This window comes from Paenibacillus sp. p3-SID867, assembly GCF_025142895.1.
Taxonomy (GTDB): Bacteria; Bacillota; Bacilli; order Paenibacillales; family Paenibacillaceae; genus Paenibacillus_AQ.
In genome coordinates, this window is record NZ_JAMBDM010000003.1 from 173,014 (window position 1) to 230,684 (window position 57,671).

A 57,671-nucleotide genomic window follows, 5' to 3' on the forward strand; every position below is an offset into this window, starting at 1 on the left:
CCTTGTTGAAGCGGGACTTAGGGAAGGCTCTTATATTCGTTTGCAACGGGCATTCTCAACAACCACCGAGGAAGCTCCTGTCTATGGCAGAAGATCGTTGTTTCAAGAAAGCTGAGATTGGGTAAGTAACCCATTGGTTTTGAATGAAACAGCCAAATACATAATTGTACATTTCAGATGCTCTGGATTAGGAGGAAGTGACTTATGAACGTGTTGTACCAACGTTCGCCGCGTATTAGACCGGCTTTACCGAATGAAGACATGGAGATTCTGAGACCGCCGTCCGAGCCAAGCAAACCGTCGTTTTCGATGATTGCCATCATTATCCCGATTATTATGACGGCTGCGACGGTTGGTTTCTATGTTTATATGAACGTGAGCGGCAAAATGGGGAATCCCAACTACATGATGTTCCAGATGCTCTCCGTCTTTATGATGCTGACATCCTACACGCTCCCGTTCTTCATGTATTTAAGCAACAAGAAGACCTATCAGAAGAATCTGGCCGAGCGTAATCAGAAGTACCGGGCACAGCTTGATCTGCATCGGGAAGAACTGAAGGAGCGGCAGGAAGATCAGGTACACATTCTGTTTGAAATCCATGGCGATCCGGACGTGTGTTACAACGTCGTGAAGAACCGGAGCAGCAGCTTATGGGAACGCTCCCCGGAAGATAAGGACTTTCTGGAGATTTGCGTGGGCAAGGGAGAGGTTCCTTTTTACATTAACGTAAAGCCTCCCCGCGCGGATGGGTATGACAAGGACCCTTTGATCGAAGCAGCTGAATTGCTGTCTTCCGAATTTCAGTCCGTCGACGACGCATCGATTGCGCTGCCGTTATTCGAATCCAAGGTCATAGGGATCGTAGGCGGAAGGGAGCGCGTATTAAATATGCTGCGCGTAATGATGGCCCAAACGGCGGTGCGGCACTCACCCGATGAAGTGAAGATCGCCGCGTTCTACGAAGAGAAAGAAGCGAGCGAGTGGCAATGGCTGCGCTGGCTCCCACATACGTGGGATGATGATCGATCCAGCCGCTATCTTGCGGATCGACGGAGCAATGCCCATCAGCTTGCCGATGAAATATTTACTCACCTATACCGGCGTAAAAATAATCGCGCCGAGCATGGGAAGAAATCGATTGAGACACCGGCATACGTGGTGATTTTATCCGCTACCCAATTAATCGAGGAAGAACCGCTGCTGCCTCTGTTGATGGAAGATGCCGAAGCGACCGATGCGGTTACCATCATCTTGTCCGACCGCAAGGAAAGCTTGCCGATGCACTGCCAGCTTATTGTTGAGGTTGACCGGGAGCAGGCGGCGTATACGATTAAGAAAGCAGATGGCACGGTCTCCAAGCAAACTTTCCAATCCCATCATATTAGCAGGGAGCAAATTGAAGCCTTGGCCCGATACATGGCGCCGATCCGGCTGAAACGATCCTCTGCGTCGGATATCCCAAGCGTTTTGGCACTCTTCGAGATGATGGATATTCAAAAAATCAACGATTTGGATGTACACAGACGCTGGCAGCAGAACCGATATCCGGATTCATTACCCGTTCCGATGGGGGTCCGGGCGGGCGGAAAGAAGATTAATTTGAATCTTCATGATAAAATAGAGCGTCAAGGTCATGGACCGCACGGTCTGATTGCGGGAACGACCGGTTCCGGGAAAAGTGAGGTTATTCAATCCATTGTTGCCTCCCTGGCATCCGAATTCCACCCTCATGACCTGGCATTTATGCTTATTGATTACAAGGGCGGCGGCATGTCGAACACGTTTGTCAACTTGCCGCACGTTGTAGGAACCATAACGAACCTGGATAACAATCTAATCGAGCGCGCGAAGGTGTCGCTGAAAGCCGAGCTGGTCCGCCGCCAGAAAATATTGAACGATGCGGGAAATCTGCAGCATATCGACGAGTACTACAAGCTGCTGCGCAATCGGCATGGCGAACCGCTTCCGCATCTCGTTATTATCATTGATGAATTTGCACAGCTGAAGAAAGACCAACCGGAATTCATGGATGAATTGATCAGCATTGCCGCTATTGGACGAACACTTGGAGTCCATCTGATTCTTGCGACTCAGAAGCCTGCAGGTGTCGTGGACGATAAAATTTGGAGTAATTCGCGCTTTCGGATCTGCCTTCGGGTACAAAGCGAGGGCGATAGCCGTGATATGCTGAAGATTCCGAATGCAGCCTGGATTAACAAGCCCGGACGAGGCTATTTTCAGGTGGGCAGTGATGAAGTGTTTGAAGAAATGCAATTTGCCTGGAGCGGTGCTCCTTACATTGAAGAGAAGGATACGCCTGGCGCAGTGGTTATTCGCGAGGTGCGAATCAACGGGAAGAGTGAGCCTCTGCTTGCATCTAATCCTTCCCTGGGAGCGCATCTGGAGGTACCCAAACAGCTCCAGGTGTTTATCGACCATGTAGCGGAAGTTGCCGAAGAGCAAGGAATCGAACGGCTACAGGGGCCTTGGCTTCCACCGCTTCCGGAGAGCTTGGATCTGGAGAGCATTCAGTCCGGGACCGAGCTGCAGAAGCAGGAGCTGTTCGGCGATTCGGCGCTTGTGTCCTACGTTGGGATGGTTGATGATCTGCCAAACCAATGCCAGAAGCCGTTGATGCTTAATCTTGAGCAAGGCCACTGGGCCGTGTACGGCATGCCCGGACTTGGAAAGACCACCTTTATTCAAACGATGCTGATGTCGTTAGCCAGTCGGTACACCCCGGACTTTTGGCATGGGTATATCGTGGATATGGGCCGAATGATGCGGGACTTTACAGGGCTGCCTCATATCGGAGGAGTCATGACGGCGGAGGAAGAGGATCGCATCAAGCGCCTGTTCCGTTTTCTGACGAAAACGGCGGCGACTCGCAAGGACATGATTGCCGAAGCGGGTGTGAAGACTGTTGCATCCTATCGCCGGGGCAACACAGAACCCGTTCCGCAACTGGTCGTGGTTATTGACGGTTATCTGAATTTCCGGAACTCCTATCCGGATGAGAATGATATGCTTGAATACCTGCTGCGAGAAGGCGGCAGTCTGGGAATAACGTTTGTCATTACGGCGAACCGGATTTCGGATATGTTCGAGAAGGTTCGAAGCAACATTTCGCAAGCAGTGTCGTACGAACTGGCCGATCCTGCTGATTACTACTATGCGGTAGGGCGTCCAACAAGAGCTCCCAGCCAGCTTCCTCCGGGAAGAGGTCTGGTCAAGGGGCAGGTGCCGCCGCTTGAATTTCAGACGGCCTTGCCGGCTTCAGGCCAGGAAGAGGGGGACCGCTCCGCAGCGCTCCGCGATATGATTCGCACTCACCGGGCAGCGTGGCACGGGGAGGAAGCGCCGCGGATTGAGTCACTGCCGGACAAGATTCCGCTTCATCAACTGCTGAAGGTACAAAAGCCTTACGAAACAGCAGGTATGGCGAAGTATCGGGTTCCTGTCGGGGTGGCTACGGACGATCTGACTCCTTTTGCTATCAATTTGGAGGATGGGCCGCATTTTATTGTGGCGAGTCCGATGGAAGGCGGTAAAACGTCATTCCTTCTTAGCTGGATGTTATCACTTGCATATCATACATCGCCGGATGAGCTGGAAATCTATACGGTAGATACGCGCTATGGAAGCAGCGGTCTGAGTCGGATGAATCATCTTCCGCATGTCCGTGGACATGCGGAGAATGAGGAAGACCTGGCTCCGCTCATTTCAGGTCTTTATGAACGGGTTCAAACCCGGTCGAAAGACAGTGAAGACCCGACGATCCTGCTTATGATTGATGACGCTGACGTGCTCAGCAAGCAGCTTTCCGATTTCACCTTGAAAGACCAGCTGTCAGCCATCGTCAGACAGGGGAGGGATCGCCGGGTACACGTTATCGTTGCCGGTGTGCCGGCCGATTTCCCGACGTATGGCGTCGATTGGTTTACTGATATCAAGGCTGCACAAAACGGATTTTTATTCGGAACATTGGATTCCAACGATTTATCGTTCTTCAGAATTCCTTTTTCCGAATCTGCTAATAGTCCTGGAGGACTAAAAATACTCCCGCCAGGACAGGGGTACTACGTAAAACGCAAATTTTCCAGAATAAAAGGCGCAGTTCCGTTTGATGACGAATGGAACGCCCAAAGATGGGTCACAGAAATTCGCGACCGATGGCATGTTGTAGTTTGAGGGGAGGTGGCTCATAATGTTGACAATTCATGCTTCCAAACAAGAAACGATCACGCTGAATGACAAGGAATTTTTCTTCTTGGCTGGAATTATCGGATCGGACCGATTACTTGGTGTTGAAGATCCTTTTGTAGGATACTTAACGGAAGAAATCGCGGTTGAGTGGGAGAAAACCAAACAATCGCTCCTAAGCAAGCAATATTTGATTCAAGAGGAAGGCGGGGAATTGTCGATTCCACCCGAGGTCTTCTCAAGAGTGGCTATTGCCGGACTTGCGGAACGTGCGTGCTGGTTGAAATATGAAAATCAGGATTCGGCGTTTGAAGGATATCTGCATGTTACTGACGAACGGGTAATACAAGTATGCAGAAGCGGCGAAGACAACCGATGTTACCTGCTAAGCGAACTTGGCACGATCGAACAAACCTGCGATCAACTGGTGCAGGATCTGGCCCTAAGCGACCAAAACTGGGGGGATATTCCGGCACTGCTCCTTAGCCGGAAAGAATTCGGAGATATTTACACCTCCGCTTCCGAACAGAACAGCGATGATATCGGCGATCGCTTGGCCAGGTTGACGGATGATGCGGAAGGTTCCATCGCTTTAGCGAAATGTATGAAAAACAAGGTGTCTTCGGGGGAACTCCAGCTGTCGATTTGGAACGGAAACAGCTGGGAAAGTCAAAATGCAGCATTTATAGTGAACGAGTCCATGAATTGGCTGCTGCGTATGAGCCTGGAGGGAGACCAGGACTGGTTAACCGCAGCGCCAGCGACCAAAGAGCAGTTTCGTCATATGCTACTCATGTGGCTGAAACAGTAACAGAGCCTGTATGAAAGGTGAGGACCAATGCGTATTTCTGTCGAGCCGGAGTCTCTCCGGACGTTAAGCCGTCAGCTGCAGCATAGTGGCGATGAATATTTAGCGATTACGAGAACGCTCAACCAAGCTATGGAATCACTCGTTTGGGAGACGTCTCTCAAAGCGGCGGTTATTGATGAGTGGCAGTCTGCCCGGAATCTTGGAGAGCATCTGGGAGCTCTTCTTGCTCAGCTGGGCAAGCATCTTCAAAGCAAAGCCGATCAATTTCAAGAAACGGATCATCAGTACCATACGATTTTGGAGCATGCCATCGTAAGTACAGTATCACCGACGGCTCTGTTTGCCGCTTCCGGCATGGAGGGGCGCTCATCCATATTACCGGAATATGGCAATTCATCGACGGTTATATCGAACCCGAGTTCGGTAGCCGCTGCCGTGGGCATGACCAGTGGAGACAACGGGGATTCGGCTAAACAAGCCGCGTTAGCCGGGCAAAGCTGGACCTTTACCGATCCGTCTTCGTTTGACATTGCCAACTAAATCCCTATTCCTTTCGGGAAAATCGGGATGGTAAATGTTTCAAATTGGGACGTATAGGGTAACTGGAAATTAGGTCTGAGGACGCTTTGATAAACTGAGGCTCATGGGCTAAGATGTCAAGTGTCACCAGAAAACGAATTTCTAGGAGGTTACATAAATGGCAGGACGTATTTTAATTACGCCAGAACAAGTTGAACAAGTAGCAAACCAATTTAAACAGAGCGGTGATCAAAGTCAGCAAATCGTTAACAGCCTGACTCAATCGATCAACGGCATGGAAGGTCAATGGGATGGTATGACGAAGCAACGCTTTTTCCAGGAATTCCAGGAAGCAAGCCGCTTGATGAACTCCTTCGTTCAAACGCTTGACAGCATCAGCAATGAGCTGAAAGCGATCGCTCAGAAATTCCGTATGGCTGACGAATCCCGTTAATATCCATTCGGAGACTTTTGCTTTATAATAGTTTAATAGGCAGAATAAACCGGGTGGTAGACAACCCGGTTTTCTTGCAATTTTGGATGTTTAGAATATAACCATGTGGTTAATAGAGTTATATAGTTAGGTAACGGAGTTAAGAGAGGATGACGTTCATGACATTTCAGCCAAACCCGGGCGATGGGATTGTTGTAAATGGAACGGCTTATACAGTAGGGCAGCATCCCGCAGCGCCAGGCGTAGCCTATGCCCAAGCTGGGCGTCAGGGAATCGTCTACCAGTTGATTCCTGTGGACGGGGAACTGCATGAAGCCAAAGCACTAAAGGTATTTTTTCCTAAGTTCAGAATTCCGGCTATGGTGTATCAATCCGAACATATGGGGAATTATCGCGAGATACCGGGTTTGCAGGTAAGCAGTCGAGAGGTGCTCACTCCCGAAAGAAACGGAGATTTGATAGCGGAATATCCGGATTTGCTCTACGCGGTCATCATGCCATGGATTCATGGATGTACTTGGTTTGACGTTATAAGCGATCAGCGTAATCTGGGACGTTCTGATAGTCTGATGCTTGCCAAGGCATTGGCAGCCATCGGCTCAAGCATGGAGCAGCGCGGATTAGCCCACTGTGACCTGTCTGCGCCTAATGTCATGCTTCCGTTTTTTTCGGAAGTGAAGCTGCCGGAAGGCGCTGCCGCCGTTGAGCTTGTCGATGTGGAGCAGATGTACAGCCCCAAAATGGATCGGCCTGATGTTTTGCTTGCTGGCTCTCCTGGATATGCGGCTCATCGTACGGTGCATAGCGGGTTATGGAGTTCATATGCTGATCGTTTCGCAGGTGCTGTTATCATTGCGGAAATGCTGGGATGGAGCGATCCGGCTATCGTGAATCGGGCATGGGGCGAAAGCTATTTTGATCAGCATGAAATGCAGACCCCGTGCGAGCGTTATTTTTTACTGAAAAAATCGCTGGGTCAGCGTTGGGGCACACGGATTGCGGATCTGTTTGGCAGAACCTGGGACAGTCAGGATTTGAGCAGCTGCCCTACCTTTGGTGAGTGGCTGATTGCTTTATCATCCTTGAGTGAAGAAGAAGTAGTCGAGGAAGCCCAAGCTCCTGTAGCCGCTGCTGCTGCCCATGATGATAAGGCGGATGAATCCCGTTCTGAAACCGTCCAAGAGGTGCCGGCTGAAATTATGGCATCGCTTGGCATAGAGCCGGGCACCCGAGAGGTCAACGACAATGTGGTTGGACGCTTGTTTCATCAAGCCCGTGATCTGGAGGATGCGGGTAATCTTTCCGGCGCGTTGGAAATATTCCGCTCCGCGTATCATTTCGTAAAGAAGGACAGTCCGCTTGAAGTGGAGCTTGCCGCGGCTATACAGGGGCTCGAAGAGCAGCTGCGTCCAGCTGAAGAATCATCCAACAAAGGCATAAAAGCGCTGTTGTTATCCCGTAAATTCATGCTCTCAACCGCTGCGGCCATCGTCATATTGGCAGGTTCTGCGATTACGGTGAATCAGATTCTGGCGGAGAAGGCAGAGAGCCGTCAGTTGGATGCTCAGAAATTAGCCGAGCAGCAAGCGCAGGAGAAGGAAGAAGCAGCGCGTAAGCAAGAGGAAGAAGCACGGAGGCAGCAGGAAGAGGCTGCCCAGAAAGAGGCAGAGGCTAAGAAAGCGGAAGAGGAGCGCAAGAAGGCTGAGGAGGCCAAGAAGGCTCAAGAAGCTGAGCAGGCACTGAAGGAACAGGAGAAAGCTGAGCTTCAGGCCAAGTATGAGAAGCAGGCGAAGTATGAAGCTTATCTGGCATCACTTGAAGGGAAGAAAAAGAAGCAGGCATTGCAAGAGAAATATGATAATCAGGCCAAGTATGAGGCGTACTTAGCTCAGCTGGAAGAGAAGAAGAACAGGCAGGCACAGGAAGAGGCGGCGGCTAGGGAAGCTGCCAAGGCGGAGGCGGAGCGCCAGGCGCGAGCCAGAGCTGCCCAACAAGCCCAAGCCGCAGCGCTTCAGAAACAGCGTTCCCAAAACGTTGTAGAACTGGTTGCCTTATACAATAAAGCGTATAATGCGCAGGTAGCCGGGAACAAAGACCGTGCTAAGAACGCCGCACGTGAATTCATACAGTTATATAACAAGGATAAGGCCTATTATAAAACCGTTGGTAAAATGAGCAGCCGCCTTAGCAATCTGCAGCAATTCATAAGTGACGACAGCCACTGGATACCAAAACTGTAAGGAAGTAAACATGACGAAAATGCAGGGGTGAATGTTATTCACGATGAACTATACCATTCAAGCATCACAGCGCACGCCAGCGCTTATTATATATCTGATTGATATCAGCGCGTCCATGAACATGCTGATGGAGGACCGGAGGCGGATCGATGTCGTTTACGAGGCCTTGTCCCTGGCCATTCGGCAAATGGTATTTCGGTCCACGAAGGGCAATCGGCTGACGCCTAGATACCGGATTGCCATCCTTGCTTACAGCGATGATGTCTATGATTTGTTAAACGGGATTAAGGGCATTGACGAAATTGCGGCGATCGGATCGCTTCCGGATTTAACGCCGAAGCGTTTTTCCGATTCGGCGAAAGCGTTCCTGCAAGCCGAGAAAATCCTGCAGTCGGAGATTCCGAATATGCAGGATTGCCCTGCCCCGCTTGTGTGCCATATGACGGATGGCGTGGCTACGGGAGAGGATCCGGAGCCGATTGCCCGCCGCATCATGAACATGAGTGTTCCGGACGGCAACGTGCTTGTGGAGAATATATTCATATCCGATCATCTGATGAACCAGCCGATATCCGAACCGCGCCGCTGGAAAGGGATTTTGGCCGATACTTCGCTTGAGGATGAACACGCGCGCAAACTTAAAATGATGTCTTCCGTTCTTCCCGAAAGTTATCGAGAAATGCTGGTTGAGGCGGATTATCAACTGAGCCCGGGAGCTTTGATGATGCTTCCAGGCACTTGCTCTGAGCTGGTGTCCATCGGGTTTCAGATGTCAGCTGCCACGCCGGTAAGGTAAGAGGGTCACAAAGATGAAGCGATCATACGCAAGAAGCATGGAATCGTTGGGAATTCGTAAACGGAAGGCTCAAGCAGCATCGTTTTATTACGAGAGCAAGCAGACCGTGGAAGAACCGGTTACGAAGATTAAAGATTTGTTCACATGTCGTTATGCGTATGGCAGAGCGGCAGAATCTGTCATGCTCTCCGAGATGGGTCAGGATTTCATTGCTTTGAAGATGAATGAAGATGTGTGCCATTTTGTATTGTGCGATGGTGTCGGATTGAGTTATCGGGGCGATGTGGCCTCACGTCTGCTTGGCCAAGGGTTAATGAATTGGCTGGAGACGGTTGAGGAACTCACGACCGCATCGCTTGAACGCAGACTGAAGGAGCTTACGCAGGAAGCCGATCGGGAAATGCGGACTCATTCCCTGAGTTCCGAAACGCCCAAGCTGCTTCGCGAAGTGCTGGAAGAGAAGCAGCGCAAGGGAAGCGAAGCTATGTATATTTGCGGCCGCATAGAGCTCTCCTCGGGTTTTCGCCGCAAAGGAAGATTGTGGCTCGCCTGGCAGGGTGACTCCAGGGTACGCTTGTGGCGTAAGGAAGACGAGATTACCTCGGTATTCGGAGATCGTTTCCGGACGTCGGAACGTTGGTCTTCCCGTAGTGGTCCGATCGGAGGCAGTCCTCATGTGTTTTCGTGCAAATTAGATCCGGAGACCGAATATCGGCTTCAGTTATACAGCGATGGGCTCAACGATCTGGATCCGATGAAGGAGCCGATTCCTGATGAGCAAGTGCAAGTATTAATGAATGCTCGCCATACAGACGGTCTGGAAGATGACGCTTCGTTTCTGGAGATTGTATGGTAGGTTTCTGATAATGTCAGATTATGGTAAACGATGGTCGGACCCAAGAGGTCCGGCTTTTTTGTGCAAAAAATTAGAAATCATGATTATAAAACAACTCCTTTTGGGTAATCTTGTGACAGATGAACGCATAACGGATTACGATAATAAGGAGCGTGTTGATAATGAATGAAGGACACGGACGTTTTCATGGGAGAACAGCGATCATTACCGGAGCCGGATCAGGCATAGGGAAGGCAGCCGCCATTCAGCTGGCGAAGGAAGGCGCAAATGTTGCTTTATTCGATCTGTTGGATGACCGAACGAATAAAGCGGAATCGGAGATCAACTCTATTCGCGAGGGTTCCGCCAGAGCCTTTGACGTAGATACTACAGATCCTGACCGGGTGGAGAAGGCGGTCCTCGAAACGGTGGAGATTTTTGGCGGTGTTGATATTGTATTCGCCAATGCAGGGATTAACGGTGTGATGACGCCAATTGACGAAATGAAGCTGGAGGAATGGACCAAGACGCTGAACGTAAATTTGAACGGGACGTTTCTGACGGTCAAATATGCGATTCCGCACCTCAAGAAAAGGGGGCAGGGCAGCATTATCATTACCAGCTCCGTCAATGGTACCCGAACCTTCTCCAACTTTGGGATGAGCGCATACAGCACAACCAAAGCGGGACAGGTGGCTTTTGCGAAGATGGCTGCGCTGGAGCTGGCGAAATTCAAGATTAGGGTTAATGTCATCTGCCCCGGCGCCATATCCACCAACATTGATCAAAGCACGAAGAAGCAGGGAGATCTGGAAGAGATCGTGATTCCGGTTGAATATCCTGAAGGGAGCCAGCCGCTGTCTGATGGACCGGGTACGCCTGAAGAGGTCGCGGATTTGGTGGCGTTTCTCGCTTCCGATCAATCAAGACATATTACAGGGGCACAAATCTTCATAGATGGGGCCGAATCCCTGTTGTAAATGAGATCGGGAGAGTTCTCGAGGGTTTCCTGCATTCAGAACTTGGAATATAAACTGCGCTGCTATATGATGAAGAGGACGAAGGAAAAAAGGAGGAGGCTGTGTAATCATGAGCATCTTTTCCAGATTGGCTGAGCAGAAGATCGAAGAAGCGATCCGCAACGGAGAGCTCGATCATATGCCATATGCCGGAAAGAAACTTCCGATCGACGATCTTTCGCACATTCCGGAGGATCTGAGAATGTCTTATCGCATCATGAAAAATGCGGGTTATGTCCCTGAAGAAGTTACGCTTCGCAAGGAATGCGTTCAGCTGTATGACTTGCTCGGTGCTGCCCGCAGCGACGGTGAGCAGGAGCAGCTTCAACGCAAGCTCAATGAAAAGCATCTAAGACTGCAATTGCTGATGGAACAGCGCGGGCTTAGCGGCAATAGCGCGTTTACGCAGTATGAGTCCAAGGTCAGGGAACGATTAACTCATGAGGAATAGCAGAACAGCGCCAGCCTTTCTTCTCTTAGCGAGGATGAAAGTGCTGGCGCTGCTTGTTTATCTGGATAAGAAGATGTAGTTTAATAACTCCTGCGAATCCCTTATTTCGATGAGTTGCATCTAGGATTCAAAGAGTTGATTTTTGACATGATCCGTCATTTTGATCGGGACAGAAGATACTTTCGATAAGTCAAACACAGGAATTAAATCGACAGGTCGAACGGGTTCCGGATTGTCCAGGAGACCGGCGGTCCAAGCGAGCCAGCCGATGATGCGCTCGGGCAGGATGCCCTGGCCGCGAAGAAAGGAGAGGCTAAGCCCGCGGGTCCTCTTGGCGAGCCTTCTGCCTTCCGCATCGACCATTAGCGGGGTATGTGCAAAATGTGGTGGCTGATAGCCTAACGCATGGTATAAGAGCAGCTGACGTGGCGTGGAGTCCAGTAGATCGGCTCCTCGGAGTACATGGGTTATGCCCATTAAAGCATCATCCACAACCACCGCGAGTTGATATGAGATGATATCGTCAGCCCTGCGAACCACAAAGTCTCCTCCGTCAGATAGTCGATGGCACTGCACCCCGGCGATGCCGTCGACGAAGGAAACGATGTCTTCCGGTACCTTCATCCGCAGCGAAGGCTTCTTATGAAGCTCTCGAAGCGCCGCTTCCTCTCGAGTCAAGTCTCTACAAGTTCCCGGATAACGGAGGCCTTCCGATGCAATGCCGTGCGGTGCGCTGGCTGCGGCCGTAATATCGGCCCGACTGCAATAGCAGGGGTACAGGTTATTGGCTTCCTGCAGCTTGGTGATTTCCTGCTCATATAACGCTTGGCGCGCCGCCTGATGATAGGGTCCGTAGTCTCCGGTTACACCGGGACCTTCATCCCAATCCAAGCCGAGCCATTCCAGATCTCTCATAATCTCGACGGCAAGCTCCTGCCGGGAACGCTGGACATCGATATCTTCTATACGGAGTATATACTGTCCGTTCATACTCCTCATTTGCAGCCATCCAAGTAAAGCGGTCAACGCATTGCCGATGTGCATCTTTCCTGATGGCGTAGGGGCAAAGCGGCCGCGAAATGTGGCATGCTGCTCCATACATTTCACCTTCCGACTACATGAATCTTGATGTTGACATGGGAATGATATTCATATTGTATCGCAATTATATCGATACTTTCCAGCCGTGGCGACAAGCAGCTCCCCTTGACGTACATCGGCTGTTTTATATAATTAAGGGATTATATTGATATTCGATAGGATAACGGAGATGTATCCATGACTGAATTACCGATTCACCGAATACTTCCACAATTGAAAATGGCTTTATCTGCTGGAACCCGTGCGGTTTTGATCGCTGAACCGGGGGCGGGCAAGACAACCCAGGTGCCCTTGGCATTCCTGAATGAACCGTGGCTGGAAGACAAGCGGATCATCATGCTCGAGCCCAGAAGAATTGCAGCTCGCTCGGCTGCGAGTTATATGGCATCCTCTTTGGGAGAGGCTGTTGGTGAGACGATCGGATATCGCGTCCGAATGGACAGCAAGATCGGTCAGAACACTCGGATCGAAGTTGTGACGGAAGGCATCATGACGCGTATGCTGCAGAATGATCCGGAATTAACCGGCATCGGTATGATTATATTTGACGAATTTCATGAACGGAATTTGCAGGCTGATACCGGCCTGGCTTTTGTGATGGAATCCCAGTCGGTGCTGCGGGAAGATCTAAGGCTGCTCGTCATGTCTGCTACCCTAGAGGCTGAGCCAGTCGCGAAGCTTCTTGGCGACGCACCGGTCATCGTTAGCGAAGGGCGTGCTTTTCCAGTGTCTACTCACTATTTGCGCTCATTCTCTCTTGACGAGCTGCATAAAGGTGCGGCGAATGCCATTATGCGCGCGCTCTCCGAACAGGAAGGCGATATCCTTGTATTCTTGCCGGGTGCCCGCGAAATCAGGAGAACCGCTAATGAATTATTAAGAACAGGTTTAAGCCAAGATGTCGTCATTCGGGAGTTGTACAGCGCGCTTCCGGCAGACAAGCAGGACGAAGTGATCAGACGCGATTCGAACGGCAGGCGTAAAATTGTACTCTCCACAAGCATTGCCGAGAGCAGTATTACCATTGAGGGGATTAAGACGGTTGTTGACAGCGGTTATATGCGCACGGAGGTGTTCTCGCCCAGAACGGGACTGCCGCAATTGATTACGAGACGGTTATCCAGGGCATCCGCGGATCAGAGAAGGGGAAGGGCCGGGCGCGTATCGGCTGGTGTATGTTATCGCTTATGGAGCGAGGAAGAGCATCGTCATCTGTCGGAAAGCACCATTCCGGCGATCCGTGAATCCGATTTGACGCCGCTGGCCTTGGAATTGGCGGTGTGGGGAACGCGTGACCCGGAGGAGCTTGCCTGGCTTGATGCGCCGCCCCGACTAGCTCTTGCGCAAGGACAAGCGTTATTGAAGCAGCTGTCGGCTCTGGACGATTCAGGCAGTATCACACAGCATGGCCGAGCGATGGCGCTTCTTGGGCTTCATCCGAGGCTCACTCACATGCTGCTGAAAGCACAAGAAATAGGTGAAACATCGCTGGCTATCCGAATTGCTGTACTGCTTCAAGAGCGTGACATCATGAGCAGAGGTGAAGCCATCAGGGATCAGGATTTGCGCTCACGTGTGGAGGGGCTTCTCTTGATTGAACGACAAGGTCAGCGATCGGCTGAACAAGACATGACAAATGAAGCCGTGCTGCAGCGGATGAAACAAGAGATCAGAAAACTGCATGCACAGCTGAATATCGCATATACGACTAGCGGGGACTTGAATCTCTGCGGCCTTTTGCTGTCGTTCGCCTATCCGGATCGGATCGCGAAGAACAGGGGAGGGACTGGTTTTTTGATGCGCAGCGGCAGAGGCGTGAAATTGGTGTCGGTCCAACCTATGAGCCGCGCACCGTATATTGTGGTCGCTGCCGTTGATGATCAAGGCGCGGACGGGAATATTCAGCTTGCTTCTGAAATGGATGAATTATGGCTCGAAAAGTATTACCTTGACGAGATGGAACAGCATAAAGAGGTTGTATGGGATTCTGCTTCCGGCAGCATCAGGGCGAGGCAGAAGCTGATGCTTGGAGCCCTCGTTATCAAGGAACAAGCCTATTCGAATCCGACAGGAGAGGAAATAGCGGAAGCCATGCTGCAAGGGATCAGGCTGGAGGGTCTTGGTTTGTTGCAGTGGAGCAAGGCGGCATTGCAGCTGAGAGAACGACTGGCCTTCATGTTCAGGCATGATCCCGAGGGGGAATGGCCTGATGTTTCGGACGAAGGCTTGCTGAATCAGGCGGAGGAGTGGCTGCTCCCATACTTGGAAGGGCTGCGGAATCGAAATGATATGAGACGTCTTGCTCCGGGAACGCTCTTGGAGCATATGCTGAGCTGGGAGCAAAAGCAGAAGCTTCAGAAGGAAGCGCCGACTCATATTAGGGTCCCGAGCGGGTCCTTGATCCCAGTTAACTACAATGACCCTGAACAACCGTTCCTGGCCGTTCGACTGCAGGAGATGTTCGGACTTCAGGATACGCCGCGAATTGCTGGCGGACGGGTTGCGTTGACCTTACATTTGCTGTCGCCGGCTCAAAGGCCCGTTCAGGTTACCTCGGACCTGTCCAGTTTCTGGCGCAGCGGCTATTTCGAGGTGAAAAAAGACTTAAAGGGAAGATATCCTAAACATTATTGGCCTGATGATCCCATGGAGGCGACTGCAACCCATCGGACTCGGCCCAAGGCTTAACTCAGCAGCGTCACGTTTAATTTCCCCCTCCGTCGGGTAATGTTAATTATGAACGACCACCGATGAGGAGGGTTTATCATGGAGAAGAAAATTGTTGGAGTATTCCGTTCGGAACAGGAAGCAGCCCAAGCAATCGAGCAGCTTCAGCGGCATGGGATTCCGAACGAGGCCATTTCCATTATAGCGAAGGATCAACGCGAAGCAGACATGATAGCCGAGCAGACGGGGACGATGGCGCCTGAAGGGGTAGCTGCAGGCGCAGCAGTCGGTGCGGGAGCCGGGGGGCTGGTCGGTGGTTTTATCGGCCTTGGCATCCCGGAAGATGAGGCAAAAGAATACGAATCCTATATAGAGCAAGGACGGATTCTGGTGCTGGTGGACGCCGATCAAGAAAACACAGGCATCTACGATATATTCCGCGATTATGATTACAGAAACGAGGGCCGTGCGGGAGCAGTTGATCTGGAACGGGACGACACGCTTCCGCCGCGCGACACTACGCTGCTGTAAGGAAAACAAAACCCGGTTCCGATGGGAACCGGGTTTTTTAATAGAGATCAATCGCATTCTGTCTTCGGTAAAGGTACGATCGACAGGTGTTTTTCTTGATACATAGCCCAATAGAACGTACTTAATAGTGCTGGTAACATCAGAATCAGTAAATAATTGGATTACCCGATCAGGGGCAGTGTCCCTTACAATGAGGTGTGCGCACGAAGTCAGACGAAGGGGGGAGCAGTATGCCCAAAGAAAGAATACCGGAAATCGAGCGCTTACGGGGAATTGCATTTCTAGCCGTGGTCTTGCAGCACTCCATCGCACATTATTCGGTCGCGCCGGGAATGGCGACAGGTGATGGTTTGGTGATGGCAGTTCTTCTGATGGCGACGAAATTTGCTGTACCCGTCTTTATTTTTATTACAGGCATGGTGCTGTTTTATAACGATAAAGGTCAGCTGCATTACGGAAGGTTCATCAAGAGGCGTTTTGGCGACATCTACGTTCCGTTTGCTGTATGGACCTTGATTACTTTATTAATCAATCATAGGTTTAATCCTGCTGTCATTGAGGATTGGAAATATCTTGGAGAAGTATGGCTAACCGGGAAATCAAGCTCGCATTTTTGGTACATCATTATGCTGTTTCAATTCTATCTGCTATACCCGTTGTTCCGCTCCGCTATACTAGGAGTCAAAGAAAGATGGGGCTGGCAGACGCAGCTTACGATATTGATCTTATCCGGACTATTGTACGTGGGTTTGACAGGAATGATTAACGATATTGGCCAATGGATGGGGAGCTTGAATATTCCGGTATGGAGTGAGCTGTTCACAACCTACGCAGATCGGAATGCACTTTATTACTTCTTCTATTTTGCGCTGGGGGCGGCAGCCGGTTTATACCATGACTCTTGGAAAAAATGGATTCAAAAGGCACGGCCGGTCATATGGCTGGTCTTCGCTTTTTTGTTCGGATGGATGCTCATGCAAGCCGTCCATGAAATCCGTTCTGCTGCGAATGGCGCGATCACGTTCTATTCCTTATCGCTGCTTCGCCCGATGATGGCACTTTTCCTGATTAGCTCTATATTGGTCATGTACGATGTGGCCGGCTGGATATGTCGTCATGCCGGAGCGGGTGCGAATGCGCTTTTGTCCTCCATTGGGCTCTATTCGTATGGTGCTTACCTGATGCATCTATTGACACTGCGTATAAGCTATGCAGTCGATGAATCTTTGCTGATCAGCATGCACCCTCTGGTTCGGATCCTCTCTTCATGGATTATCAGCGTGGGCGTGGCTTATGGTGCCACTCGCATGCTTGCCAAGCTGCCGTTCGGGAAGTGGCTTGTCGGAATCGCGGGAGAAGGAAAAAGCCGGGGGGTTCGCCCATACGGCAAATCGCGACCAAGCACAGGCACATCCGCCGGAATGTGAAGAAATTAAACCCACCCTTCAGGGTGGGTTTTTTGTTTGAAACCAATCTGAACGAGCCACGCCAACAACCCATAAAACAGCAGATGAAAAACCATATACTATATAATTTCAATATATGAAAAATTCACAATAGAATAAAAGCTGACGTTATTGCATCACATTTATTCAATTAACACCCGACCACGTTTCAATCTACACCTTATTGGTTTAAAAAGAGGGGGATACTTCCTATTGTGCAAACTGGGAAACTGTGGGTTATAATTAGGTATATTATGGGACAAGTAGCTCGTGAAGGAGGAGGCGTCCAGATGGCATTTATGATCGCCCAGCGTGCTTTTATCAAAGTGTATCTCATTACCATGGTGGAGCAGCAGCGCGGATATGGATATCAGATGCTGGAAGAACTGCGGCAAGAATTCAAGAGCCATGGGTACTCACCGCCGCAAAGCGAAATTTACCGGGCTCTGCATGAGCTGGTGCAGGAGGGTGTGTTATACCGTACCAAGCAGCTGAAAGGGAATGATCCGCGGGTCGATTTTCAAGAAATCGTTCTTTACCATTTTACCGATGACGGTGCGGAGAAAGCCAAACTCTACAAAAAACAGGTTAAAACAGATTTGGATCGGTGTTTAGGGATCCTTCATAAAGCCGTAAACGATAATTTTTAGCAAAATAATCTGAATGGAATGCAGCCAAAGGAGGAATGACCTCGTGAGCAAGAAACTGCGCTTTGGAATTATGAGTACTGCTCGGATTGCAAGAAATTCAATGATACCAGGCATATTGAAATCGGAACGCTGTGAGGTCGGAGCGGTTGCTAGCCGCAACGCAGAAAAAGCAAGTGAGCTCGCCGAGCGATATCATATCGGGAAATACTATGGTTCATATGACGAGCTTCTGGAGGATCCCGACATTGATGCGGTATATATTCCTTTGCCGAATCACCTTCATAAACCTTGGACCATCAAAGCCGCACAGGCCGGCAAGCATATCTTATGCGAGAAACCGGCAGCCCTGACCGAAGCGGATGTCCGAGAAATGGCTGAGGCTGCTAAAGCACACAACGTGTTTTTTGCGGAAGCCTTTATGTACCGATATCATCCGAAACACGCCCGTGTACGCGAAATCATCGAAAGCGGCGAAATCGGGCAGCTTCGTGGAATTCACGGATCGTTCACCTTCAACAATGCGGAGGATAAAAGCAATGTCCGTTACAGCAAGGATATGGGCGGAGGCTCAATCTATGACGTGGGATGCTATCCCATCTCGGCAGCGCGAATGATTTATGGGCAGGAGCCCAAGGCAGTAACGGCCCATGCTTTTTTCTCTGAGGAGCATGACGGCGTGGACATGATGGTCCACGGGATGGTGGAATTTGAAAATGGATTGGGGCTTACGTTTGAGTGCGGGATGTGGACCTATTCCAAATGCTCTTTAGAGATTGCAGGTACCGATGGCAGGATTGAGCTTCCTTCAGCTTTTGGATGGGAGAGGATGGAGGACATGGCCCAGATCTGCGTTCATACGGCCAAGGGCTCCCGCGAGGAGAAGGTAGGGATTTACAACCACTTTGCACTGCAAGCGGATGCTATGGCAGCGGCCGTAATGGACGGCACGCCGCTGCCCTATGGTCCGGAAGATGCCATCAGCAACATCAGGGCCATTGAAGCATGTCTTCAAGCAGCCAGATCCTCATCGCGAGTGATCATTAAATAAAGAAGCAACTCTGTCATCGTTAGATCGAATAAATCGCCCTGTTGGCGATTTATTTTTTTTGCCTATTGCATTCCTCTTCGAAATCATTAAAATAAACTTAACGATAAAATAATTTTAACGTAATTATTATTTTAACGTACTGAAAAAGTTTAATGTTGTTATTCATTTAACGAAGAGGAGAAGGAAACCATGCAAAATGCCGCTGTTTTGGAAAAGCAAGGCTTTGGTCAGCTCTTGAAAATCCGCCCCTATCTGATTTATTTATCTGCCCAGGTCATTACCCGATTCGGGGATTCCCTGGACTCCATCGCTTACAGCTGGATGGTCTATATGCTCACAGGTTCTGAATTATTAATGGGTACATTGTTCGCCTTTAACTTTCTGCCTGGATTGCTGTTCAGTTTGTTTACCGGGACCTATGTAGATCGCTGGCCGAAGAAACTGGTGCTTGCCTTAACCTATCTCAGCCGCGGCATTGTGGTTTCGCTAACGGCCTTTCTGTATGCTGTGGGGTCTCTTGAAGTCTGGCATTTGTTCCTGTTCACGTTTCTAAATTCCACCCTGGAATGCTTCTCCAGACCCGCCGAGACTTCCATCGTCCCCCGGTTGCTTCCCAAGGATAAACTGCTTGCAGGCAATTCCTTCTCAACCTCCGTAAGTCGGAGCGCTGAATTAATCGGTTTATCCATCGCTGGTGCCCTCATCGCTTTGGTCGGAATTTCGGGGACGATCCTGATCGATGCCGTAACGTTTCTCATTGCCGCCACCATTATCGCGTTCATGCCGAATCCGGAGGCAGCCGAACAGGCTGAAGCCAAGGAAGCCTCCGCACGGCCTACGACAGAGACGACGAGAACGGTGTTCGGCGATATTAAAGAGGCTCTTCTTTTTGTTAAGCAGCATACGCTGCTCCTCATAACAACGGTGCTCGCCATGATCAATAATTTCTGTTTGGCACCGCTGAATGTACTGCAGCCGGTCTACGTTAAAGAGACCTTGGGTGCCGGAGCCGGAGGTCTGAGCGTACTGGGAACGGCCCTCCTGATCGGCATGATTTGCAGCGGGCTATGGATTGGACGTTACGGGAAGAGCTTCAAAAAGAGCACCTTGATCATGTCAGGATCTATCCTGCTCGGAATCGGTTATTTTGCGTTAGGGATTCCAGGACATCTGCCGGCATGGCGGGTGGAGTCTGCAGCGTTCTGCATGCTCATTACCGGTTTTGCCGTCTCTATGCTTACCGCACCTATCTCGACGTATCTGATGGAAGTAACGCCGAGGCATATGCTCGGCAGAATAGGTGCCCTTATGACGGTAGCTTGCACAGCTGCCATTCCTGTGGGGAGTTTGATTACTGGATTTGTAGCGGAGCATTACTCCCCTCCCATTCTGTTTTCGATCATGGGATTCATCATGATGCTCCCCTTGATATTCCTCATTCGGAAGAAGAGTTTCCGTGCCATTTAAATCCTCAGCGTTTTGTAATTTCGACATTCTCGGCCTATAATGAAAAGAAGTGAAAAATAACATGAAGCTGAGGTGTACGGTGTGGAAACGAAGGAACTGACTACACTGGAAGAGATCAAAATATATTCAGATCCATATCGGCTACAGATTTTGAATGTATTGAATAAGATGGACCGTCCGGCAACGGTAAAGGAAGTCGCGGACAAGATCGGGGATGTGCCGGCTAAAGTTCATTATCATATGAAGAAGCTGGAGCGAATCGGACTGGTCAAGATCGTATCCACGAAAGAGATCAACGGTATCATCGCTAAATATTATGAACCTTTTGTCGGTACGGTAAAGATCAAACGAGGGGCAGATTCCGACGAGCCGGTCATCAAGGAATTAATTCGATCCGAAACGAACAAATTATTATCCGAGTTGTTTGACCAGAATAGAGACCGTTTCTTCAAAAATATGAGTCAAGAGGGCGAAACGACCTCCATGTTGACCAATACCACCTTGTATATGAGCGAAGATGAAGCGCGCGAGTTTTTTGTTGAGCTGGATAAAATGCTGACCCCTTATAAAAAGAAACGCGGGGAAGGTTACGACGAATATGAGTTTTTTGCTTCCAATGTTCGGACTCGTAAAGAATCCTGATCACGGAAAACAAGCTGGTACCTAACGTGCAGGTACCAGCTTTCCCTTCTATTTTGCTGTACTGGATCATACATTCTTCTTATAATCGTCTTGTCCGGGTTTAATGGACATGCCGGGCGACGTCGACGTTCCGTAATCTTCAACGGCATCCCACGCGCCTGTGTCATCAAATTTGCCGTCGGCCGCTTGGCGGTTGACGCCAGCTCCGGAGGGGGGCGGTGTCATGACATCCTCTTCTACCGGCCGGTTGTTGTTGATATCTTTCCGCGGTGCATGTTCGAGACAATGTGCCGTATATGGCAAAGCTTCCAGCCGCTCATACGGAATTTCCAGGCCGCACACGGCACAGGCTCCGTATTCGCCCTGGTCCATTCGCTGCAAGGCAGAATGGATTTGCTCCAATTCATGCTCTAGCGTTCCCTGGATGGCCAGATCACGCTCGCGTTCGAATACCTCAGTCCCTACATCTGCAGGATGGTTATCGGCTGCACTCAGCTCACCTGTAGAGTCCCGGAGAGAGTAATCTCTGCTGGTTTCATCGCGGGACTCCAGCTGCTCTTCCAATCGTTCTTTATCACTGAGCAACCGCTGTTTAAGTTCGTTGTATTGTTGTTTTGTCATCGTTGACATAGAAAAGTCGCTCCTCTCTGGGTTGAGTACGTAATATAGCTTCTTATGTACAATCAATACCCGAAATGGATTGGTAACAATCACATGAACCATGGGAACGGCAGCCTCTCGTTTTTGGAACATTCTCCAAAAAAGCCCCGGAGTGTTTTAATCCCAGTGCTTAATATGATATAAACAAAGATAGAGAGAGAAGGCTGAAAAAGTAGGGCTGCACCAATATTTGGAGGTAAATCATTATGGATGAACACATGAAACGCCGATTGGATAAACAGAAAAAGCTATTTCGGCAACTAGGCATTCAACTGGACGCTTTGTCTATCCATGAAAAGAATTTTTCGAATAAACTGCGGGGTTATGATCAGGAGGAAGTGGATTCCTTTCTGGACGAAGTGATTCAAGATTATGAGCGGTTTTATGCCACCATCTCCGATCTTATGGATAAATGGCAGGAGCAGCAGATCACCATTCGCGATCTCAGGGCTGGCGTTAAGCCAGAGGCCGAACGACCGGCGCTGAACCCGGAAGAGATTGAAGAAACGGTGGCGAAGCTGGAAGCCGACCTGCGTACCCTTAAGAAACAGATCCGCCCTGAACAAAGATTTTATATTGATTGATGTTATACGATCGAAATCATTACATAAAAAGCATCTCTACAACAATAACCACACATGGCCGATCACCGGCTGCGTGTGGTTTTGTTGTTTGGATGCCCGGTTATGAGTAAGGGTGGGGCCGGCAGAGGTCCGCCTGAAACGTCGCTCTCCGTCATTTTATGTAACGGGACAGGTGTTATAAGCACCTTCGAATGAGGTTTCATGTTCAGGCCATTGCATTGCAGCGCTTCACTTCCCATGAGCGTATTAGCCCAGACTGGCGCAACGTCCATTTGGTGTGGGCACTCGGTGTTATAGATCAACAGCAAGATCGTTCCAGGGGTTAGCGCAGTTACCCAGTGACACCAACCAATGGGAGCGTGAACCACCTGACCGGGTATTACCTGATATACAAGATTCTGATGAGTGTCCGGATCAATTAGGGAATAACTGATTTCACCGTGAATGACATAACACAATTCGTCCGTGTCCGGGTGGCTATGGGGGGGGAGACCCTTACCGCGTTCAAGATGGGTTTCTGACATCATCATGCCTTGCAGAAGGGGCAGCTCCAGCGACGACACATTCGCAACTCCGTGGCCCGCTAAACGCTCTGCCTGTTTCCTGGAATGATAAACATGCCTTGTCAATGCAGTATCCCCGCAAGCGCTCTTAAGGTCATCATATAAGGTACTCTCCTTTTTTAAGAATGAGAACGAAGGATGTTGTACAAGCGTGTTCCTTTATAATATATGCCCAAACGTTTCTAAATCTGACTGCCTACGACTAAAGAATCATTGATGGCTTCAAAACTGGTTTTGCTTGTAAACCATTTTCATAACAATTACTATGAGGATAGGAGCAGACTTAGACTGATAGATGACAAGGGAGGTTAGCCATTTGTCTAACAACCTGAAATTCAACATCCGCAGCAAGATCGTAGTCGGATATTTAATGATATTATTATGTCTTGGAGCTTTTCTCTGGATTGTATCAGACCGCATCTCTTCCCTGCAGCAAGAGGCGGATTTTATAGAGAAGCACGATATCGAAGTACATAATCTCACGCACGAAATTGAGAAGAATTTACTTGAAATGGAGACCGGTCAGAGGGGGTATGTCATAACAGGGGATGATACCTACCTGGAGCCTTTCAATCAAGCGCTGTCGTCTTGGCAGATTAACTATAACAAGCTGTACAAGCTTGTTAGCGATAATTCGGAGCAAGCCAATCACCTTGAAAATATTAAGGAGAATATCAAGGAGTGGATTACCAACGCCGGTCAGCCTGCTGTCCAATTGAAGCAGCTCGGACAGGATGAGGAGGCTCTTCATTTCTTTATTAACGATCCCGGTCAGCAGGCCATGAACTCGATTCATGAGTTGTTCCTCTCGTTTCGAAGCAAGGAGAGAGAACTGACAACCAGCAGGATCGAAGAGATGAAGGAGAGCAATACCCATTTATTGTATACGATGTATCTCCTGTGGGCGGGAGCAGCGCTGATTACCATTTGTGCAGCTTTGGTGATATCAAAGAGCATCGTAAGGCCGATCACGCAGGTAACTCATATCATCTCCGATATTGTCAAAGGAGGGAACCTTTCCCAGCGGATTCACGTGCGATCCAATGATGAAGTCCGCCAGTTGGCGGATACAACCAACGAACTTCTTGCACAGGTCGGCAGGCAGAACTGGGCGAAGGATCATATTTCGGTTATGTCGACGCTTCTCCAATCATCCGATCGCGTGGAGACGGCCGTACAGTTTTTCATTCATAAGCTGGCTTTGATCATGAAGCTGCCGTACGGCGCCATTTTTATAAACCGGGGCGGATCGGAACTGGTAAAGGCCGCTGCTTTTGCCGATCCGGATGGTGAGCCTTGGAATAAGGTCAGAGATCGTTTTTTACCAGGAGAAGGTTTGGTGGGACAATGCATGCTGGAGCAGCGCATGATTATTCTGGACGATATACCACCTAACTATGTGCGGATTGAATCAGGGCTGGGTGATGCTGAGCCTACCACGCTGATGCTGGCGCCTGTTATGTTTGAAGGACAAGTTCTGGGTGTGATTGAATTGGCCAAGTTTAAACCGTTTGACGAGCTGGAAATTCAGCTGATCGAACAACTGAATTTTCAGCTTGGGGTAACATTGAACTCGATTCAAAGCAAGATGGAAATCCAGCAATTGTACCATGAATCCCAAACGCTGAATGAGGAGCTTCAGAGTCAGACCGAAGAACTGCAGGCGCAGACCGAGGAGCTGCAGACCCATTCTGCGGAAATGTATATGCTGAACGAACGATTAGGAGCCCAGAAGGAAGCCGCATTAATCGCGGCCAGCGAATTGGAAAAATACGCGAAAGAGCTGGAGAAGAGCTCGAAGTACAAGTCTCAATTTCTGGCCAATATGTCCCATGAACTGCGGACACCGCTGAACAGCATGTTAATTCTTTCCCAGATTTTAGCTGAGAACAAGCAAGGGAACCTGACGGAGGAAGAGCAGCATTACGCTTCTGTCATTCATAATTCAGGCAGTGAATTGCTGAATTTAATCAACGATATTCTCGATCTGTCTAAGGTGGAGGCCGGTAAGATGCAGATCGAAATGGACTTGGTTAATTTGACGGAGCTTCCAGAACTGATGGAAGGCTATTTCTCCAAAAGCGCGGAATCCAAAAATCTGGAATTTGAAATTGAGATGGCCGACGACTTGCCTGACATGATATACAGCGATGGAATGCGGCTTCACCAAATTCTGCGTAATCTGCTCTCGAATGCGATTAAGTTTACGGAGAGCGGCAGCGTTAAACTACGGGTGAAGAAGATGAATTCCATTGTAACCTCGGATTTCGTGATCAGTGGAGACGTCATTGCTTTTTCCGTTGAGGATACTGGCATCGGGATTGCTGCAGAGCATCTTCAACCGATCTTCGAAGCGTTCCAGCAAGGCGAAGAGACTACAGCCAGAAGATTCGGGGGGACTGGTCTCGGCTTATCCATATCGCTGCATTTGGCGAAGCTGCTTGGCGGGTATATTACCGTGGAGAGCGAGGAAGGAATCGGGAGCACGTTTGTTTTATATTTACCGCTGCTAACGGAATACGGCTCCAATGAAAGTTTGTTTATGCTGCCTGAAGTGGCTGCCTCCTCGAGCAGCGCCAGTTGGAGTGATCTCCCAATGGAGGCATTCGACATGGAAGTAACCAGCCGATTGGAGCACAAAACCGTATTGATCGTGGATGATGATATTCGGAATGTATACGGTTTGACCAACGTATTGGAGAAACTCCAGATGACCGTGCATACGGCCCAGAACGGGTTCGAATGCTTGGAGCTGTTATACAAGCATCAAACCATCGATGCGGTGCTGCTGGATATGGTCATGCCGGAAATGGACGGAATCGAAACGATGAAGCGGATTCGCGAGAACCCGGAATGGGCGGAACTCCCCATTATCGTGATGAGCTCCAACACCATGAGGGATACGGATCAGTTTATTGCAGACGGTGCGAATGGATATCTGCACAAGCCCATTCATATCCAAGAAGTGATCCATGCGTTACAACAATGGATTGGGGCTTGAGGAGATTTTTTTACCCGTTGCGGTAGCCTAGCATATTGTCGTTATGTCGTATGTTGACGAATGCAAGCCAATTGTTTTATGATGGATTCATAGCAGGAACATAAGACGGCGTGTTACCTTAACAGGGCATGAGCCAAGAAGAGACAGCTTTCATTTGGGGTCTTTTCTTGGCTTTTTTAATGTTTAGGAGAATCGGTATGCAGCATTACTTCGTATGATGAATCCTTCGCCGTTTCTCTGATTAAACTTAAAGGAAAGGGGGAAGTTAATGAGCGGGATCGAGTTGTTTACAGTCGTACGTGTTATTGGTAACAATGTCGTGATGGTCACAGGCGGCAAGAAAGAATCGGAATACGTCATCCTGGGCAAAGGGATTGGCTTTGGCGCCAAAGCAGGCGGAACGATCGCTTCGGACGATAAGCGGATTGAGAAGCTCTTCAGGCTCGAGGATCGGGAGCAGTGGAGTCAAGCTCACCATCTGCTGGAAGAATTTGATCCACTGGTGATGGAGATCACGGATCAGATACTCAATCTCATTGGACAAGAGTTTCCGGGCACATTAAATGACAAGGTGTACCTGGCGCTTCCAAGCCATATTCAGTTTACGATATACAGAATCCGCAAAGGCATGGATATTATTAATCCTTTCCTTGAAGAGACCCGGATCAGCTTCCCAAAAGAATATGATATCGCAGCCAAAGCAGCGGAATTAATCGGTCAGACCTTCGATATCGAAGTTCCGGAGGATGAGATCGGCTTCTTGACCTACCATGTGTATTCCGCCGTCAGCCATGTGCCCGTAGGCCATCTGGTGAAGGCATCGAATGTGGTGGGAAACCTGGTAAGGTATATTGAGGAGGAGCGGCAGGTCGCTTTTGACCGGGGAAGCATGGATTATGTCCGTCTTCTGATGCATTTGAGGTTCTCGGTAGACCGGATGCTGAATCAAGACATCCAAGTGGATAATCCGTTCGCGGATCAGATCCGTTCCAAGTTCACGAATGAATATGGTCTGGCTACACGTCTCGCAGGCATGATGGAGAAAGAACTCGGCAAGAAAGTACCTGAAGCGGAGGTTTGCTTTCTAGCGATGCATCTATATCGGCTCTTCACAGGCCGGCTACAACAAAAGAATCAACCCAGGGAGGAATCATAACATGTTTGATCGTTGGAAAAAGAAAAAAACAGCTACTGCTATTCAACTCACAGCACCATTGTCGGGTAAAGCCGTGCCTTTATCGCAAGTACCGGATGAGGCATTTGCTGCTGGTCATATGGGCAAAGGCATAGCCATCGAGCCTTCAGAGGGCAAATTAATTGCGCCTTTTGACGGGACGGTTGCGCATGTCATCAAATCCAAGCACGCCGTGATGCTGGAGGATCCGGCGACCGGTCTGCAGTATTTGTTCCATATCGGGATTAATACAGTCGGTTTGAAAGGCGAAGGTTTCACAAGCCATGTCCAAGCAGGCGATCAGGTGAAGTCGGGTCAGACGCTCATCGAATTCGACATGGCCGCAATCCAAGCCGCAGGTTATCCGACGATTACCCCGATCATCGTGACCAATGCGGATGAGGTGGCTTCCAAGGTTGACGGTCAGACCGGCAGTGTCGTGATCGGCCAGGATCCTGTCATGACCATTGAATTGAAATAGATCAATTCTATAGGCGCGAATGATTTAAATATTGGTTATTGACAAACAGGAAGTCGTGAATTAAGATAACAACATCAAATGAATACGTTTTAAGGCGTGTTACCATAAACATGGGCATGAGCCAAGAAGAATCGGACTATAACTTTTATAGTCACCGTTCTTCTTGGCTTTTTTTGTTGGTATGTAATCATGATGGCATCCATGCCGCCTTAAAATGATGAATATATGTACGACCAAGGAGGAGGATTTTCTAAGTCTTTTTTGTTCCTTGAAGGAAGGGAGTAAATGGTTATTCATTCGACGCATTATGTAAACGGTTTCAGTAAAAAGCTAAATTATTGAAGTTGAAAGGATGATTGACATGCTGGCTAAATTGCAAAAGCTGGGTAAGTCCCTTATGCTGCCGGTGGCCACCTTGCCTGCTGCTGGGATCTTGCAGGGGCTTGGAATGATCGACTATCAAAAAGATATACCTTTGGGTGCCCTAGGCGCTTTTCTAAATCAATATGTAACTCCATTCATGACCTCTGGTGCCCTTGCGATTCTGGATAATCTGCCGTTTATCTTTGCGATCGGCGTTGCAATCGGGTTCGCTGGAGACGCCGTTGCGGCTCTATCTGCTCTTATTGGGTACATGGTGCTAACAAGAGTGCTGGAACAAGTACCGCTGCAGATGCCGTTTATACCGGATGACGTGAAGCTCAATATGGGCGTTCTTGGCGGTCTCTTTGTCGGTATGTGGTCCGCATACCTGTATAATAAATTCCACAAGATAAAAATGCCGGATTGGCTGGGCTTCTTTGCGGGTAAACGATTCGTTCCGATTATCACAGCAGCCTCCACGATGGTGCTTGCGGTTCTGATCGGTATGATTTGGAGCCCAATTCAAGATGGCATTTCCGTCTTCGGCAACTGGGTTGTCGGCCTTGGAGGCATCGGATCCTTCATATTCGGTACGGCCAACCGCTTGCTGATCCCTCTGGGTCTTCACCATGTATTAAACTCCATCGCATGGTTTCAGATCGGCGATTACACGAATGCCGCGGGTGAAGTCGTACACGGTGACCTATGGCGTTTCTTTGCTGGAGACCCGACGGCTGGTATGTTCATGTCCGGTTTCTTCCCGATCATGATGTTTGCGATGCCGGCTGCGGCGCTGGCCTTTATGCATACCGCCAAGCCGTCCAAACGCAAGCTCGTCGGATCCATCTTTATCGGTTCGGCAGTGGCATCGTTCCTGACGGGAATCACCGAACCGCTTGAATTCGCGTTCATGTTCATTGCACCTGTATTGTATGTGGTGCATGCGATTTTAACAGGGCTTTCCGGATTGATCATGTATGTTCTGGATGTGCATTTGGGCTTCTCGTTCTCGGCGGGCTTGATCGACTACCTGGTGAATCTGAAGCTGTCTACCAATGCTTGGCTGCTTCTCCCGGTTGGATTGGCTTTCGGTGTCGTTTACTATCTGCTGTTCAGAATCCTCATCATCAAGCTGAACTTGAAAACGCCTGGACGTGAGGAAGACGACGACGTGGATACGATTTCTGACGATGCTGATACAGATGCCCCGTCCCCATCCGGCACAGCATCCAATGAGTCCAAGGCGGCCAAGGTGCTGCAAAACATCGGCGGAGAAGATAACATTGTCAGCGTCGATGCTTGTATCACACGACTCCGTCTGGTTGTTAAGGACGAGAAGGCTGTGAAGGATTCGGAGCTCAAAAAGTTAGGAGCATCCGGTGTCATGCGTCTGGGTCAGGGCGCGGTTCAGATCGTATTCGGACCGCAGGCGGAATCCATTAAGGACGACATCAAGGAAATTATGAAGAAATAAAGAAACAACAAAAAAGAAGCAGGCTGATAAAGGTCTGCTTCTTTTTGTTGTTTTCACATTTCAGGTATATGCAGCAGTTCATAGTCCCGCGTTCATCGGTTCAAGCTTTTGCGCTGTCCCCAATATCGGAGGTTGACGTCAACTTCAAGCTCAAGAGGCGTTTCATCATTAATTTCCTTTTTCTGATCCACTAGTTTCTTCCAGAGCTTCGGATCCGTTCGGTATAATTGGAGACATAACTCATACGGATCCGCTTGTATCAATGCTGCTTTATGGAAGGTATTATGCATTTCTTTTCGCAGGGTCTCTTCTGTTAACCGCTTCATTTCATTAATTCCAACCTTCTTGTACATTGTCTGTACCGTCCCGGTTACGTTAAGCTTGATTCGATATGAAGCATTGTTGGGTTTGCGGATAACTTCAATCGAAGAGTGCGGGTTCTCCAGTCTTATACTCCCGATGGCTTCGCCATCCGCCTTAACGATGACGGCAGCGTGAGTATTAGCCGATGCTAACCAGCGGGTCCCCAGCAGATCGGAACGTTTAAGCCAGCCCATCAATTCCTTGTTCTTGATCAGAAATCCGCCGTTGACTTCCAGAATCGGATGCTGCTTCAGATTTTCCGACCAGTTCTGCGTTGAAATATGAAGGGAAGGCAGCATAACGGTGGCGGCTTTTTCCCGGTAGAGACGAATAAAGTTCACGAATTGAATCGGACGAATAAACGAGAATTGGACATAGCTTTCCCTGGGTTCATGAAGCAGCGAATGCAGGGGGGAGAGCTGAAAGAACGGAGACACCGTAAAGAGATCCTCCATCTTATCCTTGGTGCCGTAAAGCCATTTCGTATACCGGATTTCCTGCGAACGGTTGGTCAGGTCGAACACTTGGGACAACTGCTTAGGTTGTAATACGGATTCCGTAAGCACCAAGGCCGTGACATGGCCCCAGGAGACCCGCTGCTGACTCGATGTATACAAATCAATAAGGGCCTCAGTCAATGTGGTGCCGGTTCCTCGGCCGACCCAAATTGGCGCTTTTTCAGTTGGCTTGCTGCTTTCTTGCTTGGCAATCGTGGCAAAGTCGAGCATCTGCACATAGATGATATACTTATTGTCCTTGTAATCGATACCCAAAGCGGTGATATAGTTGATATCCTGTACTTCTTTGTTGTCCCAACAGCCGGAGAGCAGCAAAGACAGCATACTCAGGAGCATCAATATCCGTTTCATAGCGCGCCACCCTTTTTTCGCTTACCCGGAAATCGCATGAGGTTTCCAATGATTTTGGAAATGGAGAACGGGGAGAAGGGAGCAAGGTACGGCTGTCCGAAGGGATTATGGTTGGCTGCATACTGAACGATTAAGAAGAGCGATATGAAGAAGCCGAATAACCCAAACATCGAGGAGATGGTTAGGACAAAAAAGCGAAGGATCGTCTGCGTGACAACAAAATCCTGGTTGGAGTGGGTGGAGCCCGCAACGAAGGAAAGTGCACCAATCACCGTCAACGTCGGGGAAAAGAAACCGCCCCGAATGGCTGCGTCGCCGATAATGATACCGGATACAACCGTAATGGTTGACGCGATGGGAGAAGGCATCTGCATGCCGGCTTCTCGCAGCAGGCTGAGCAGAAACAGGATGATGAGCATCTCAAACCCTGTTGGAATAGGAAGCCCGAGCCTGGTGTTTGCCACGGTTGCCAGCAGCGGAAAGGGGATTTGATCCTGATGAAAGGACAACAGCGTTATATAAAATCCTGGAAGGAAAACGGAAAGTATGAAGCCAACCATTCTCAGAATTCTCCAGGGCATGATGAAATAAAACGGCATTTGCGGATCCTCCGCGGCAAACAGAAGTTGCATGAAGCTGGCAGGCGTTATCAATAGCACGGGGCTTCCCTGCATAATAATGATTAATCGGCCGCGAGTTAACGAGTCGTAAGCCAGATCCGTCCTGCCCGTATAATCGAACATCGGGAGCACAGTAAAGCGATACGGTGATAAATGCTCGGCAAGCTCGCCGATGCCCACGGGAGGGTCACCGGAGAAATCATTGAGTTTATCTACGACTGCCTTGACAGTCTCCGGTATCACCTTGTCCTTTAAGTACATGATGCCGACAGAGGTTTTACTCTTGTCGCCCAGCTTAAAGGAGGAATAGACAAGGCCGGGAGATTTCAGCCGTTTGCGAATAAGCGATACATTGATATCCAAATCCTCGACAAATCCGTCACGAGGTCCTTTGACAGAGGTTTCTGTGGCACTTTCTTCAGGTGCACGTCCAATACTTTTGCTTGCGCTGTAAGAATAGAGCATGTTGTCCTTTGGAAAATACAACGCAACATAACCAGAGTAAACAATGTCATCGACCGACTCCATGTTGGACTCGTATATGTCAAGGGTAAGATGATATTCCAGATGTTTTGGATCGAACGGTTGTCTTTGGGAAACCGCCATATTCCATTCTTTACTGATAACAGGCAGCAGAATTTTGGACAGCAGTTGTGAATCGCACATTAACGGACTGTAAACTAGGATCGCCCATGGCAATAAATCGCCTTCCTCACCCGGATAAGACGTAATGTATACGTCATCGGAATCGGTATAACGGTCTCGAAGTTGTTGCTCTGTCAAGGTCATGACTGAGGTTCTCCTTTCGCTGAAGTGGATTTCTGTTGTTGCTGTTGTTGCTCGGGCTTGCGGATCAGGAAGAATAGCAGCAGGCTTAAGATGGTAATATAGATGGCGGACACGGGCAAAAAATAGTCGGCCATCGCATAATACATTTTGAGATTGCTGATCGGGGAGGCGCACAAAATAATGAGCAGCGTGGAAACGGCTAATATGCCGACACTTTGTTTGGACTTGGGAAGCAGGGTTTCGCAGAGCATAAAAATCGAAACCGATATCGAGATGTAAGCACCGCTAAGCCATTGAAAAATGGATAAAAAATCGACATGCTCCACGAATTTGCCTAACTTAACGAGACGCCACTGTTCATAGGCAGGATACCGCTGAAGCTTCATTTCTTCCGGACCAAATTCGGCAAGACCTCCGACGGTGGGTCCGAACGTAAGGAATATGAGGACGACATGGATGAGTAGGATCGTAAGAAAACTAGGCTTTTTCTGAAGATGGGGACGCAAGAATAATATCAATATAAACTGGGATAGCCCTCCGAACATAACGGGGATCCCGCTAATCACCGGCAGGAAGCCGTCCTCCAGCACGGGCAGCAGATAGTTATAGTTTTTTACTTTAACGTTGGATAAGGATACGAAGATCCCCAGCAATACAACAAAAGGAAGCAATATGCCGGCGGACACGCCGATGGTCTTTATGCCGTGATTCATAGTGACAAGACATAACACCATGAGTATCAATGCCGTTGCAATGACGGGAGTTTGGATCATATAGGAGGACTTCGTCCAATCGATAACTTCCTTCAAGGTATAGAAGGCAAAGGCGAAAAAATACAAACCTGACATACTCATCACCAGCAAGCGGAACCCTCTGCCGCTGCTTTCGTCTAACGCCTGCGTAATGGAACGATTGCCGATCTTATTGATGATCCCGTAAATAAGCAGAACCCAGGGCAAGAATAATACGGCGGACACCATAATGGTGATCCAGGCATCCCGTCCGGATTTCTCCAGAAGCACAGGTATGATCATGACATGATTGGTCAAGCCGGCCGTAAGCATCATAATCATAAACGCCTGATTCGTTGGAATACCGCGAACTCCTGACATGTGTGATCCCCCAATTCAGCTTTCTTCCCGTTTATGGTTCACGGAGAACAACCATAATATGCGAAAGAACCCAGCAAGAGGTTAGGACATAGCCTTCAGTTTTTCGAAAAAGGTATTTTTAGGTCAGCCGTCTTGTACATAAAGCACGGACGTTCCCTTCATAATAAGGAAAGTTTTGAACGAACCCATAACAATATTCTGGAGGATTGAACCGTGAACAAAGGGGCGAAGACGGAGGCAGGGAACTTGAAATGGTGGCAGCTATCGCTGCTGGGGGTTGCATCAACGATCGGCACAGGGTATTTTCTCGGATCTGCATTAGGTATCCGGCTGGGAGGACCGGCTTTTCTTCTATCGATAATACTGGCGGCGACAGCCACCTTCTTCGTATTTGATGTGCTGTCAAGGATGACGGCCGAGGACCCGCAGAAGGGCTCGTTCCGAACCTACGCCAAAAAAGCCTATGGCCGATGGGCAGGCTTCTCTACAGGATGGATGTACTGGTGCTCCGAAGTGTTGATCATGGGGAGCCAGATGACGGCGCTTGCGATTTTCTCGCGTTTTTGGTTTCCTGGCATTCCGATGTGGATATTTGCGTCAGGTTATGCCGTATTGGGGCTGTTTGTCATATGGATCGGGAACAAAGGCTTTGACCGGCTGGAGAATGTATTGGCTGTGATTAAGATCGCCGCGATTGTCATGTTTCTCGTCATTGCTGCTGCCGCCCTGATGGGGTGGTTAAAAGGAGGGTCGAAGCTGCACGTTCCAGGCAGCCTGAACGCAATTTTTCCGGCAGGCGGCATGGGCATGTGGTCGTCCCTGATTTTTGCGTTTTATGCCTTTGGCGGAATCGAAGTCATGGGGGTTATGGCGATTCGCTTAAAGAATCCGAAGGAAGCGCCTAAAGCAGGTAGAGTGATGATTCTGCTGCTATCCATCGTATACGTTCTTTCTATTGGGATGGCGGTGATCATGGTGGCCTGGAATCAATTCTCCACGACGAAAAGTCCCTTTGTGGTGGCGCTAAGCTCCTACCAGCTTCCTTTTATCCCGCATATATTTAATGCTGTATTGATTATAGCCGGTTTCTCGACCATGGTTGCTTCGCTGTATGCTGTGACGACGATGCTGGTTACGTTATCCGAGGATAAGGACGCTCCCAAGTTGTTTGCCATGAAAAAGTTTAAGCGGGATACGCCTATATATGCACTATCCCTTACAGCTGTCGGATTGATTGTATCCATTGTGTTGTCACTGCTCATGCCAGGCAAAATTTATGAGTATTTGACCACCGGTGCAGGACTTATGCTGCTGTATAATTGGTTCTTCATCCTCATATCGGCGGGCCGGCTTATAGAGCTTACGGTTTGGGGCAAGATCAAACGATATATCGGAATGCTTCTGATTGCGGCTGCTGTATGTGGAACCGCACTGCACCCCACGAGTCGGCCGGGGCTCTGGATCAGTCTTGGGTTTATTCTGGTAATCGGTCTGGTGGTACTATGCATGCGCTCCGTGTGGAAGAAATCCGGGCAAGGCCATGCCAGAGAGGCGGACAAGCCCAAGCTTCGTCCTAAGCCGGCCCGTTAGAATATGAGCGGATATAGCAGGGCAAGAGCTCGGATTCCAAAATAAACGCCGAAGATGATCAACGAGATTCCGGAAAGAATGGAGACCAGGGAAAGGGCTCTATTGCTCAAATATCGGCGGAATACGCTGCCAAGCGCAGCCATGAACAAATCCCATATCACGACTCCAGCGATAACGGCCACGCTGTAGAGGAACAGATTTCCGGATCCCTCATCCGCCGCAGTTTTGATAAGAATGGAGCCGTAAATGCCAAGCCAGAATAGAATCGTCATCGGATTGGATACGGACATGAGAAATCCGGAGAGCATACTTCTCCATATTGAATCTTCACTACTCTCTTGGCTGATCGTCACTTTATGGGCATTCAGGATGCTTTCCAGCCCGGAGTAAATAAGAACAAAGGCACCAAACAGCCAAAGGAAGGTCTGCATAAACGGCGTACTCAGAAAGTGAACAACGCCCAGGTAGACCAAAATCATATAAAGGATATCCGCCAGGACCGCGCCGATGCCAAACAACCATGCATGCCAAAAACCTTTCTTGATCCCCTTGTCGAGCTGCGCTGCATTGACCGGGCCTACGGGGGCTGATAGAGAAAGGCCCAGAATCATGTAGCTAATAAAAATACTCATTGACTTCCACCTCTCGTCATGAACATGGATAAGTAAGAAAGCTTGTACCCTCATGCTCGTACATTGTATTCAGCACATGGACAAACTAAAACTTAAGATTGGAAATTTTTTTCTGTCAGGTAACTGACCAGCAAACCGCGCAGCTCACTCTGCGCGGTTTTGTTTGGATTCGATTATTTGGTAGGATATAGATTGGTATTAGAAAGCAGATTTCTCAGCATTTCATATCATGAAGAAGGGGGCCATCAAGATGAGTCATCCATTTCGGATTACGGTATTGTCAGACACTCATATGCCAAGAAAAGCGAAAGAGCTCCCAGCCTCGCTGCTTGAAGATATAAGGCATTCGGATCTTATCCTTCATGCTGGTGACTGGTCCAATTGGGAGCTCTATGAACAGCTTAGTCAATATGCCACGGTGGAAGGTGTAGCCGGAAATGTGGACGATGAGCGGATTATCGAACGGTTAGGTTACAAGAAGCTGGTCGAAATCGAAGGCAAACGCATCGGTATGGTGCATGGGCACGGACAAGGAGGAACAACGCCCTCTCGCGCAAGGAAGGATTTTGCGGACACGGAGGTGGATTGTATCTTGTTCGGTCACTCCCATATCCCGTTTAAAGAACATGTGCAAGGGGTGCTGCTCTTCAATCCCGGTTCCGCCACGGATAAAAGGCGGCAGCCCCGGTACTCCTATGGAAGGATGCTCATCGAGAACGGAATACTGGAGGCGCATCATGTTTTTTACGATCAGAAGTAAGCATATTTGAAGGCAATGGTAAAATCAGTAAGGGGTTGCCTGCTTTTGAAATATCCCGCTTGAGGTTAATTAATAGAAGTCCCCGATATGGTAAATCATGTGGATGAGAGGATTGTTATGTTAAAGGAAGAAAAGTATGAGCATGTAATTCAGGTGGGCCTGTCCGGCTGGGGAGATCATGACAAGCTGTATGATGAAGGGGCGAGGCCTTCGGACAGGCTGGAAATGTACAGCCGGCATTTTCCCCTCGTGGAGATGGACAATTCGTTCTATGCCATACCGTCAGCGGAACAAATGAATAAGTGGGCAGCTGCCGTCCCAGACCACTTCGGTTTTATTGTAAAAGCTTATCAAGGCATGACAGGTCATGCACGCGGCCAGGGCAAGGACAGATATCCTAGCGTCAAAACGATGTTTGATCATTTGCTCACGTCAGTTGAGGAGTTGCGGGCTGCGGACAAATTAAGGACCGTTCTGTTTCAATACCCGCCCTGGTTCGGGTGCGAACGCAAACACGTGGACATTCTGAAGCGGACGCGGGAGTGGATGAAGGATGTGCCCGTAGCCCTGGAATTTCGGCATCAGAGCTGGTATGCGCCGGAGTTTCGGGAGAGGACGCTTGAGTTTATGCGAAGCGAGGGCTGGATTCACAGCATCGCCGATGAGCCGCAAGCAGGTATTGGATCCGTACCGGTCGTTCTTGAGACAACGGGTACAGAAGCTGTGATGATCCGGATGCATGGACGAAACGCCGAAGGGTGGCACTCCAGCGGTCAGACCAACTGGCGCGAGGTGCGATATTTATACCGTTACAGCTTAGAGGAATTGGAGCAGTGGAAGGGATGGATCGAGCAATTGCTTGAGAAGTCGAAGCAGTGCTGGATCATATTCAATAACAATTCGGGAGGCGATGCTTCCGATAACGCCAAACAGCTTCTCCGGCTGCTGGGGATGGATACCGGACCTGAACCGCTGCGGCAGATGGACTGGCTGGAAGTGGATACTTTTTCAGAATAATGACTTTAATTGGAACCCTATACAGAGAAATGGGTGGTTCATGGACAAATCGTCAAAAAATTGACGCAAATTCATCTGTTTCTGAGATCATTATTATATATAAAGGGTATTTTCGGTATTGAGGCCAAGTGTATTATAATGTAATCGTAAGAAAACGTTTATTTAATGTAAAATGCAGTACGTAAAATGTAAAATTAGAAATTCCGTCCTTGAGCAATCAAAATAATCTGACGGAGGGAGTCAGCGATGAAGACCCTTGACAGAATGACAGATGGACCTTGGCAGAAATATCACGGTCCGAACTTGGGGTACATTCAAGATCAGTATGAGAAGTTTTTGCAAGACCCGCAATCTGTGGAGCCAGGATACCGTGAGCTGTTCGCCAGCTGGGGACCGCCTCCATCTTTGGAAAACAATGAAAAGAAAGCGGATTCGCAGGGACAAGGTGTTAGCTACGACCCGCAATTGTTGAAAAAAGGGGTAGCTGCCGGCAAACTGGTATGGAACATTAGAACCTACGGTCATCTGGCCGCCGACATTGATCCGATTGGAATTGGAAACGAAGCTGACACGCGTCTGCTTCAACCAGAAAGCTACCAACTCAGCCAAGCGGATTTGGCAGCCCTGCCTGCAGAGATCGTCTGGGAGGAGGCTCCTAGCGATATCAAGAATGGCTTAGAGGCAATCCAGCGGCTGTTACAACTATATACAGGCTCCATTGCCTATGAATTTAGCCATGTTCACGATGAAGAAGAACGCAAATGGCTCAACGAGCAGGCAGAATCGGGACGTTATTTGTCCGCCATGAGCGTAGAAGAGCGCAGGGGGCTTTTGAAAAAGCTGCTTGAGGCCGAGCAATTCGAGGAATTCCTGCACCGCACGTTCGTAGGTGCGAAACGCTTCTCGGTTGAGGGCAACGAAGCACTTGTACCGCTGCTTGACGAGATTGTTCGCCAAATGGCCGAAGTGGATGTCAATTCCATCCTCGTGGGGATGGCACACCGCGGTCGCTTGAACGTCCTCGCTCATGTACTGGGCAAGGATTACAGCAAGATTTTCTCGGAGTTCATGCACTCTCCGAATAAACATCTCGTTCCATCCGAAGGCTCCATGGGCATTAACTATGGCTGGACAGGTGACGTGAAATATCATTTGGGCGCGGACCGTTATCTGAAGAAGGATGAAGCACGGCAGGTTCGGATTACCCTTGCGAACAACCCGAGTCACCTGGAGTACGTCAATCCGGTGGTTGAGGGCTTTGCTCGTGCTGCTCAGGAGGATCGCAGTGAAGCGGGTTATCCGAAGCAGGATGTAAACAAAGCGCTGAGCATTCAAATTCATGGTGATTCCGCGTTCCCTGGCGAAGGGATCGTGCCGGAAACCTTGAACTTTAATAAACTGCCGGCATTCCGTACGGGCGGATCGATTCACATTATCGTGAATAACCGTATCGGATTTACGACAGAAGGCAAGGATTCCAGATCCACTCATTATGCGAGTGACTTGGCGAAAGGATATGAGATTCCGATTATCCACGTGAACGCGGATGATCCGGAAGCATGTATCGCGGTTGCTCGTCTAGCCAGCGATTATCGCAACAAGTTCAAGAAGAGCATTCTGATTGATCTTGTCGGTTACCGGAAATATGGCCATAACGAAACCGATGATCCGGAAACAACCCAGCCGCTGATCTACCAGAAGGTGAAGAACCATCCAACCGTCAGCACGATTTATATGAAGAAACTGGTGGATGGAAACATTCTGACCCAAGAACAAGTGGACGGTCTGAAGAATAGCGTTCTGGAGGTCCTGAAGAATTCTTACGAGAGCGTGAAGTCGAAGGATCCTGTTGATCAGATCCTGCTTGGACTGAACGCTACGGACGGTAAATCCAAGACGGAAGCAGCTACGAATGTGTCTGCAGAAGTGCTGCGCGGGATTAATCGCGAGCTCCTGCAGTGGCCGGAAGGCTTTACGGTATATCCGAAGCTTCAACGTATTCTCGAGCGCCGCAGCAACTCGCTCGACGAGGGCGAGAAGGTGGACTGGGGTCATGCCGAAACGCTGGCTTTCGCTACGATTCTTGCCGACGGCAAGCCGATCCGGATTACGGGACAGGATGCCGAACGTGCAACGTTTGCCCATCGTAACCTCGTGCTTCACGATGCGGTTAATGGAGAGACCTTCTGCCCGCTGCACCGGTTGCCGCAAGCTAAGGCATCGTTTGCGATCTATAACAGCCCGTTGACCGAAGCAGCCGTCGTTGGATTTGAATATGGCTACAATGTGTACTCTCCGGAGACTTTAGTGATCTGGGAAGCGCAGTATGGTGATTTCGTTAACTGTGCCCAGGTTATCATTGATCAGTTCATCACGGCCGGCCGCTCGAAGTGGAGACAGAAGTCCAGCTTGGTTATGCTGCTTCCTCACGGGTATGAAGGAAATGGTCCTGAGCACTCCAGTGCAAGACTGGAACGCTTCCTCCAGCTGAGTGGAGAAGACAACTGGACGGTTGCGAATCTGACTTCCGCTGCTCAGTATTTCCATCTGCTGCGCAAACAGGCTTCCTTGACGGAAACGGAAGATGCCAGACCGCTGGTGATTATGGCACCGAAGAGCTTGATTCGTAATCCGCGCGTGGCATCGCCTGTGAACGCGTTCAGTGAGGGCGGTTTCCAGAAAGTGATGGAGCAGCCGGGTCTTGGCCAATCACCGAAGAAGGTGGAGCGCCTTGTTCTGTGCTCGGGGAAAGTTGCCATCGATTTGGAGGATGCGCTGGATAAGCAGAAGGATCAGGATCAGTCCTGGATTCATATTCTTCGTGTGGAACAGCTGTATCCATTCCCTAAAGAAGAAATTTCCCGTGTGCTGCAGAAGTATCCGAACCTGAAAGAGATTCTGTGGGTTCAGGAAGAACCTCAGAACATGGGCAGCTGGAGCTTCATGGAACCAAGAATTCGTGAAATTGCACCTAAAGGCACAGAGGTCCGTTACAGCGGACGTCCTGAGCGTTCCAGCCCTGCTAGCGGCTATCAGGATGTTCATGCTTATGAGCAACAGACCATCATTTCTTTTGCCCTTAATCGTAAAACTATAAATCAAGAGATCTCATTGGGGAGGTAGCGGCTGTGAGCGAAATTACTGTACCAGCTATGGGCGAATCCATCACCGAAGGAACGATATTCAAATGGCACGTTAAAGAAGGGGATAGCGTTAACATCGGTGATGTGCTGCTCGAGTTAGAAACGGATAAGGTTAATCTTGAAATTAGCGCAGAGTCTGAAGGCGTTGTGGAAAAAATCCTTCGTCAAGAAGGGGAGAATGTAACGATCGGTGAAGTCATCGGTCAAATTTCTCCGCAGGAAGGCGTTGCAAGCGCACCGGCAGCGAAGGCGGCTGAAGCTCCAGCATCCGCACAAACGGAGGCTGCTCCGGCACCCGCAGCAGAAGCACCGAAGCCGCAAGCTCCGGTACCGGCTCAGAACGAGGAAGGAGCGGGTCTGACTGCATCGCCATCCGCACGCAAACTGGCTCGTGAACGCGGGATTGATCTGGACCAGGTACAGGGCCGCGATCCAATCGGTCGGATTTACCATGATGATGTGAAGAATCATAATGAAGCCAAGCAGCCTGCTGCACCAAGCAAGCCTGCAGCTTCCACTGCCGCACCGGCAGCACAAGCTCCGGCCGCTGAGTATGGCAAGCCGGTAGAACGCACTCGCATGTCCCGTCGTCGTCAGACGATTGCGAATCGTTTGGTCGAAGCGCAGCATACGGCTGCCATGCTGACTACCTTCAATGAAGTGGATATGACAGCGATCCTGGATGTGCGCAAGCGTCGTAAGCAAGCTTTCCAAGAGAAGCATGACGTAGGCCTCGGTTTCATGTCCTTCTTCACCAAGGCGGTTGTAGGTGCGTTGAAGAGATTCCCGCATCTGAATGCCGAGATCGATGGCGATGATATTGTTGTGAAGAAATTCTATGATATCGGTATTGCGGTGTCCGCGAAAGAAGGACTTGTTGTTCCGGTCGTGCGCGATGCAGATCGTCTTGGCTTTGCTGAGATTGAGAAGGAAATCGGCAATCTGGCTGCGAAGGCTCGAAATAATGCGCTGTCCTTGTCTGAACTGCAAGGCGGTACATTTACGATTACGAATGGCGGCGTCTTCGGCTCGCTGTTGTCTACGCCGATCCTGAATACGCCGCAGGTGGGTATCCTCGGCATGCACAAAATCCAGCTTCGCCCGGTAGCGATTGATGCTGAGCGTATGGAGAATCGTCCTATGATGTACATCGCATTGTCTTATGATCATCGGATCGTTGATGGTTCCGAAGCGGTTCGCTTCCTGGTAACGGTTAAAGAGCTCCTTGAAGATCCAGAGTCGCTGCTTCTGGAAGGCTAACTATCCAAGCTTTGCGACACAATCATAATAAGAAGGCCGCATGGACATTGCCATGCGGCCTTCTTACATTAGCGATTATGATTTTGATTTATCGTCTTCGTTCGGATCGGGGAGATCCCGAGGATTCCAATTTTCAGCCTGAGGCTCCACATCCTGATGTTTCTTCACCTTGTCTCTTTGTTCCTGAGAGTCATTCTCCGCATTCTGCTGATTGCGTACTTCCTCGCTGTTGGGTTGTTTCATGGGAATACCTCCTTCAGTCGATATAATACATACATACCCGGTATGGCAAAAGACAAACAGGCCTCGGACATCAAGTCATTTGATTTTCATTGGGGTTGAAGTTAACATGGTAACTGATAGTCCATTACATAAATCATGATCATTATAGATAAACGAGAGGAGAGATAGGCATTATGGCGAATCCATCCCAGCGTACGCTGCTATTTACAGGTGCGTATGCGGAAGACAACCAAAGCGGAATATGCGTATATGAATTTAACGAGGATAGCGGCGAATTGAAGCTGCTTGATGAGGTGTCCGGCATTAAGAATCCGACCTTCCTGAACGTGGACCCGGAAGCCAGACGTTTATATGCCATTGGCGAAATTTCAGAGGATGGCGGTAAGGCTGGCGAGGTCATCAGCTTTGAGATTGACCCTATTGCCGGCAAGCTGACCGAAGGCAGCCGTGTTCGCAGTGTGAGCAGCTCTACTTGCCATATCCAGCGAGATGAAGCGAGTAAGTATCTGATTGTTTCGAGTTATCATGGAGGGTTGGTAGGCCTTCATGCAATCGGTAAGGATGGACAAGCCGGTGAACTGCTGGATGAGAAGAAACATGCCGATCTCGTAACTGTGCAGGGAGATCAGCAATCCAGAGCGCATTCGGCGTTTTACAGTCCGGATGGTCAATACGTGTTCGTACAGGACTTGGGACTGGACAAAATTCTCGCTTACACGGTAAATGAGAATGCCCAAGAATTGAGCTTTCATGGCGAAACCCAGCTGGAAGCGGGCGTAGGCCCTCGTCATCTGGCGTTCCACCCAAGCGGTGCTTACGCATATGTCATCAACGAGCTGAATTCCAGTGTCACGGTGCTTCGCTATATCCAAGACGAAGGTCGTTTTGAGGTACTGGAGACGATATCGACACTGCCTGCGGATTTTGACGGGGAGAGTTACTGCGCCGAAATCGCCGTGTCTGCGGATGGCAAAACGGTATATGGATCTAACCGCGGACATGACAGCCTTGTTGTATTCAACGTGCATGAAGATACCGGTCGCTTAAGCCCGGTCCAATATATATCGACAGAAGGCGGGCACCCGCGTCATTTTACACTCATGCCGGGTGGCAAGTTCTTGGTTGTTGCCAATAGAGATGGGAATAACCTGGTATTGTTTAAGGTGAATCCGGAGGATGGCAAGCTTGCCTTTACAGGATATATGGTTTCGCAGTCCAAACCGGTATGCGTAAAACCAGCGGTATTCCAGCTTTAGGTTCGAAAGAACAAGTAATCGCATAGCGAATGAACTTAGAGATCGTTCTTACGGCTCAAGTGGTAAGCTGTTTGCCATGATGAGTCGAGGAGCGGTTTCTTTTTTACCTGACAGGAGATTTCGAGCAGAGAAGAGATTGATTACGTACACGCATCATAACAGCTCGAGGTACCAAGATTCAGACACGGACTCGTTGGGTTATCTATAATCAAGAAAACTTAAACGAGGAGGTTGTGGCAATGTCAACTAATCAACGTTTGGATGGTAAAGTAGCCATCGTTACCGGTGCTGGTTCCGGAATCGGCCAGGCCGCAGCCCTTCTTTTGGCAGACCAAGGAGCTAATCTGCTGTTGATCGATATTGATCGTGAACGTGTGGAGAAGGTTAAACAAACGATTGAACAAGGCGGGGGCGAAGCGCTAACCGGCAACTGTGACATTTCCAAAGCGGAATCGCTGAAAGATTGCTTTAGCCAGGCTGCCGAGAAGTGGGGAAAGATTGATATCGTGTTTGCCAACGCCGGGATCAACGGGACCAAGGCCCCGATCGAGATCATGGAGCTGGATGAATGGGATGCTACAATCAATACCAATCTAAGAGGAACGTTTGCCACGGTTAAATACGCGATTCCCTATTTGAAGGAGCATGGAGGAAGTATCATCATTACGAGCTCCATTAACGGTAACCGGGTGTTTACCGGCTTTGGTTTCTCAGCCTACAGCACCACGAAGGCCGGGCAGGTGGCTTTCATGAAGATGGCAGCTCTGGAGCTTGCACGTTATAAAATCCGGGTGAATGCCATTTGCCCCGGCGCGATTGCCACCAACATTGATGAGAGCACCATCGCGAAGCCAGAGCTGGACGAGGTGACGATCCCAATTGAATATCCGGAAGGTGATCAGCCTCTGGCGGATGGACCGGGACAGCCTTCACAGGTTGCCCAGCTTGTAGCATTTCTTGCATCCGATGATGCCTCCCATATTACCGGCACTGAAATCTACATTGATGGGGCGGAATCCCTCATTCATTGATCTTCCACAACGATCGATTTGACAAATTCGGGCGTTTTCCTCATAATGAATGAACGTATTGTCAAATTGAATAGTGGTGATGAAGATGGGCATGGGGATTGTCGTTGTGGAAATATGCGACAGCAACTTGATGAGTGCTTTGGAGCTTGAGCATCTTGAGGAATTGTATCCCGAAATCGCTGTCCTGCGGGCGGATTGCATGAATCTTTGCGGTCTGTGCAAGCTGCGGCCATATGCACTGGTGAATGGTAAACGTGTATTCGCGGCAACGACGGAAGAATGCATCGAGAAGATCAAAGCTGCTATCGAAGCTGAACTGGCTGTTTTCCATGATATTTAATACGTCTGAATGCAGACGAGATTGTATAGTAAAAGGGCAAGGTGCGAGTGATTCGCATCTTGCCCTTTCGTTTGGTTATAGCATTTATGGCTGGGTTGGCTCAGGAAGCATTGTGGCTTGCAGCAACAATCTCTTCACACTCCGCAGAACAGCAGCTATGATGAAGCTCCTCACACTCTTCGCAGCATACATGCTGCAGGTGGCAAGCGTCATTATCGCAATTGATGTACCGATCTTCCGGCTTTCCGCAATGGTGGCATTTACCAACGATGACATCCTCGTCCGTTTGATTGATCGGCACGGCAATACGCTCATCAAATACATAACATTTCCCGTCGAACAGACGGCCTTGTACTTCAGGGTCTTTACCGTAGGTGACAATGCCGCCCTCAAGCTGGGCAACGTCTTTGAAACCTTCCTTAAGCATGAAACCGGTCAGCTTCTCGCAGCGAATGCCCCCTGTGCAGTAAGTCAGGATGGTTTTATCCTTGTGCTCGCTCAGGTTCTCGCGAATCCACTCCGGAAACTCACGGAAGGATTGCACCTCTGGACGTATCGCATTGCGGAAGTGGCCGATATCGTATTCGTAGTCATTCCGCCCGTCGATGACGATGACATCATCACGCTGCAAGTGTTCAAAGAATTCCTGGGGCGACAAGCGTTTTCCGCTAATCTCGTTGGGGTTGAGTTCATCCTCGACACGAAAAGTAACGAGTTCTTCGCGGTGACGGACAAACATCTTTTTGAATGCATGTCCTTCGGAAGGGTCAATCTTAAACACCATGTCCGCAAATAGCGGGTTGGCGTGCATATCCTGCATATATTGCTCAGTTTGTTCAATCGTGCCGGATACCGTGCCATTGATGCCTTCGGAGGCAACCAGGATACGTCCTTTGAGTCCAAGATCTTTGCAGTATTGCAGATGCTCGTCTTTGAACGCTTCAGGGTCCGGGATTTGAACAAATTTATAATAGAGAAGGATCTGATAGTTCTGTTGCTCTGACATGATTTAATCACCTGTTCTTTTATATATTCAGCCATACGTGTACCTATAGAATTGTAGTGAATTCACTTCACATAGTCAACTTAAATGTATAGAAAGTTTGCCATGATATGTGAATTTAAGGGGTTTCACGATTGCAGGAAAGCGGTTATGATGAAGGGGTGAGCTTGAGAACACTTTCAATTATTGGAGGCGTTGAACAGCATGGTACATATCGAGCAAAATGCACTCGTCTTGTTTCAAGGCGACAGTATTACCGATTGCGGGCGAAATTACGAGGAGTCAGACAGTTTGGGGCATGGATATGCGCTGATGGCTGCTGCCCGGCTTGGAATGGAGCTGCCTTTGAAAAGGCTGCGTTTTGTAAACCGCGGAATCAGCGGTAACCGGGTCGTCGATCTGCGGGGGCGCTGGGAGGAAGATTGCATTGACCTGGATCCGACATGGGTATCCATCCTGGTCGGTATTAATGAGACCGGCAGGAAGTATAACCGGGGGGAAGCAACGTCCGTGGAAGCCTACTATGAAGGGTATCGTGAGCTGCTTATCCAAACCCGCGAGTTAACCGGCGCGAATTTTATTCTTATGGAGCCGTTCTTGCTGCCTGTTACGGAAGCGAAGAAGGAATGGCGGGAGGATCTGGATCCCAAAATTCAGGCCGTTCGCGAATTATCGCGAGAATTTGAGACGCTGTACGTTCCACTCGACGGCATTTTTGCTGCAGCCAGCTCCAAGATAGAGATGAGTTACTGGGCATCTGACGGTGTTCATCCTTCCCCCGCAGGTCATTCGCTCATGGCAGAAGCGTGGTTAGCGACGATGCAGGGCCGGTCCATTTTGTAGACGTTCCGAATTTTTTCTACTATATAAATAATATTTCGTTTAGCTGACATCCCCGGAAGCGTGTAATGTCCGGGGATGTTCTTTATGTAAACCATTACACGCTTTATAAAATCTTGATTGACGAAAACAATTGGGTACATATAAAATGTTCATAATAGACCGTTGTTCAATTGGAACGACCTATTTTTTGACTTTAATGCTTTCGTCGATGAAAGCGGGGAAGCGTTGTCGCTTTATGTAGAAAATTATGGTTTAAGAACGAAGCGGTTAACAAATGAGAGGGGAATCATGATGAAGAGAAAAATGTGGTTATCACTTACACTCTCCGCACTGCTGGTTACAGCTGTAGGATGCGGGGACAAGCCGGAAGGTGGCGGTACGACTCAAACGGGCAGCGGCGGAGAAGCGGAGAAGAAATCCTATAGCATCGCTATTTCGCAGATCGTAGAGCATCCATCCTTGGATGCAACGCGGGAAGGCATTCTGGCGGCATTGAAGGAAGCCGGAATTTCCGAGGAAGACAATACGCTGAAAATCGATTATAACAATGCGCAAGGCGATCCAGCGAACAACCTGTCGATCGGCCAGAAGCTGAAGGATACGAAAGCGGATCTGGTGGTCGCAATTGCAACCGATTCGGCACAGGCTGTGGCACAGAACGTGAAGGAGAAGCCGGTCTTGTTTGCAGCGGTGACAGATCCGCTTGATGCGAAGCTGGTCAGCGATTTGAAGAAACCCGGCGGCAACATCACCGGGGCATCCGATACGAATCCTGAAGCAACCAAAGAGTTGATGAATTTTGTTAGTACTCATTTTCCAAATGTTAAGAGAATTGGTTTGGTCTTAGATGAAGGAGAAGCAAATGCGGTTGTTATGGCCAACACAGCAGAAGAGGTACTTTCGGAGCATGGAATCGAGCTTGTAAAAGCTGCCGTTACCAATACTTCGGAAGTGAAGCAAGCAGCGGAATCGCTAGTCGGTAAAGTCGATGCCTTTTATATCACGCTAGATAATACTGTAGTAAGTGGAGTCGAGACAATTATTCAGACAGCACAAAAAAATAAAATTCCGTTCTTCTCCAGTGACCGCGATACGGTGGAGAAGGGGGCTTTTGCAACGGTTGGATTTAAGTATTACGACCACGGCTATCAAGTTGGACAGATGGCTGTAGAGATCCTGAAAAACGGCAAAAATCCGGCGGACATGGAAATCACGAAGCCGGATAAGCTGGATCTGATCCTGAACACGAAGGTTGCGGCTGAATATGGAATTGAAGTGACCGACGCCATGAAACAGGAAGTCAAAGACCCGGACAACAACATCATTGAGTAACTGTAAGGCGCGGAGATAACAGCCCGCGCCTTGCTTAATCCTAAAGGAGGTCAAAGACATGCTGGATTTCGTGATGAAGCTGGATGGTCCGATTGAATTGGGGCTGCTGTATGCGTTGATGGCGCTCGGTGTATATATTACGTTCCGAATATTGGATTTTCCGGATTTAACAGTGGATGGAAGTTTTACGACAGGCGCAGCGATTGCAGCGATTCTGATTACCAACGGTGTGAATCCATGGCTCGCTACGCTGGCTGCATTTGCCGGAGGGATGTTAGCCGGTATCTGTACAGGATTGCTGCACACCAAGGGTAAGATCAATGGATTGCTCTCAGGTATTATTATGATGATTGCGCTGTACTCGATTAATATGAGAATTATGGGCAAGCCTAACATCTCACTAAGCCAGGAAAAAATTATCTTCGGAACTATTGATCCGATCTATATTATGTTGGTAATCGTGATTATCGGAAAGCTACTGCTGGATGCATTCTTCCGCACGGACCTTGGCCTTGCGCTGCGGGCGACAGGTGATAACAAGCGGATGATCCGCAGCTTTGGTGCGAACACGGACACAACAACCATTCTGGGACTCAGCATCTCGAACGGACTGGTAGCTTTATCCGGGGCTGTGGTGGCCCAGCAATCCAGTTTTGCGGACATCGGCTCCGGTATCGGAATGATTGTTATCGGTCTGGCATCCGTTATTATTGGCGAAGCCGTGCTGGGGACCGGTTCGGTGTTCCGGACGACGCTGGCTGTCGTCTGCGGTTCGATTATTTATCGGATTGTTGTTGCTGCTGCTTATGAGATCCCATGGCTCGAAGCGTCGGATTTAAAATTGATCACAGCGATCATTGTCATTATTGCTCTCGTGGTTCCGACCATCAATCGGGCGATGAAGCAGCGTTCACAGGCACGGAGGCGCTCAACCGAACTGTTAGCTACGCAAGGGAAGACCAAAGGAGGTGCGCTCTGATGCTGGAAATGAACCGTGTGTCCAAGCTGTTCAATCCGGGAACCGTGGACGAGAAGATTGCCTTGATGGATATCAATCTTCACTTGAAGCCGGGGGATTTCGTAACGGTTATCGGAAGTAATGGTGCAGGCAAATCTACGCTGATGAATATTATTTCCGGGGTAATGAAGCCCGATGCGGGCGAAGTACGCATTGACGGCACTTCAATTGGCCATCTGCCGGAATATCGTCGCAGCCGTTGGATCGGCCGGGTATTTCAGGATCCGATGGCCGGCACTGCGCCGCATATGACCATTGAAGAGAATCTGGCGATGGCTCATCGCCGCGGTCAGTCCCGTGGACTCAGCATTGGCGTTACAGCCTCCAAGCGCGCTGGTTTCCGCAATCATTTAGAGCGGCTCGGCATTGGTCTCGAGGATCGGCTCCGGGCCAAAGTAGGGATGCTGTCCGGAGGGGAACGTCAAGCGCTAAGCTTGCTGATGGCGACCTTCACGCAGCCTCAAATTCTGCTGCTGGATGAACATACGGCAGCGCTTGATCCGGCGCGTGCGGAGCTGATCACCCGAATAACCGATGACATCGTACGCGACATGAAGCTGACCACGCTCATGGTCACGCATAACATGGAGCAGGCCATCCGTTTAGGCAATCGCCTCATTATGATGGACAAAGGACGTATCATTCTGGATGTAAACGAAGAGCGCAAGAAATCTCTGACGGTGGAGCAACTGCTCGGGGAATTTGAGCAGATTAGCGGCCATAAGCTGTCGGATGATCGTTTGGTTCTTGGGTAAACATCTTGCGTTGAGACGGAAAACATGTTAACGAATATAACGCTAAGCCTTCAATCTTGACAGGCTTAGCGTTTTTTTATACGCTAATTTTTTCCTGGCCAGCAAACTACAGAGGTCGGTTAATCATATGACTGGTTTCAATTCCATCGCTTTTTGCAAGGATTCCTGATAACGTGTTAATGTTGGGTGAGTCACATCTTTAATCGGGAATAACATCAAGAGTGTGCTTTGAAATGCCTGACGACCGCTAAGCTTGAACTAGCGGACATTTGAATGTAGGAGGCTTATTTCTTCATGGTCGTTCGTAAAGATGATCTGCAGATGAAAATATTATTATAGTGGAAGATGATAAAACAATTGCGTCCGGGCTGGAATATTCGCTGCAGCAAGATCGCTTTTCTACCGTTCTTTGCTATGATGTCGAATCTGCAAAAAAAGTGCTCACTGAAGATATAGATCAATTCGCTCTATGCTTATTTGATTTATCGCTTCCGGATGGAAGCGGTTATGAATTGTGCAAAATGGTGAAAGAACGACGAGATATTCCGGTCATCTTTTTAACGGCGATCGACGATGAGGTCAATGTTGTTATGGGGCTTGATATGGGAGCCGATGATTATATTACAAAGCCTTTTCGTATTCGCGAGCTTCTCTCGCGGATCAAGTCCGTCCTGCGGAGATACCATAAGTCGCCTCAGACCCAAGGGATTATTAACCTGAACCAGGTTCGCATGAATACGCTGGAAGGAAAAGTGTATAAAAACGGCGCCGAAATTTCATTGACCGCTTTGGAGTATCGCTTATTGTTGATTTTTGGTAACCATATGGGGCAAGTTCTGTCAAGAAATCAGCTTTTGGAGCAGATTTGGGACGTGGCAGGCGACTTCGTGAACGACAATACGCTAACGGTATATATCAAAAGGCTACGGGAAAAGCTGGAGGATGATCCGCAGCATCCCACGATGATCAAAACGGTACGCGGTTTAGGATATAAGGTTGGTGATTAGATGCTGCGTAATCGAGAGGTTCAGATTTTATTGTTGATTATGGGTTCCATCAGTTTAGCGGGGGGCGTTGCGGCTGCTTTTATTTCGTCTGTAGCTGCGGCGCTCGTTTTCATCATGTCTATTTTACTTATGGGAAGCAGTCTGTTATTCACGAGATGGAGATACGGCGAACTTGAAAAGCTGTCCGTCTATTTGCGTGAAATTAGCAGCGGTAATTATTCACTTGACGCTCGCGATAATCAAGAAGGTGAGCTTAGCATTTTAAAGAATGATATTTATAAAGTGACGCTTATGCTATCAGAGCAGAGGTCGCTTCTGCAGCGAGACAAAACGGGGCTAACGGATGCCATTTCCGATATCTCGCATCAGCTTAAAACGCCCCTTACCTCCATGACGGTGATGGCGGATTTATTAAGCAAACCCGACCTGCCTGCAGCGAAAAGAACGGAGTTCACTCGCAATATCCGTATTCAGCTTGAACGAATCGATTGGCTTGTTTCTTCCTTATTAAAGCTATCGAGAATCGAGGAAAAGACCATCCAGTTCAAAAGAGATCAAGTATTCGTTAATAAGCTTATACAAAAGGCATTAGAACCGGTGTTGATTCCGATGGAAATCAAGGACCAAGCGGTTTCCATCAAAGGCGATGACAACGTCTCTTTTGTCGGAGATTTCAAATGGACGGCCGAAGCGCTCATTAATATATTGAAAAACGGCGTCGAGCACACGCATGAAGGCGGACGTATAGCCATTTCTTTTTCCGAAAATGCGCTCTTTACGGAAATTATCATTGCCGATAACGGAAAAGGAATTCCAAAAGAAGATTTACCGTATATATTTAAACGTTTTTATAAAGGGAAAAATGCGAGCGAGGGGAGCATCGGCATCGGACTTGCGATGGCTTACAGCATCATTGCGAGTCAGAACGGAGTGATTGATGTGACAAGCAGCTGCGACAAGGGTACGCAATTTCGAATTAAGTTTTATAAACAAGTAATTTAATCGTATGTGACTAAATTGTCATCTTGGCAGTCACTTGAAAGTCATTTTGGACAGGTAAAATGATATCCATCAGCAACGAGATGGAGGGTTTGCATTGGAAATTTTAAAAATCGAGCATTTGTCTAAAATATACGGCACAGGCGAATCGGCGGTAAAGGCGCTTGACGATATTTCATTTTCGGTTCAAAAAGGCGAATTTGTCGCGATTATCGGCCCGTCCGGATCGGGGAAATCCACGCTGCTGCATATGCTGGGCGGTGTGGATCGGCCGACGAGCGGCAAAGTCCTCGTAGAGGGTACGGACATGTATAACTTGGACGAAACGCAGCTGGCCATCTTCAGGCGGAGACAAATCGGACTGATCTACCAGTTTTTTAATCTGATTCCCGTCCTGACGGTGGAAGAGAATATTACGCTCCCGCTCTTGCTTGATAACCAGAAGGTAGATCAGAAGCAGTTGGATGCTCTGGTGAAGACTCTGAATCTGCAACATCGTTTAAACCATCTGCCCAATCAATTATCAGGCGGACAACAGCAAAGGGTGTCGATCGGCAGAGCGCTCATTAGTAATCCTGCCATTATGCTGGCGGACGAACCCACTGGGAATTTGGACAGCAAGAATAGCAGCGAGATCATCGACTTATTACAAATGTTGAATAAAACCTATCGCCAGACATTGATCGTGATCACGCATGACGAACGAATCGCTTTGCAAGCGGACAGGGTCATTTCGATTGAGGACGGAAGAATTGCCAAAGACGAGGTGATTCGTCCTTGAATATTGTCAATAAACTTACCGTCAGACATTTGAGGCAAAACAAGAGACGAACGCTTGTAACCATCATAGGTGTCATGTTGTCAGTTGCCATGGTGACGGCTGTTGCTACGCTTGGTTTTTCTTACTTGGATTTAATGAAAAGGCAAACCATCGCGGATGAAGGGGAATGGCATGTCTTATATCAGGATGTCAACAAGGAACAGCTTGCAGCGATAAAAAACGATGACGCAACCAAGACCCTTGCAATCACCAAGGATCTTGGCTATGCCCCATTCGAAGGGGGACAAAATACAAATAAGCCGTATTTGTTCATCAAGGCGTATGATGCACAAGGTTTAGCGCAATTTCCGATTGAATTGAGCAAGGGGCGTCTGCCGCAAACAGACAAGGAAGTTGTAATTTCTGAAGCTATTGCGACGAATGCCAAGGTGAAATACGAACTCGGAGATCGTCTCACCCTTCGCGTCGGCGAACGATTCGAGGTAGGGAACGATCAACCGCTGGGTCAAACCGAATCGCTGCGCATCGTAGATAACGAAAAGAACGAAACATTGCATAATACAATGACAAGGGATTACATGGTCGTAGGCTTCATCAAATCTCCCGTATGGGAACCGGCGTGGGCCCCGGGGTATACGGCCATTAGCTATGTCAATGAAAACCTCATCGGGGCAAACGATCGAGTCAATGCGGTGGTCGTCTTGCAAAAAATCAATCAGTCTTTGTTCGCTCATGCTGAAAATTTGGCAGAGAACAACCATATCGAAACAGTCCAATATCATCACGATTTGCTTCATTATTATGGCGTCTCCAAAAGCGAAGCCTCGTACAGCACGATGTTCTCCTTATCGGTGATCCTGATGGCGGTTATTATGATCGGCTCGGTTTCGCTGATCTATAATGCTTTTGCGATTTCCGTCTCGGAACGTTCCCGTCATTTAGGGATGCTTGCAAGCGTGGGGGCTACGAAAAGGCAGAAGAGAAATTCGGTGTTTTTTGAGGGGGTCATTATTGGCTTGATCAGCATTCCCGTTGGAATCCTATGCGGTCTTGCCGGGATCGGCATTACTTTTCAGTTTATTAACGCTACAATTCAAGGAGCTTTAGGAATTACTGAAAAGCTAACGGTAATCGTCACGCCGTTATCGCTTTTGATTGCCTGCACTGTTTCGATGTTCACGATTTTCATTTCGACGTATCTCCCGGCCGTCAAAGCATCCCGGATTTCCGCCATGGATGCGATTCGTCAAACTACCGATGTGAAGCTTACGGGCAAAAGCGTGGAAACGCCGAAATGGATTCGAAGGCTCTTCGGAATCGAAGCGGAGATCGGATTGAAAAACTTGAAAAGGAACAAGCGGAGATACCATGCCACCGTATTTTCGCTCGTGATCAGCATCGTTTTGTTTTTAACGGTATCATTTTTTACCGGTAATCTGAAACAAACCTTGGCTATGTCGCAGGAAGGCGTCAACTATGATATCGAACTATCTTACGGCAATGAAAAAAGAATAGACGATCGGTTGGTTCAATCCATTGCATCCCTTTCGGATGTGTCGGAATACAGCGTAATTCATGAGTTGTACAGGAACGCTTGGATCGAAGAAGCGTCCATCGCCGATGAATTGCAGGAGGCGGTCAAGAAGGATCGGAGTATGCTTAAGGACGGAAAATATCCTTATGATATTAAAATCGCTGCATTAAACGATTCGAACCTGCGGGCTTATGCCAAAGCAGTCGGCGCAGATTACGAGCTACTGACGGATCCGGATCATCCCGCCGCCATCGTGATCGATATCATCGATTATAAAGATATGGATACGGGAAAATACGTCCAAACGAAGGTAATTCATGCGAGTGTCGGGCAAAGTCTCGATTTGACAACGATCCATGAGGAAACGGAGCAAGAGACGGATGTAAGTAAAGTGTACATTGCGGCGTTGACGGATCGATCTCCGATGGGGATGAGCTTAGTCGGAACAGGCGGGCTAAATATTGTCGTCTCGGAACAAGTCCTGAATCAACTGGCAGACGATAAGAGCGGGGAGTTCGTTCAAACCTTTCTCTATCTGAAAAGTGCGGACCCGCTGAAAACGCAGCAGGAAATCGAAGATATGAAAGAGCCTAATCTGTATGCGTACAATGTGTACCAATCCAGAAAACAGGAAGAACAGATGATACTATTGATGTCCGTCTTTTCTTATGGCTTTATCGTATTAATTTCAGTGATTTCGATTGCGAATATATTTAATACGATCTCAACGAGCATCGCTCTTCGAAAGCGGGAATTTGCGATGCTGAAATCTGTTGGAATGACGCCAAAAGGCTTTGCGAAAATGATGAACTACGAAAGTGTTGTTTATGGGGCCAAATCACTGCTGTTCGGGCTTCCTATCAGCTTCATCGTGATGTATGTGATCTATAAGGCATTTGCGAACAAATTTAGCTACGGATTCGTCCTTCCCTGGATGAGTATTCTGTCTGTCATTGCCGCCGTATTTGTCATTGTTGGTTCTGCCATGCTATATTCCAGCGCGAAAGTAAAAAAGGATAACATTATCGACGCGTTAAAGCAGGAGAGTATATAAAAATGACCGACTCTGACTTGAAACTGCAAGGAAAGACAGTGTCAACCATCATTAGATTAAAGTCATAAGGGGGACCTCGTCTTGGGGATCGATGCAATCTATACGAATCTACGTATTTTAATGCTGCCGGTCATATTAATTATCGGGATCGAATTCGTTCTAATCGGGTTATATTATTATCTTTATTATAGAAAACAACAATCAGAGAGAAAGCCAAGGATTCATATGAAAAAGCTTTTTCTTGGCGCCTTGTTCATCGGATATGTTGTATTTGTGCTTGAGCTAACCATGCTCGGGCGCGGCCATTCCCATTTCTTGCAGATAAATCTCCATCCATTCAGCGATTATATCGAAGCGTGGAACAAATATTCCTTACGTGATCTTCAGAACGGCATATTTAATATCATCATGTTTATCCCTATGGGAATATTGCTGCCCTTCATCAGCCGAAAATGTAAAGCGTTTAAGTGGCTTCTTCTAGTCGTGGTAGGTTCTACGCTCTTTATTGAAACCTACCAGACGCTGTCAGGCGCAGGGCTGTTTGAGCTTGCTGATATCATGAACAACACGCTTGGTGGTATTTTTGGATATCAGTTATACAGACTTACTGCTTCCATTGTTGATAACAAAAGAGTAAAAATGAAAAGTCTGCTGGGAAACCTGGCGATCCCTCTAATCATGGGTTTGTTTTTTATCGGTATGCATATTGTGTATTCCCAACAAGAGTTCGGCAATCTGGCCATAAACTCATATACCCAATGGAATATGACAGATGTTGAAGTGACAACATCCCTTCAGCTAAGCTCGGCACCTGCGGTCGCCCCCGTATACAAGAAAATCACTCAGCGGGATGGTGTAGAAGCCCTGCTGCAGCAGAAACTAGGATTATCTGAGTTGAAGGTTACGGATCGAGGCGGCGATCATGAGATTCTAATGGAAGACAAATCAGGAACACCATATACCTTCTATCAATCCCAAGAGGGGAACTGGTCGTTAATCGAGAACAATTATACAGAAGAGCGGGCTTCATTCGCTGACCAAGAACCGATGCTCTCAAAAGCCAAAACCATAATAGCCGATCTTGACCTACTCCCTCAAGAGGCTCATTTAACAGCATTGGATAGCGGAGAATTTCAATGGTCCCTCCCGGATAAAGCGGGGTTAAACGAAAATTATTGGACTGGCGAACTGTTACTCGGTCTTAAACAAGATGGCAGTATCTATTCGATAAATAACGGGCTCCAGGAGAATCAATTGATTAAGGAAGTAGATATCCTGTCTCCTGCAGAGGTATATGAACGTATAAAGAATGGTGAATTTCCTCAAATCAAAAGAAATGCAGTATTAAAGCCTGATCAACTCGTTATTAAAAAAGGTGACCAACTAGATATAACAGGAATTGAGCTTACGTTTATATATGACACGAAGGGCTTCTATCAGCCTGTATACAGAGTACACGGTGTATTTAATGGGGATTCGGATTGGTTCACCTTAATTCAGGCAAGAAGGAGCTAGGAGAGGATATAGTAAGTAGCGCCCCTGACTTGATTGAAGTCAGGGCCGTTAAGGTGTAATCCAACTTTCAAAGCGCTTCCGAAAATTTCGGAGCGCTTTTTCTCATCGTAGTGATCCATATGACGATATATAAATAGTAAAGAAAAGTGCTGATTTTGGCATTTTTAAATTGTATTGGTTATTTTTTGTAAAAAAATGACGTAAATAAGTATTGACCGCTGGAATATTAATCAATATGATTACTGTATAGAGAAATATACTAATATTTGGGTTCGATCCTAGAGGGTGGTGTTAGCTTGGAAAGGACAGCCACGATTCGCGAACAAATGGAAGAGTTTCTACATAAGCACGAAATGACGATTAATCGATTTGCTGAGATATCGGGGGTCAATAGCGGCACACTCAGCAACATTCTGAATGGGAACCGTCCGATTTCCATGCAGCAGTTGGACCGGATTACGTTAGGTATGGGTCTGGAAGAGGGTTATTTTTACGAGTTGTATATAGATGAATGCATCTTTCATGCTACGCCGGATTGGCGTCGGCTGGGTCCGTTTCTTCACCGATGCGCGGAGCTGGGGAAGCTGAATTGTCTGGACAAGGCTGTCCGGATGACGATGGATAATATCTCTTATTCCCCCTTACTCTTTGAAACGGCAGAGCTTTTTTTCAAAGAGGGAAAACATGAGGCGGCTGTACTGCTGTATAAAAGTGTGGCGGAGAGTGAACGATTTCAGCATTCGGAGCGGTTGGCCCTTTGTCAGTATCGGTTGTTTACGCTTGGGCTAGGCGATGATCAGGAGGCTAACTCGAGGGCTGCAGTATACTTTGAACCTTATATTGATAGATTAGATGAAGTTTATCAATTGGATGCGCTAGTTGATTTGATTAATGTAAATGGTTCTATTCATCGTTGGGATAAAGTTGAGGAATTCGCTGAGTTAATGTTATATAAAGCAATGATTGAGTTTAAGTATAGAGAGACAAAAAATCATTTTGAAGTAAAAAGAAAGAATCCACTTATTTTTTATATACTATACGCACATTTATCATTAGAATATAGCTACAGTGAGCGTGGAGAATACGAAAAGGCACTATACTATGTATCACAATATGAAGATCCTTCATGGGGAAGTAACGCTAATAATGAAGAACTTCAAATTATTAACCAGTTTAAAGAGTGGGCAATTGCTAATAGATATGTGTACCAGTTAATGGTCGGACAGGCTGAGGTTCTTTCAGAGTATATGGAATACGTCTCGACACGTGAAGACGAGATTTTTGTGGCTATGTGTAACATAATGATAGCGGCCAATCGTCATAAATTTCAGGTAGATCATATCTTGGAAGATTACAAAGAATATTTAATCTATAAGCAACAACGAAATCACATAGGTAAAGTTAGTAAGCAAGTAACATTAGAGAGACATACACGTTTATTGGCGGAATTAGGGATCTACTATATCAATTCAGAGCAATATGATAAAGGAATAGAATTTATATTGGAAAGTCTGGGGAGTTCCATTACAATTAATAGTAACAATGGCATGCTGAGATGCATGGGGTTATTCGAACAGTATCGTCATTTTTCATCTTTTGAATCACAAAAACGGTATACTAATT

49 protein-coding genes (2 of these 49 only partly in view) are annotated in these 57,671 nt (G+C 48.4%); 40 read left to right on the top strand and 9 right to left on the bottom strand.

Annotated features, from left to right (window positions below; all coding sequences use genetic code 11):
• The 10 genes from M4D81_RS06955 to M4D81_RS07000 all read left to right on the top strand — a co-directional run.
• Nucleotides 1–115: the end of a hypothetical protein gene (locus M4D81_RS06955; RefSeq protein ID WP_071220203.1), read on the top strand. Its footprint begins 197 nt before the window's first position; the window shows 115 of its 312 coding nt (coding positions 198–312); its start codon lies off the left edge, out of view; the stop codon is at nt 113–115.
• Between the two features lie 89 nt (nt 116–204).
• On the top strand, nt 205–4,194 hold the full coding sequence (essC, locus tag M4D81_RS06960) for a type VII secretion protein EssC (RefSeq protein WP_260065258.1): 3,990 nt from the start codon (nt 205–207) through the stop codon (nt 4,192–4,194).
• A 16-nt stretch (nt 4,195–4,210) separates the two neighbouring features.
• Nucleotides 4,211–5,017 carry a hypothetical protein gene (locus M4D81_RS06965; protein WP_260065259.1) on the top strand — a complete coding sequence of 269 codons (807 nt, stop codon included), beginning with the start codon at nt 4,211–4,213 and terminating at the stop codon, nt 5,015–5,017.
• Nucleotides 5,018–5,044: 27 nt separating this feature from the next.
• Complete coding sequence (locus M4D81_RS06970; protein WP_260065260.1) at nt 5,045–5,557, top strand: WXG100 family type VII secretion target; 513 nt, start codon at nt 5,045–5,047, stop codon at nt 5,555–5,557.
• A gap of 157 nt (nt 5,558–5,714) precedes the next feature.
• Complete coding sequence (locus tag M4D81_RS06975; RefSeq protein ID WP_006211202.1) at nt 5,715–5,990, top strand: WXG100 family type VII secretion target; 276 nt, start codon at nt 5,715–5,717, stop codon at nt 5,988–5,990.
• Between the two features lie 158 nt (nt 5,991–6,148).
• A complete protein-coding gene (locus tag M4D81_RS06980) occupies nt 6,149–8,230 on the top strand; it encodes a protein kinase family protein (RefSeq protein ID WP_260065262.1) in 2,082 nt (693 codons plus the stop codon).
• Nucleotides 8,231–8,273: 43 nt separating this feature from the next.
• A complete protein-coding gene (locus tag M4D81_RS06985; RefSeq protein ID WP_071220489.1) occupies nt 8,274–9,026 on the top strand; it encodes a vWA domain-containing protein in 753 nt (250 codons plus the stop codon).
• A gap of 13 nt (nt 9,027–9,039) precedes the next feature.
• The gene (locus tag M4D81_RS06990; protein WP_071220207.1) at nt 9,040–9,882 is read left to right on the top strand and encodes a hypothetical protein; all 843 of its coding nucleotides are present in this window, start codon (nt 9,040–9,042) and stop codon (nt 9,880–9,882) included.
• 161 nt (nt 9,883–10,043) lie between these two features.
• Nucleotides 10,044–10,841 (top strand): SDR family oxidoreductase, encoded by a 798-nt coding sequence (locus M4D81_RS06995; RefSeq protein WP_113058720.1) that lies wholly within the window; start codon nt 10,044–10,046, stop codon nt 10,839–10,841.
• 109 nt (nt 10,842–10,950) lie between these two features.
• A complete protein-coding gene (locus M4D81_RS07000) occupies nt 10,951–11,331 on the top strand; it encodes a DnaJ family domain-containing protein (RefSeq protein WP_260065264.1) in 381 nt (126 codons plus the stop codon).
• Between the two features lie 120 nt (nt 11,332–11,451).
• Here M4D81_RS07000 and gluQRS read toward each other — a convergent pair whose 3' ends face one another.
• Nucleotides 11,452–12,429 (bottom strand): tRNA glutamyl-Q(34) synthetase GluQRS, encoded by a 978-nt coding sequence (gene gluQRS, locus M4D81_RS07005; RefSeq protein ID WP_260065265.1) that lies wholly within the window; start codon nt 12,427–12,429, stop codon nt 11,452–11,454.
• A 180-nt stretch (nt 12,430–12,609) separates the two neighbouring features.
• Here gluQRS and hrpB point away from each other — a divergent pair, with 180 nt between their 5' ends.
• The 7 genes from hrpB to M4D81_RS07040 all read left to right on the top strand — a co-directional run bounded on the left by hrpB (nt 12,610) and on the right by M4D81_RS07040 (nt 20,882).
• Entirely contained in the window at nt 12,610–15,120 is a 2,511-nt protein-coding gene (gene hrpB / locus M4D81_RS07010) for an ATP-dependent helicase HrpB (protein WP_260065266.1), read from the top strand.
• A 78-nt stretch (nt 15,121–15,198) separates the two neighbouring features.
• The gene (locus M4D81_RS07015; RefSeq protein ID WP_260065267.1) at nt 15,199–15,630 is read left to right on the top strand and encodes a general stress protein; all 432 of its coding nucleotides are present in this window, start codon (nt 15,199–15,201) and stop codon (nt 15,628–15,630) included.
• A 230-nt stretch (nt 15,631–15,860) separates the two neighbouring features.
• Entirely contained in the window at nt 15,861–17,057 is a 1,197-nt protein-coding gene (locus M4D81_RS07020) for an acyltransferase (RefSeq protein WP_260065268.1), read from the top strand.
• 308 nt (nt 17,058–17,365) lie between these two features.
• A complete protein-coding gene (locus tag M4D81_RS07025; RefSeq protein ID WP_071220214.1) occupies nt 17,366–17,725 on the top strand; it encodes a replication termination protein in 360 nt (119 codons plus the stop codon).
• Between the two features lie 43 nt (nt 17,726–17,768).
• Complete coding sequence (locus M4D81_RS07030; RefSeq protein ID WP_260065270.1) at nt 17,769–18,773, top strand: Gfo/Idh/MocA family protein; 1,005 nt, start codon at nt 17,769–17,771, stop codon at nt 18,771–18,773.
• Between the two features lie 189 nt (nt 18,774–18,962).
• Nucleotides 18,963–20,240: an MFS transporter gene (locus M4D81_RS07035; RefSeq protein ID WP_260065272.1), complete on the top strand. Its 1,278-nt coding sequence runs from the start codon at nt 18,963–18,965 to the stop codon at nt 20,238–20,240.
• 81 nt (nt 20,241–20,321) lie between these two features.
• Nucleotides 20,322–20,882, top strand: a complete 561-nt coding sequence (locus tag M4D81_RS07040) for a winged helix-turn-helix domain-containing protein (RefSeq protein ID WP_071220217.1) — start codon at nt 20,322–20,324, stop codon at nt 20,880–20,882.
• A 66-nt stretch (nt 20,883–20,948) separates the two neighbouring features.
• On the opposite strand, the gene M4D81_RS07045 is transcribed toward M4D81_RS07040, so the two are convergent.
• On the bottom strand, nt 20,949–21,512 hold the full coding sequence (locus tag M4D81_RS07045) for a TraR/DksA C4-type zinc finger protein (RefSeq protein ID WP_260065274.1): 564 nt from the start codon (nt 21,510–21,512) through the stop codon (nt 20,949–20,951).
• A gap of 236 nt (nt 21,513–21,748) precedes the next feature.
• Between M4D81_RS07045 and M4D81_RS07050 the strand changes: the two genes are divergently transcribed.
• A complete protein-coding gene (locus M4D81_RS07050) occupies nt 21,749–22,126 on the top strand; it encodes a DivIVA domain-containing protein (protein WP_071220219.1) in 378 nt (125 codons plus the stop codon).
• A 62-nt stretch (nt 22,127–22,188) separates the two neighbouring features.
• On the opposite strand, the gene M4D81_RS07055 is transcribed toward M4D81_RS07050, so the two are convergent.
• Nucleotides 22,189–22,755 carry a cupin domain-containing protein gene (locus M4D81_RS07055; RefSeq protein WP_260065277.1) on the bottom strand — a complete coding sequence of 189 codons (567 nt, stop codon included), beginning with the start codon at nt 22,753–22,755 and terminating at the stop codon, nt 22,189–22,191.
• A 250-nt stretch (nt 22,756–23,005) separates the two neighbouring features.
• Here M4D81_RS07055 and M4D81_RS07060 point away from each other — a divergent pair, with 250 nt between their 5' ends.
• From M4D81_RS07060 to nagE, 4 genes are all read left to right on the top strand, one after another.
• Nucleotides 23,006–25,690 carry a CHASE3 domain-containing protein gene (locus M4D81_RS07060; RefSeq protein ID WP_260065278.1) on the top strand — a complete coding sequence of 895 codons (2,685 nt, stop codon included), beginning with the start codon at nt 23,006–23,008 and terminating at the stop codon, nt 25,688–25,690.
• Nucleotides 25,691–25,958: 268 nt separating this feature from the next.
• Entirely contained in the window at nt 25,959–26,846 is an 888-nt protein-coding gene (locus tag M4D81_RS07065) for a PRD domain-containing protein (protein ID WP_071220221.1), read from the top strand.
• A gap of 1 nt (nt 26,847) precedes the next feature.
• On the top strand, nt 26,848–27,345 hold the full coding sequence (locus M4D81_RS07070; RefSeq protein WP_071220222.1) for a PTS sugar transporter subunit IIA: 498 nt from the start codon (nt 26,848–26,850) through the stop codon (nt 27,343–27,345).
• A 361-nt stretch (nt 27,346–27,706) separates the two neighbouring features.
• Complete coding sequence (nagE, locus tag M4D81_RS07075; protein ID WP_260065281.1) at nt 27,707–29,182, top strand: N-acetylglucosamine-specific PTS transporter subunit IIBC; 1,476 nt, start codon at nt 27,707–27,709, stop codon at nt 29,180–29,182.
• 92 nt (nt 29,183–29,274) lie between these two features.
• Here the strand turns inward: nagE and M4D81_RS07080 are convergent, their stop codons facing one another.
• The 3 genes from M4D81_RS07080 to M4D81_RS07090 are packed head-to-tail and all read right to left on the bottom strand — an operon-like array spanning nt 29,275 to nt 32,935.
• On the bottom strand, nt 29,275–30,414 hold the full coding sequence (locus tag M4D81_RS07080; protein ID WP_071220224.1) for a Ger(x)C family spore germination protein: 1,140 nt from the start codon (nt 30,412–30,414) through the stop codon (nt 29,275–29,277).
• Nucleotides 30,411–31,823 (bottom strand): spore germination protein, encoded by a 1,413-nt coding sequence (locus tag M4D81_RS07085; protein WP_071220225.1) that lies wholly within the window; start codon nt 31,821–31,823, stop codon nt 30,411–30,413. The genes M4D81_RS07080 and M4D81_RS07085 overlap by 4 nt, the downstream gene beginning before the upstream one ends.
• Nucleotides 31,820–32,935 carry a GerAB/ArcD/ProY family transporter gene (locus tag M4D81_RS07090; protein WP_260065284.1) on the bottom strand — a complete coding sequence of 372 codons (1,116 nt, stop codon included), beginning with the start codon at nt 32,933–32,935 and terminating at the stop codon, nt 31,820–31,822. The genes M4D81_RS07085 and M4D81_RS07090 overlap by 4 nt, the downstream gene beginning before the upstream one ends.
• Nucleotides 32,936–33,148: 213 nt before the next feature.
• Here M4D81_RS07090 and M4D81_RS07095 point away from each other — a divergent pair, with 213 nt between their 5' ends.
• Nucleotides 33,149–34,525 (top strand): amino acid permease, encoded by a 1,377-nt coding sequence (locus tag M4D81_RS07095; RefSeq protein ID WP_260065286.1) that lies wholly within the window; start codon nt 33,149–33,151, stop codon nt 34,523–34,525.
• On the opposite strand, the gene M4D81_RS07100 is transcribed toward M4D81_RS07095, so the two are convergent.
• Complete coding sequence (locus tag M4D81_RS07100; RefSeq protein ID WP_260065288.1) at nt 34,522–35,157, bottom strand: LysE family translocator; 636 nt, start codon at nt 35,155–35,157, stop codon at nt 34,522–34,524. The two genes, M4D81_RS07095 and M4D81_RS07100, sit on opposite strands and share 4 nt — an antisense overlap.
• 250 nt (nt 35,158–35,407) lie before the next feature.
• Between M4D81_RS07100 and M4D81_RS07105 the strand changes: the two genes are divergently transcribed.
• From M4D81_RS07105 to odhB, 4 genes are all read left to right on the top strand, one after another.
• A complete protein-coding gene (locus tag M4D81_RS07105; RefSeq protein ID WP_260065290.1) occupies nt 35,408–35,917 on the top strand; it encodes a metallophosphoesterase family protein in 510 nt (169 codons plus the stop codon).
• A gap of 117 nt (nt 35,918–36,034) precedes the next feature.
• Nucleotides 36,035–36,934 carry a DUF72 domain-containing protein gene (locus M4D81_RS07110; protein WP_260065291.1) on the top strand — a complete coding sequence of 300 codons (900 nt, stop codon included), beginning with the start codon at nt 36,035–36,037 and terminating at the stop codon, nt 36,932–36,934.
• A gap of 246 nt (nt 36,935–37,180) precedes the next feature.
• The gene (locus M4D81_RS07115) at nt 37,181–40,057 is read left to right on the top strand and encodes a 2-oxoglutarate dehydrogenase E1 component (RefSeq protein WP_260065293.1); all 2,877 of its coding nucleotides are present in this window, start codon (nt 37,181–37,183) and stop codon (nt 40,055–40,057) included.
• Nucleotides 40,058–40,062: 5 nt separating this feature from the next.
• The gene (odhB, locus tag M4D81_RS07120; RefSeq protein ID WP_194543476.1) at nt 40,063–41,337 is read left to right on the top strand and encodes a 2-oxoglutarate dehydrogenase complex dihydrolipoyllysine-residue succinyltransferase; all 1,275 of its coding nucleotides are present in this window, start codon (nt 40,063–40,065) and stop codon (nt 41,335–41,337) included.
• 75 nt (nt 41,338–41,412) lie between these two features.
• Here odhB and M4D81_RS07125 read toward each other — a convergent pair whose 3' ends face one another.
• Nucleotides 41,413–41,580, bottom strand: a complete 168-nt coding sequence (locus M4D81_RS07125; RefSeq protein WP_260065296.1) for a hypothetical protein — start codon at nt 41,578–41,580, stop codon at nt 41,413–41,415.
• Nucleotides 41,581–41,753: 173 nt separating this feature from the next.
• On the opposite strand from M4D81_RS07125, the gene M4D81_RS07130 reads away from it, so the two are divergent.
• The 3 genes from M4D81_RS07130 to M4D81_RS07140 all read left to right on the top strand — a co-directional run bounded on the left by M4D81_RS07130 (nt 41,754) and on the right by M4D81_RS07140 (nt 44,207).
• A complete protein-coding gene (locus M4D81_RS07130; protein WP_260065298.1) occupies nt 41,754–42,836 on the top strand; it encodes a lactonase family protein in 1,083 nt (360 codons plus the stop codon).
• A gap of 239 nt (nt 42,837–43,075) precedes the next feature.
• A complete protein-coding gene (locus M4D81_RS07135) occupies nt 43,076–43,867 on the top strand; it encodes an SDR family oxidoreductase (protein ID WP_260065299.1) in 792 nt (263 codons plus the stop codon).
• Nucleotides 43,868–43,958: 91 nt separating this feature from the next.
• Nucleotides 43,959–44,207, top strand: a complete 249-nt coding sequence (locus M4D81_RS07140; RefSeq protein ID WP_260065715.1) for a YuzB family protein — start codon at nt 43,959–43,961, stop codon at nt 44,205–44,207.
• A 100-nt stretch (nt 44,208–44,307) separates the two neighbouring features.
• On the opposite strand, the gene trhO is transcribed toward M4D81_RS07140, so the two are convergent.
• A complete protein-coding gene (gene trhO / locus M4D81_RS07145; RefSeq protein WP_260065300.1) occupies nt 44,308–45,213 on the bottom strand; it encodes an oxygen-dependent tRNA uridine(34) hydroxylase TrhO in 906 nt (301 codons plus the stop codon).
• A 201-nt stretch (nt 45,214–45,414) separates the two neighbouring features.
• Here trhO and M4D81_RS07150 point away from each other — a divergent pair, with 201 nt between their 5' ends.
• From M4D81_RS07150 to M4D81_RS07195, 10 genes are all read left to right on the top strand, one after another.
• Nucleotides 45,415–46,053, top strand: coding sequence for an SGNH/GDSL hydrolase family protein (locus M4D81_RS07150; protein WP_260065301.1), 639 nt, complete (start codon nt 45,415–45,417; stop codon nt 46,051–46,053).
• Between the two features lie 291 nt (nt 46,054–46,344).
• Nucleotides 46,345–47,385 carry an ABC transporter substrate-binding protein gene (locus tag M4D81_RS07155; protein WP_260065716.1) on the top strand — a complete coding sequence of 347 codons (1,041 nt, stop codon included), beginning with the start codon at nt 46,345–46,347 and terminating at the stop codon, nt 47,383–47,385.
• A 58-nt stretch (nt 47,386–47,443) separates the two neighbouring features.
• The gene (locus M4D81_RS07160; RefSeq protein ID WP_260065302.1) at nt 47,444–48,364 is read left to right on the top strand and encodes an ABC transporter permease; all 921 of its coding nucleotides are present in this window, start codon (nt 47,444–47,446) and stop codon (nt 48,362–48,364) included.
• Entirely contained in the window at nt 48,364–49,158 is a 795-nt protein-coding gene (locus M4D81_RS07165; protein WP_260065303.1) for an ABC transporter ATP-binding protein, read from the top strand. Before M4D81_RS07160 ends, M4D81_RS07165 begins: the two co-directional genes overlap by 1 nt.
• A 329-nt stretch (nt 49,159–49,487) precedes the next feature.
• Nucleotides 49,488–50,165 carry a response regulator transcription factor gene (locus M4D81_RS07170; RefSeq protein ID WP_260065718.1) on the top strand — a complete coding sequence of 226 codons (678 nt, stop codon included), beginning with the start codon at nt 49,488–49,490 and terminating at the stop codon, nt 50,163–50,165.
• A complete protein-coding gene (locus M4D81_RS07175) occupies nt 50,166–51,167 on the top strand; it encodes a sensor histidine kinase (RefSeq protein ID WP_260065305.1) in 1,002 nt (333 codons plus the stop codon).
• 94 nt (nt 51,168–51,261) lie between these two features.
• The gene (locus M4D81_RS07180) at nt 51,262–51,945 is read left to right on the top strand and encodes an ABC transporter ATP-binding protein (protein ID WP_260065306.1); all 684 of its coding nucleotides are present in this window, start codon (nt 51,262–51,264) and stop codon (nt 51,943–51,945) included.
• A complete protein-coding gene (locus M4D81_RS07185) occupies nt 51,942–54,533 on the top strand; it encodes an ABC transporter permease (RefSeq protein ID WP_260065308.1) in 2,592 nt (863 codons plus the stop codon). Before M4D81_RS07180 ends, M4D81_RS07185 begins: the two co-directional genes overlap by 4 nt.
• A gap of 81 nt (nt 54,534–54,614) precedes the next feature.
• Nucleotides 54,615–56,048, top strand: coding sequence for a VanZ family protein (locus M4D81_RS07190; RefSeq protein ID WP_260065309.1), 1,434 nt, complete (start codon nt 54,615–54,617; stop codon nt 56,046–56,048).
• Nucleotides 56,049–56,344: 296 nt separating this feature from the next.
• Nucleotides 56,345–57,671 carry the 5' portion of a helix-turn-helix transcriptional regulator gene (locus tag M4D81_RS07195; protein WP_260065310.1) on the top strand. It continues 62 nt past the right edge of the window, so 1,327 of the gene's 1,389 nt are visible here — the first part of the coding sequence; it begins with the start codon at nt 56,345–56,347; the stop codon falls past the right edge of the window.

Bases quoted from the DNA above. Each gene is read 5' to 3' on its own strand.
- hrpB (WP_260065266.1), top strand. From the start codon at position 12,610: ATGACTGAATTACCGATTCACCGAATACTTCCACAATTGAAAATGGCT.
- M4D81_RS06985 (WP_071220489.1), top strand. From the start codon at position 8,274: ATGAACTATACCATTCAAGCATCACAGCGCACGCCAGCGCTTATTATA.
- M4D81_RS07110 (WP_260065291.1), top strand. From the start codon at position 36,035: ATGTTAAAGGAAGAAAAGTATGAGCATGTAATTCAGGTGGGCCTGTCC.
- M4D81_RS07125 (WP_260065296.1), bottom strand. From the start codon at position 41,580: ATGAAACAACCCAACAGCGAGGAAGTACGCAATCAGCAGAATGCGGAG.
- M4D81_RS07020 (WP_260065268.1), top strand. From the start codon at position 15,861: ATGCCCAAAGAAAGAATACCGGAAATCGAGCGCTTACGGGGAATTGCA.
- M4D81_RS07050 (WP_071220219.1), top strand. From the start codon at position 21,749: ATGGATGAACACATGAAACGCCGATTGGATAAACAGAAAAAGCTATTT.
- M4D81_RS07015 (WP_260065267.1), top strand. From the start codon at position 15,199: ATGGAGAAGAAAATTGTTGGAGTATTCCGTTCGGAACAGGAAGCAGCC.
- M4D81_RS07140 (WP_260065715.1), top strand. From the start codon at position 43,959: ATGGGGATTGTCGTTGTGGAAATATGCGACAGCAACTTGATGAGTGCT.
- M4D81_RS07090 (WP_260065284.1), bottom strand. From the start codon at position 32,935: ATGTCAGGAGTTCGCGGTATTCCAACGAATCAGGCGTTTATGATTATG.
- trhO (WP_260065300.1), bottom strand. From the start codon at position 45,213: ATGTCAGAGCAACAGAACTATCAGATCCTTCTCTATTATAAATTTGTT.
- essC (WP_260065258.1), top strand. From the start codon at position 205: ATGAACGTGTTGTACCAACGTTCGCCGCGTATTAGACCGGCTTTACCG.
- M4D81_RS07115 (WP_260065293.1), top strand. From the start codon at position 37,181: ATGAAGACCCTTGACAGAATGACAGATGGACCTTGGCAGAAATATCAC.
- M4D81_RS06970 (WP_260065260.1), top strand. From the start codon at position 5,045: ATGCGTATTTCTGTCGAGCCGGAGTCTCTCCGGACGTTAAGCCGTCAG.
- M4D81_RS07100 (WP_260065288.1), bottom strand. From the start codon at position 35,157: ATGAGTATTTTTATTAGCTACATGATTCTGGGCCTTTCTCTATCAGCC.
- M4D81_RS06990 (WP_071220207.1), top strand. From the start codon at position 9,040: ATGAAGCGATCATACGCAAGAAGCATGGAATCGTTGGGAATTCGTAAA.
- M4D81_RS07165 (WP_260065303.1), top strand. From the start codon at position 48,364: ATGCTGGAAATGAACCGTGTGTCCAAGCTGTTCAATCCGGGAACCGTG.
- M4D81_RS07070 (WP_071220222.1), top strand. From the start codon at position 26,848: ATGTTTGATCGTTGGAAAAAGAAAAAAACAGCTACTGCTATTCAACTC.
- M4D81_RS07080 (WP_071220224.1), bottom strand. From the start codon at position 30,414: ATGAAACGGATATTGATGCTCCTGAGTATGCTGTCTTTGCTGCTCTCC.
- M4D81_RS07160 (WP_260065302.1), top strand. From the start codon at position 47,444: ATGCTGGATTTCGTGATGAAGCTGGATGGTCCGATTGAATTGGGGCTG.
- M4D81_RS07130 (WP_260065298.1), top strand. From the start codon at position 41,754: ATGGCGAATCCATCCCAGCGTACGCTGCTATTTACAGGTGCGTATGCG.
- M4D81_RS06975 (WP_006211202.1), top strand. From the start codon at position 5,715: ATGGCAGGACGTATTTTAATTACGCCAGAACAAGTTGAACAAGTAGCA.
- M4D81_RS07150 (WP_260065301.1), top strand. From the start codon at position 45,415: ATGGTACATATCGAGCAAAATGCACTCGTCTTGTTTCAAGGCGACAGT.
- gluQRS (WP_260065265.1), bottom strand. From the start codon at position 12,429: ATGGAGCAGCATGCCACATTTCGCGGCCGCTTTGCCCCTACGCCATCA.
- M4D81_RS06965 (WP_260065259.1), top strand. From the start codon at position 4,211: ATGTTGACAATTCATGCTTCCAAACAAGAAACGATCACGCTGAATGAC.
- M4D81_RS07085 (WP_071220225.1), bottom strand. From the start codon at position 31,823: ATGACCTTGACAGAGCAACAACTTCGAGACCGTTATACCGATTCCGAT.
- M4D81_RS06995 (WP_113058720.1), top strand. From the start codon at position 10,044: ATGAATGAAGGACACGGACGTTTTCATGGGAGAACAGCGATCATTACC.
- M4D81_RS07175 (WP_260065305.1), top strand. From the start codon at position 50,166: ATGCTGCGTAATCGAGAGGTTCAGATTTTATTGTTGATTATGGGTTCC.
- M4D81_RS07025 (WP_071220214.1), top strand. From the start codon at position 17,366: ATGGCATTTATGATCGCCCAGCGTGCTTTTATCAAAGTGTATCTCATT.
- M4D81_RS07065 (WP_071220221.1), top strand. From the start codon at position 25,959: ATGAGCGGGATCGAGTTGTTTACAGTCGTACGTGTTATTGGTAACAAT.
- M4D81_RS07045 (WP_260065274.1), bottom strand. From the start codon at position 21,512: ATGTCAACGATGACAAAACAACAATACAACGAACTTAAACAGCGGTTG.
- M4D81_RS07035 (WP_260065272.1), top strand. From the start codon at position 18,963: ATGCAAAATGCCGCTGTTTTGGAAAAGCAAGGCTTTGGTCAGCTCTTG.
- M4D81_RS07000 (WP_260065264.1), top strand. From the start codon at position 10,951: ATGAGCATCTTTTCCAGATTGGCTGAGCAGAAGATCGAAGAAGCGATC.
- M4D81_RS06980 (WP_260065262.1), top strand. From the start codon at position 6,149: ATGACATTTCAGCCAAACCCGGGCGATGGGATTGTTGTAAATGGAACG.
- M4D81_RS07135 (WP_260065299.1), top strand. From the start codon at position 43,076: ATGTCAACTAATCAACGTTTGGATGGTAAAGTAGCCATCGTTACCGGT.
- nagE (WP_260065281.1), top strand. From the start codon at position 27,707: ATGCTGGCTAAATTGCAAAAGCTGGGTAAGTCCCTTATGCTGCCGGTG.
- M4D81_RS07105 (WP_260065290.1), top strand. From the start codon at position 35,408: ATGAGTCATCCATTTCGGATTACGGTATTGTCAGACACTCATATGCCA.
- M4D81_RS07155 (WP_260065716.1), top strand. From the start codon at position 46,345: ATGAAGAGAAAAATGTGGTTATCACTTACACTCTCCGCACTGCTGGTT.